At 75.4% G+C, this 57,373-nt stretch carries 45 protein-coding genes and 1 pseudogene (1 of these 46 cut by a window edge); 22 read left to right on the top strand and 24 right to left on the bottom strand.

Features of this window, described 5'->3' with window-relative positions:
• A protein-coding gene (locus tag IE330_RS11455) for a TetR/AcrR family transcriptional regulator (RefSeq protein ID WP_190135816.1) crosses the window boundary here: on the bottom strand, positions 1–56 show its beginning. 547 nt of this gene lie to the left of the window's left edge; only the first 56 of its 603 coding nucleotides appear in the window; the start codon lies at positions 54–56; its stop codon lies beyond the left edge, outside the window.
• Between the two features lie 176 nt (positions 57–232).
• Between IE330_RS11455 and IE330_RS11450 the strand changes: the two genes are divergently transcribed.
• The 3 genes from IE330_RS11450 to IE330_RS11440 all read left to right on the top strand — a co-directional run bounded on the left by IE330_RS11450 (position 233) and on the right by IE330_RS11440 (position 3,095).
• Positions 233–1,342 (top strand): FAD-dependent oxidoreductase, encoded by a 1,110-nt coding sequence (locus tag IE330_RS11450; protein ID WP_190135815.1) that lies wholly within the window; start codon positions 233–235, stop codon positions 1,340–1,342.
• 203 nt (positions 1,343–1,545) lie between these two features.
• Positions 1,546–2,820 (top strand): PP2C family protein-serine/threonine phosphatase, encoded by a 1,275-nt coding sequence (locus tag IE330_RS11445; protein ID WP_190135814.1) that lies wholly within the window; start codon positions 1,546–1,548, stop codon positions 2,818–2,820.
• Positions 2,821–2,834: 14 nt separating this feature from the next.
• Positions 2,835–3,095 carry a GlsB/YeaQ/YmgE family stress response membrane protein gene (locus IE330_RS11440; protein WP_190135813.1) on the top strand — a complete coding sequence of 87 codons (261 nt, stop codon included), beginning with the start codon at positions 2,835–2,837 and terminating at the stop codon, positions 3,093–3,095.
• A 135-nt stretch (positions 3,096–3,230) separates the two neighbouring features.
• Here the strand turns inward: IE330_RS11440 and IE330_RS11435 are convergent, their stop codons facing one another.
• A complete protein-coding gene (locus tag IE330_RS11435) occupies positions 3,231–3,857 on the bottom strand; it encodes a YbaK/EbsC family protein (RefSeq protein ID WP_373314624.1) in 627 nt (208 codons plus the stop codon).
• Positions 3,854–4,405, bottom strand: a complete 552-nt coding sequence (locus IE330_RS11430) for a GNAT family N-acetyltransferase (protein ID WP_190135812.1) — start codon at positions 4,403–4,405, stop codon at positions 3,854–3,856. The genes IE330_RS11435 and IE330_RS11430 overlap by 4 nt, the downstream gene beginning before the upstream one ends.
• A 50-nt stretch (positions 4,406–4,455) precedes the next feature.
• Here IE330_RS11430 and IE330_RS11425 point away from each other — a divergent pair, with 50 nt between their 5' ends.
• The 5 genes from IE330_RS11425 (at position 4,456) to IE330_RS11405 (ending at position 8,460) form a co-directional block, all read left to right on the top strand.
• Entirely contained in the window at positions 4,456–5,049 is a 594-nt protein-coding gene (locus IE330_RS11425) for a TetR/AcrR family transcriptional regulator (protein WP_190135811.1), read from the top strand.
• A 117-nt stretch (positions 5,050–5,166) separates the two neighbouring features.
• Positions 5,167–5,370, top strand: a complete 204-nt coding sequence (locus tag IE330_RS11420; protein WP_190135810.1) for a hypothetical protein — start codon at positions 5,167–5,169, stop codon at positions 5,368–5,370.
• A 134-nt stretch (positions 5,371–5,504) separates the two neighbouring features.
• Positions 5,505–5,963, top strand: coding sequence for a DUF4383 domain-containing protein (locus tag IE330_RS11415; RefSeq protein ID WP_190135809.1), 459 nt, complete (start codon positions 5,505–5,507; stop codon positions 5,961–5,963).
• A 691-nt stretch (positions 5,964–6,654) separates the two neighbouring features.
• On the top strand, positions 6,655–7,854 hold the full coding sequence (locus tag IE330_RS11410) for a hypothetical protein (RefSeq protein ID WP_190135808.1): 1,200 nt from the start codon (positions 6,655–6,657) through the stop codon (positions 7,852–7,854).
• Between the two features lie 12 nt (positions 7,855–7,866).
• Positions 7,867–8,460 carry a hemerythrin domain-containing protein gene (locus IE330_RS11405; protein ID WP_190135807.1) on the top strand — a complete coding sequence of 198 codons (594 nt, stop codon included), beginning with the start codon at positions 7,867–7,869 and terminating at the stop codon, positions 8,458–8,460.
• A gap of 28 nt (positions 8,461–8,488) precedes the next feature.
• Here the strand turns inward: IE330_RS11405 and IE330_RS11400 are convergent, their stop codons facing one another.
• Positions 8,489–9,364 (bottom strand): cytochrome c oxidase assembly protein, encoded by an 876-nt coding sequence (locus tag IE330_RS11400; protein ID WP_190135806.1) that lies wholly within the window; start codon positions 9,362–9,364, stop codon positions 8,489–8,491.
• Entirely contained in the window at positions 9,361–9,948 is a 588-nt protein-coding gene (locus IE330_RS11395; RefSeq protein ID WP_190135805.1) for a DUF2243 domain-containing protein, read from the bottom strand. The genes IE330_RS11400 and IE330_RS11395 overlap by 4 nt, the downstream gene beginning before the upstream one ends.
• A 164-nt stretch (positions 9,949–10,112) precedes the next feature.
• Between IE330_RS11395 and IE330_RS11390 the strand changes: the two genes are divergently transcribed.
• The gene (locus IE330_RS11390) at positions 10,113–10,649 is read left to right on the top strand and encodes a hypothetical protein (RefSeq protein WP_190135804.1); all 537 of its coding nucleotides are present in this window, start codon (positions 10,113–10,115) and stop codon (positions 10,647–10,649) included.
• A gap of 136 nt (positions 10,650–10,785) precedes the next feature.
• On the opposite strand, the gene IE330_RS11385 is transcribed toward IE330_RS11390, so the two are convergent.
• A complete protein-coding gene (locus IE330_RS11385; protein WP_190135803.1) occupies positions 10,786–12,519 on the bottom strand; it encodes a SpoIIE family protein phosphatase in 1,734 nt (577 codons plus the stop codon).
• Positions 12,520–12,871: 352 nt separating this feature from the next.
• Between IE330_RS11385 and IE330_RS11380 the strand changes: the two genes are divergently transcribed.
• From IE330_RS11380 to IE330_RS11365, 4 genes are all read left to right on the top strand, one after another.
• On the top strand, positions 12,872–13,390 hold the full coding sequence (locus IE330_RS11380; protein ID WP_190135802.1) for an SRPBCC family protein: 519 nt from the start codon (positions 12,872–12,874) through the stop codon (positions 13,388–13,390).
• Complete coding sequence (locus IE330_RS11375) at positions 13,383–15,002, top strand: phytoene desaturase family protein (RefSeq protein ID WP_190135801.1); 1,620 nt, start codon at positions 13,383–13,385, stop codon at positions 15,000–15,002. The genes IE330_RS11380 and IE330_RS11375 overlap by 8 nt, the downstream gene beginning before the upstream one ends.
• 8 nt (positions 15,003–15,010) lie before the next feature.
• The gene (locus IE330_RS11370; protein WP_190135800.1) at positions 15,011–15,907 is read left to right on the top strand and encodes an SDR family oxidoreductase; all 897 of its coding nucleotides are present in this window, start codon (positions 15,011–15,013) and stop codon (positions 15,905–15,907) included.
• 120 nt (positions 15,908–16,027) lie between these two features.
• Positions 16,028–18,526 carry a M14 family zinc carboxypeptidase gene (locus tag IE330_RS11365; protein WP_229925561.1) on the top strand — a complete coding sequence of 833 codons (2,499 nt, stop codon included), beginning with the start codon at positions 16,028–16,030 and terminating at the stop codon, positions 18,524–18,526.
• On the opposite strand, the gene IE330_RS11360 is transcribed toward IE330_RS11365, so the two are convergent.
• From IE330_RS11360 to IE330_RS11340, 5 genes are all read right to left on the bottom strand, one after another.
• Complete coding sequence (locus tag IE330_RS11360; RefSeq protein ID WP_190135799.1) at positions 18,436–19,665, bottom strand: MFS transporter; 1,230 nt, start codon at positions 19,663–19,665, stop codon at positions 18,436–18,438. The genes IE330_RS11365 and IE330_RS11360 overlap by 91 nt on opposite strands.
• Complete coding sequence (gene lanKC, locus IE330_RS11355) at positions 19,662–22,367, bottom strand: class III lanthionine synthetase LanKC (RefSeq protein WP_190135798.1); 2,706 nt, start codon at positions 22,365–22,367, stop codon at positions 19,662–19,664. The genes IE330_RS11360 and lanKC (IE330_RS11355) overlap by 4 nt, the downstream gene beginning before the upstream one ends.
• A gap of 193 nt (positions 22,368–22,560) precedes the next feature.
• Entirely contained in the window at positions 22,561–25,077 is a 2,517-nt protein-coding gene (gene lanKC, locus IE330_RS11350; RefSeq protein ID WP_190135797.1) for a class III lanthionine synthetase LanKC, read from the bottom strand.
• A 119-nt stretch (positions 25,078–25,196) separates the two neighbouring features.
• Entirely contained in the window at positions 25,197–26,261 is a 1,065-nt protein-coding gene (locus tag IE330_RS11345; RefSeq protein WP_190135796.1) for a radical SAM protein, read from the bottom strand.
• A 205-nt stretch (positions 26,262–26,466) separates the two neighbouring features.
• Positions 26,467–27,117: a helix-turn-helix domain-containing protein gene (locus IE330_RS11340; protein ID WP_229925560.1), complete on the bottom strand. Its 651-nt coding sequence runs from the start codon at positions 27,115–27,117 to the stop codon at positions 26,467–26,469.
• Between the two features lie 398 nt (positions 27,118–27,515).
• On the opposite strand from IE330_RS11340, the gene IE330_RS11335 reads away from it, so the two are divergent.
• Positions 27,516–28,307, top strand: coding sequence for a polysaccharide deacetylase family protein (locus IE330_RS11335; RefSeq protein WP_229925567.1), 792 nt, complete (start codon positions 27,516–27,518; stop codon positions 28,305–28,307).
• Between the two features lie 42 nt (positions 28,308–28,349).
• On the opposite strand, the gene IE330_RS11330 is transcribed toward IE330_RS11335, so the two are convergent.
• Positions 28,350–29,606 (bottom strand): cytochrome P450, encoded by a 1,257-nt coding sequence (locus tag IE330_RS11330; protein ID WP_190135793.1) that lies wholly within the window; start codon positions 29,604–29,606, stop codon positions 28,350–28,352.
• A 256-nt stretch (positions 29,607–29,862) separates the two neighbouring features.
• Between IE330_RS11330 and IE330_RS11325 the strand changes: the two genes are divergently transcribed.
• From IE330_RS11325 to IE330_RS11315, 3 genes are all read left to right on the top strand, one after another.
• Positions 29,863–30,300 carry a hypothetical protein gene (locus tag IE330_RS11325; RefSeq protein ID WP_190135792.1) on the top strand — a complete coding sequence of 146 codons (438 nt, stop codon included), beginning with the start codon at positions 29,863–29,865 and terminating at the stop codon, positions 30,298–30,300.
• 119 nt (positions 30,301–30,419) lie between these two features.
• Complete coding sequence (locus IE330_RS11320; protein WP_190135791.1) at positions 30,420–30,749, top strand: hypothetical protein; 330 nt, start codon at positions 30,420–30,422, stop codon at positions 30,747–30,749.
• A gap of 123 nt (positions 30,750–30,872) precedes the next feature.
• Complete coding sequence (locus IE330_RS11315) at positions 30,873–31,514, top strand: DUF1707 SHOCT-like domain-containing protein (protein ID WP_190135830.1); 642 nt, start codon at positions 30,873–30,875, stop codon at positions 31,512–31,514.
• A gap of 655 nt (positions 31,515–32,169) precedes the next feature.
• Here IE330_RS11315 and IE330_RS11310 read toward each other — a convergent pair.
• From IE330_RS11310 to IE330_RS11290, 5 genes are all read right to left on the bottom strand, one after another.
• Positions 32,170–33,333, bottom strand: coding sequence for an XdhC family protein (locus IE330_RS11310; protein WP_190135790.1), 1,164 nt, complete (start codon positions 33,331–33,333; stop codon positions 32,170–32,172).
• 130 nt (positions 33,334–33,463) lie between these two features.
• Positions 33,464–34,921 carry an NCS2 family permease gene (locus IE330_RS11305; RefSeq protein WP_190135789.1) on the bottom strand — a complete coding sequence of 486 codons (1,458 nt, stop codon included), beginning with the start codon at positions 34,919–34,921 and terminating at the stop codon, positions 33,464–33,466.
• Between the two features lie 310 nt (positions 34,922–35,231).
• On the bottom strand, positions 35,232–37,613 hold the full coding sequence (locus tag IE330_RS11300) for a xanthine dehydrogenase family protein molybdopterin-binding subunit (protein WP_190135788.1): 2,382 nt from the start codon (positions 37,611–37,613) through the stop codon (positions 35,232–35,234).
• A 3-nt stretch (positions 37,614–37,616) separates the two neighbouring features.
• Positions 37,617–38,219: a (2Fe-2S)-binding protein gene (locus IE330_RS11295; protein WP_190135787.1), complete on the bottom strand. Its 603-nt coding sequence runs from the start codon at positions 38,217–38,219 to the stop codon at positions 37,617–37,619.
• Positions 38,219–39,109, bottom strand: a complete 891-nt coding sequence (locus IE330_RS11290; RefSeq protein ID WP_190135786.1) for an FAD binding domain-containing protein — start codon at positions 39,107–39,109, stop codon at positions 38,219–38,221. The genes IE330_RS11295 and IE330_RS11290 overlap by 1 nt, the downstream gene beginning before the upstream one ends.
• A 617-nt stretch (positions 39,110–39,726) precedes the next feature.
• Between IE330_RS11290 and IE330_RS11285 the strand changes: the two genes are divergently transcribed.
• Both IE330_RS11285 and IE330_RS11280 read left to right on the top strand, forming a co-directional pair.
• Positions 39,727–41,592 (top strand): PucR family transcriptional regulator ligand-binding domain-containing protein, encoded by a 1,866-nt coding sequence (locus IE330_RS11285; RefSeq protein WP_190135785.1) that lies wholly within the window; start codon positions 39,727–39,729, stop codon positions 41,590–41,592.
• Between the two features lie 176 nt (positions 41,593–41,768).
• On the top strand, positions 41,769–42,521 hold the full coding sequence (locus IE330_RS11280) for a hypothetical protein (RefSeq protein ID WP_229925559.1): 753 nt from the start codon (positions 41,769–41,771) through the stop codon (positions 42,519–42,521).
• 556 nt (positions 42,522–43,077) lie between these two features.
• On the opposite strand, the gene IE330_RS11275 is transcribed toward IE330_RS11280, so the two are convergent.
• Positions 43,078–46,140, bottom strand: coding sequence for an alpha-mannosidase (locus IE330_RS11275; protein ID WP_190135783.1), 3,063 nt, complete (start codon positions 46,138–46,140; stop codon positions 43,078–43,080).
• Between the two features lie 204 nt (positions 46,141–46,344).
• On the opposite strand from IE330_RS11275, the gene IE330_RS11270 reads away from it, so the two are divergent.
• Entirely contained in the window at positions 46,345–46,821 is a 477-nt protein-coding gene (locus tag IE330_RS11270) for an ATP-binding protein (RefSeq protein WP_190135782.1), read from the top strand.
• A gap of 144 nt (positions 46,822–46,965) precedes the next feature.
• Here IE330_RS11270 and IE330_RS11265 read toward each other — a convergent pair whose 3' ends face one another.
• Both IE330_RS11265 and IE330_RS11260 read right to left on the bottom strand, forming a co-directional pair.
• Positions 46,966–48,030 (bottom strand): DUF2637 domain-containing protein, encoded by a 1,065-nt coding sequence (locus IE330_RS11265; protein ID WP_190135781.1) that lies wholly within the window; start codon positions 48,028–48,030, stop codon positions 46,966–46,968.
• Between the two features lie 336 nt (positions 48,031–48,366).
• Positions 48,367–49,239 (bottom strand): (2Fe-2S)-binding protein, encoded by an 873-nt coding sequence (locus IE330_RS11260; protein WP_190135780.1) that lies wholly within the window; start codon positions 49,237–49,239, stop codon positions 48,367–48,369.
• A 186-nt stretch (positions 49,240–49,425) separates the two neighbouring features.
• Here IE330_RS11260 and IE330_RS11255 point away from each other — a divergent pair, with 186 nt between their 5' ends.
• Positions 49,426–50,187 carry a GntR family transcriptional regulator gene (locus IE330_RS11255; RefSeq protein WP_190135779.1) on the top strand — a complete coding sequence of 254 codons (762 nt, stop codon included), beginning with the start codon at positions 49,426–49,428 and terminating at the stop codon, positions 50,185–50,187.
• 1 nt (position 50,188) lies between these two features.
• Here IE330_RS11255 and IE330_RS11250 read toward each other — a convergent pair whose 3' ends face one another.
• Positions 50,189–50,845 (bottom strand): NAD(P)-dependent oxidoreductase, encoded by a 657-nt coding sequence (locus tag IE330_RS11250; RefSeq protein ID WP_190135829.1) that lies wholly within the window; start codon positions 50,843–50,845, stop codon positions 50,189–50,191.
• Between the two features lie 284 nt (positions 50,846–51,129).
• Positions 51,130–52,194, bottom strand: coding sequence for an EamA family transporter (locus IE330_RS11245; RefSeq protein ID WP_190135778.1), 1,065 nt, complete (start codon positions 52,192–52,194; stop codon positions 51,130–51,132).
• A gap of 78 nt (positions 52,195–52,272) precedes the next feature.
• On the opposite strand from IE330_RS11245, the gene IE330_RS11240 reads away from it, so the two are divergent.
• Positions 52,273–53,172: a LysR family transcriptional regulator gene (locus IE330_RS11240; protein WP_190135828.1), complete on the top strand. Its 900-nt coding sequence runs from the start codon at positions 52,273–52,275 to the stop codon at positions 53,170–53,172.
• Positions 53,173–53,179: 7 nt separating this feature from the next.
• On the opposite strand, the gene IE330_RS11235 is transcribed toward IE330_RS11240, so the two are convergent.
• Together IE330_RS11235 and IE330_RS40020 are read right to left on the bottom strand one after the other, a co-directional pair.
• Positions 53,180–54,922, bottom strand: a complete 1,743-nt coding sequence (locus IE330_RS11235) for a pyruvate dehydrogenase (RefSeq protein ID WP_190135777.1) — start codon at positions 54,920–54,922, stop codon at positions 53,180–53,182.
• A 54-nt stretch (positions 54,923–54,976) separates the two neighbouring features.
• Positions 54,977–56,341, bottom strand: a pseudogene (locus tag IE330_RS40020) (protein phosphatase 2C domain-containing protein); the annotation flags it as partial.
• Positions 56,342–57,373: the final 1,032 nt, after the last annotated feature.

Here is a 57,373-nt window from a genome sequence, read left to right as displayed (position 1 = left end):
GCCTGGCGCGTGGCGGCCTTCTTGCGCTCACGGCGGCTGACAACGGGCTCGGTCATGACGTGACCCTATCCGAAGGTGCCACGCGACAATCAGTTGTCACATTCTACTTTTCTTTCTACTCTACTTTTCGAATGCGGCGACCGCGTGCTCGGTGCGGCCCGCAGGCCTCGGGCCGCGCTGCGCCGTCGTGGTGCCGCGCGGCCACCCGCCCCGCCCCAGCGAAGGACACCCCATGACATCCCCGCACCCCCGCCACGCCCGGATCCACGTCATCGGCGCCGGGCCCGGCGGCCTGATCTGCGCCCGGATACTCCAGCGGCACGGCATCGAGGTCACCGTGCACGAGCGCGACGCCGGGCCCGGCGCGCGCGACCAGGGCGGCACCCTGGACCTGCACGCCGACAACGGCCAGGTCGCGCTGCGCGAAGCCGGGCTGCTCGACGAGTTCCTCGCGCTGGCCCGGCCCGAGGGGCAGGAGATGCGCCGCCTCGACCCGGCGGGCGCGCTCACCTTCCACCACCTCCCGGCGCCCGGCGAGCTGTTCAAGCCGGAGATCGACCGCGGCCGCCTGCGCGAGCTGCTCCTCGGCTCGCTGCGGCCCGGCACGGTGCGCTGGGGCCAGGGCCTCGACCGCGTCGGCGGGCCCGCGCAGGGGCCGCGGCGGCTGCGCTTCACCGACGGCACCACCGTCGAGGCCGACCTGGTCATCGGGGCCGACGGCGCCTTCTCGCGGGTACGCCCGGCCGTCTCGTCCGCGGTACCGGCGTACACCGGCGTCAGCTTCCTGGAGGCGTGGTTCACCGACGTCGAGGCCCGTCACCCCGACATCGCCGCACTGGTCGGCCAGGGCGGCGCGCACGCCGCCGACGGCGAACGCGGCCTCTTCGCGCAGCGCAACGGCGGCGACCACATCCGCGCGTACCTCATCCAGCGCGTGCCCGCCGACTGGATCGCCGCGAGCGGCCTCGCGGCCGACGACACCGACGCCCTCCGCGACCGGCTCCTGAAGAGCTACGCCCACTGGTCGCCCCGCATGCGACGGATGATCACCGACAACGACGGGCCCTACGTCGACCGCCCGATCCTCGCCCTGCCCGTGCCGCACACCTGGGAGCACAGCCCGACGGTCACCCTGCTCGGCGACGCCGCCCACCTCATGCCGCCGCTGGGGGTCGGCGTCAACCTCGCCCTGCTGGACGCCAGTGACCTCGCCCTGGCCCTCGCGGGCGCCGCGACCGTCGACGACGCCGTCCGCGCCTACGAGGCGGCCATGCTCCCCCGCGCGGCCCGGACCGCCCGCGCCCTCGAAGGCGCCGCGGAGCACCTGCTGGCCGCCGACTGAGCCCGCGCGGGCGGAGCGCGCGGAGCGCTCGGTCACCGTGCCTGAACCTCCCGCGCGTCCCACGCGCCCCACGCACCCGCGCGGACGTGCGTCCGGCGGGGCCGCGCGCCGCGGACGAGCCGGTTCCGTCCCGCCGCCTCCGAGCCGCCGGGTGAGAGCGAACCCACCCGGGGAAGAAGTAGCGGCGATCGAAGGAGGCTGCCATGGACGGCGATGTGCTGGGCTTGGGGGATGTCCTGGCGGAGGCGGAGGACGCCTCGCCGGTGGAGTCCGTCGATGTCGTGGCGCGCAACCTGCAGAAGCGGTTCGGGGCCGACCGCGTGTCGTTCCTGCTCGTCGACCTGATCGGCGAGGAGCTGGTACGGCTCACCACGGCCGACGGACCGGAGAGCGGACACAAGATGCAGCGCGTCGCCCTGCGGGGCAGCGTGTACGAGAGGGTGCTGCGGTCCCAGCGCCCGCACGTCGAGCCGGACGGTGAGGGCGGCACGTACGTGGTCGCGCCGGTCACCAACCGGGGCGACTGCGTCGGCGTGCTGGAGGCGACGCTGCCGCTCGCCGACGACTCCGTCCTGCGCCAAGTGGCCGACGGGGCGCACGCGTTGGCGTACATCATCGTCACCGACCGGCGCTTCACCGACCTCTACCACCGGGCCCGCCGCACCACGCCCACCAGTCTGGCCGCCGAGATCCAGCACCACCTGCTGCCGTCCTCGGCGTGCTGCGAGGCCGCGGAGTTCTCCGTCGCGGGCGGCCTCGTACCGGCCGACGACATCGGCGGCGACACCTACGACTACGCCCTGGACCGCGGCACCCTGCACCTGTCCATCACGGACGCCATGGGCCACGACACCGAGTCCGCGCTGCTCGCCACGCTGCTGCTCGGCGCGCTGCGCGGCGCCCGGCGGGCCGGGCACGACATCGCGGACCAGGCCCGCAGCGCGCACCAGGCCCTCCTGGACCACCACCGCGGCCTGGCCACGGGGCAGTTGCTGCGCATCAGACTCCAGGACGGGCACGTCGAGCTGATCAACGCCGGCCACCCGAGACCGCTGCTCCTGCGCGACGGCGCCGTGGAGGAGCTGGCCCTGCGGCCCAACCTGCCCTTCGGCGTCGCCTCCGCGACCCACGCCTACCACGTACAGGAGCTGGAGCTGCGCCCGGGCGACCGGCTGCTCCTGCTCACCGACGGCATGCAGGAGCGGGCCGCCGCCGAGGTGGACCTGCCCGCGCTCGTGCGCGACACCCGGCGCCTGCACCCGCGTGAGGCCGTCCGGGTCCTGGTCACCGCCGTCCGCGACGCCTGTGGCGGGCACCTCCAGGACGACGCGACGGTGCTGTGCCTGGACTGGTACGGCGCGCGGCGCACGGGCCACGACCCCGTCGCGGACGACGCCGAGCTGCACGGATCTTCAAACGGAGGGCTTACGACCGCTTCGAGCGGGAACGCGGAGGTCACCCGAAGTTCGGGGCAGTGACGGAAGGAGATGTCGTGTCGTTCCTCTGGGCCATCATCGCGGGGCTCATCGTCGGCCTGCTGGCGAAGCTGGTCGTTCCGGGGCGCCAGCCCATTCCCCTGTGGCTGACGGTCCTCCTGGGCATCGTCGGCGCCGTCGGGGGCAACGCGCTCGCCAGCGCCTTCGGTGTGCGCGACACCGGCGGCATCGACTGGATCCGCCACGTCCTCCAGATCGGCATCGCGGCGGTCCTCATCGCCCTCGTCACGCCCATGTGGGCCCGACGACGCGCCTGACCGCGGGAGGGCGGCGGGAGCCCTGACCCGCAGGACGGCTGGGGCAGCCGGGTACAGCGAGCGCTGTGCCCGACTGTCCCAGCCGTCGTTCGTGCGCGGCCGGTTCCCGGACACCGCCCGTGGCCGCGCGCGGCCTCAGCGGTCCCCGGGCCCGTCGGCGGCGACCACGGCGGCCTCCCCGCCCGTCAGCCGCACCAGCTCCGCGAACGTCGTACGGAAGACCGCGTGCGCGGCCCCGGCGCCCGCCCAGACGTACGGGTGCCCGGCCAGGGCGGCGTCGACGAGCGTCCGCACCGGGCGGGGGTGGCCCACGGGCGCCACTCCCCCGACCTCCTGGCCCGTGACGGCGAGGACGAAGGCGGGGTCGGCCCGGCGGATCCTGCCGCGGCCCACGCCCAGGAGCCGGGCCAGGAGGCGGGTGTCCACCCGGTGGGCGCCGCTGGTGAGGACGAGCAGCGGCGCGCCGTCGACGGCGAAGACGAGGCTGTTGGCGACCGCCCCCACCGCGCAGCCGAGCCGGGCCGCGGCGGCCGCCGCCGTGGGGGCGGGGCCGTCGAGCTCCACGACCTCCCCGGCTGCGCCGCTCGCGCGCAGCGCCGCGCGGACCCGGTCCACGCGAGCGGCGTGCTCGTCCGCCGCCCGGGCAGTGCGGACCCGGTCCACGCGAGCGGCGGGCTCGTCCGCCGCCCGGGCAGCTCGCACCCGGTCCATGCGAGCGGCGGGCTCGTTCACCGCATCGGCGGCCAGGCCCTCGCCGCTCACCGGTCCCGGTCCCGCCACTCGGTGGCCAGGACCGCCCACAACTGCGCGTCGTGGCGCACGCCGTCGTACGGCCACGCCTCGCGCCGCACGCCCTCCAGGGTCATGCCGAGCCGCTTCGCCGCCGCGGCGCTGCGGTCGTTGTCGGCCCGGCAGTGCCACTCGGCCCGGTGCAGCCCCCGGGTCGTGAACGCCCACTCGAGCAGCGCGCGGCAGGCGCCGGTGACCAGGCCGTGCCCTTCGGCGGCCGGCTCCAGCCAGCAGCCGACCTCGCACGAGCCGGCGTCCGCGTCGAACGCGGTGAACATCACGCCGCCCACCAGCACCCCCGCGCGCCAGATGCCGTACAGCCGCGCCCCGTCCGCGGCCCGGCGCTCCGCGTAGCGCCGGAGCGTGGCCCGCGCGCCGTCGACGTCGTCGGTGACGAACGCGGCGCCGACCCACGGCCTGATGTGCTCGCGCGCCCGGTCCAGGTGCGCGGCGAACTCCTCGGCGTGATGGACCTCCAGCGGCCCCAGACGCGCGCCGTCGCGCAGCTCCAGCGAGAACATGCCGACCCCCTTTTCACATAACAAGCGTTACGGCAATGTACCGTGGCGGCATGCCACGCACCAAGGGAGATCACGAGGCCCGGCGGCACGCCGTCTCGGAGGCGGTCTGGCAGGTCATGGCCACCCGCGGCTTCGCCGGTCTGACCCTGCGCGCCGTCGCCACCGAGCTGGGGGCGACCACCGGCCTGCTCACGCACTACTTCCCCACCAAGCGCGCCCTGTTGGAGTACGCGCTCGACCTGCTCGAACAGCGCACCCTCGCCCGCCCCCGGCGGCGCCCGGGCACCGGCCTCGCCGCCCTGCGGGACGCGCTGCTCGACATCCTGCCGCTGACCCCCGAGGCCACCGACCGGAACCGGATCTGGGTGTCCTCCTGGGACGCCGCGCTCTGCGATTCCGCGCTGAGCGCCGAGTACGCCCGCAAGTACGCCGCGGGCCGCGACCGGCTGCGGGAGCGGGTGGCCGCGGCGCAGGAGCTCGGCGAACTGCCTCCCGGCGACCCCGCTTCCACCGCGGCCGCGGCCCAGTCCTTCGTGCTCGGCCTGGTGGTGCAGGCGCTGTTCGCCCCGGCGGAGTTCCCGCCGCGGCGGCAGGTCGAGCTCCTGGACGGCTACCTGGACGGCCTGGCGGCGGGCGGCGCCTGACCGCCACACCGGTTTCCCGGTGTTCGCATTCGTTGCGCCATCTTCACAAGGAGTCGCTCATCGGGGGCGGCGGGACGGGCACCCGTCCCTGAGCCGTCAGCCGAGAGGGAGTTCGGCGTGCTTGTGGTAGCCATCCTGCTGTTGCCCGCGCTGGGGCTGCTCCTGTTCGCGATGGACCGCCTGGAGGACAGCCTCCTGCGGCCCACCGCGGCACGTCACGCGGGGCCCCGGCGACATCTGCGACTGATCCCCGGGGGAAGGGCCGGGGCCGACGCCCGCCGCGCCCGGCGCGCGGACCCCGCGGAGCGGGAGGCCGCCTGACCGGCCGGGCCCGCGTCACCGCCGTCGTTTGCGGCTGCACAACCCTTCGCCCTCGGAGATAGTGAAGCGAGTCGGGGGTACCCGCCGCACGACGGCGCGCACCACGACGCGCCCCGAGAAAGAAGGCCACCACCATGAGCACACGTACGCGCGCGTCCCGCACGGCCCGTACTCCGGTGCAGCAGGCCGCGCTGCTCGTCGCGCTGGTATTCCTGCTGGTGGGGGTACTGGGGTTCATCCCCGGCGTCACCACGGACTACGACAGCATGAAGTTCGCCTCGCACGACTCCGGCGCCGAGCTCCTCGGCATCTTCCAGATCTCGGTCCTGCACAACCTCGTCCACCTGGCGTTCGGCGCCGCGGGCCTCGCCCTGTCCCGCTCCGCCGCCACCGCCCGGACGTTCCTGCTGGTCGGGGGCGCCGTCTATCTGGTCCTCTGGCTGTACGGGCTGCTCGTCGACCACCACAGCAGCGCCAACTTCGTGCCGCTGAACACCGCCGACGACTGGCTGCACTTCGCCCTCGGCATCGGCATGATCGCGCTGGGCGCGCTGCTCACCCGCCGTTCCGCCACGACCGGGCCCGGCCGGTGACGGACGTGCCCACCACCGTCGAGGGCCGGACCACCGAGGAGCTGGGCGGCCCGGACAGCGTGCCGGCGCGGCAGCGCCGCGACCACGCCGAGCGGACCGGCTGAGGGGCCGCCACCAGGAGCTCGGCCCCGGCGAGGAGCGGGAGCGTCATGGACCTCGTCCCGCTCGTCCTCAGCCACGCGTCCGCCGAGGAGACCGTGCCGTGGCCGGCCGTGCGGCGCCACGTACCGGACGGTGACGCGCTCACCCGTGCCCTGATCCGCCGGGACACCAGGGACGAGCAGGACCAGCCCCTGCCCCGCCCCCAGGACGCCGTGGACGCGGCGTCCCTGCGTCGGCTCGGCGCGGCGTGGGAGGCGGGGTGCGGGAGCGCCCCCACGCACCCGCGCCCCGTCGTGCCCCGGCGCCCGCCCGGCAACGGGCCCTCTGGGCGTGCCACCCGAACGGCGGTGTCCCCCTGCCCGGGGCCGAGGCCGCCCGCGCCCGGCCGCGCGCACCCTCCGGCGTGTCCCGTACGCGCACCGGCCGTCGCGCCCCGTCCTGGGGCTCGCGCGGCCACTGCGGTGCGGTGGCGCGACCTCACCGGTGTGCCAAGCATGAGTGAGGCGCCCCCGCACATCGCCCGGACTGGACGCGACCGAGGGGGGTACTTCGCTCACCCGATCCCCCACTCCCCACAGGAGGAACGATCGTGACCTTCAACCCGCTCGAACAACGAGGCATCCCGCTGGACCGTCAGCTCCGCAACTGGCGCGAGCTCGACGTGAAACCGATCGACCCCGACCACTGCGACCCGTACACGCGCTGTCGGATCATCACCATGAACGGGATCGAGGTGGAGGCGATCCTGTTCAGCCACCAGCTCGCGCGGAACACGGTCGACCCCGAGGTCAAGCGCCGGCTCGCCCGCGTCCGCTACATCGAGGCGCAGCAGCAGAAGGTGGTCAACTGGCTGCTTCCCGGCGTCTCCTCGGTCCTGGAGACGACGATCGCCTACGAGCAGGTCGCCGTGGACCTCACGGCGTGGGTGGCGCGCATGGAGCCGGACCCGTACCTGAAGCAGGCGTACCAGTTCGGAGTCCTGGAGGACTTCGACCACCTGTACCGGTACGCGAACCTGTACGAGATGATCGAGCACCGCAAGGCGGAGTCGATCGTGGACGGGCTCACCGAGGTCATCCCGGGCCGGCCGACCAAGTTCCACCACCGCGACCCGGTGGACAACGTGCGCGACCCGTACGCGAAGGACGAGACGAACCCGCTCTCGAAGCTGCACGCCCTGACGATCATGTCGGCCGAGCAGCAGACCATGAACTTCTACATGAACGTCGGCCCGACCTACATGGAGCCGATCGCCCGCCGGCTCTACCAGGAGATCGGGCTCATCGAGGAGGAGCACGTCACGCACTACGAGTCCCTGGTGGACCCGGGTGAGACCTGGTGGGAGCAGCTCGTCAACCACGAGTACAACGAGTGCTACCTCTACTACTCCTTCATGGAGCAGGAGAGCGACCCCAGGGTGAAGGCCATCTGGGAGCTGCACCTGAACATGGAGCTGGAACACCTCCACCAGGCCTGCGACCTGATGCGGCGTCACGACGGGCGTGAGCCGGAGTCGGTGCTGGCCACGGAGCTGCCCAACGTGCTCACCTTCGAGCCCAACAAGGCCTACGTGCGCGAACTGCTCGACACGCAGATCGACCTCACCACGCTGGGCGCGGGCTACGTCCGCGAGGCCCACGAGCGCTTCGAGAAGATGCAGGAGGAGATCCACGGCGGCGAGGCGCCGCCCAGCGAGCGGGTCATGGCCGAGCACGACGCCATGTTCGGCCGCGAGTACCGCGTACAGACCGAGGGCGAGCACCCCGACCCCGCGCTGCGGGAGAAGTAGGAGGCTGCCGACATGGCCGAGCTCACGACCCCGCAGGCCGGTGACGACCACGACCGGGACAGCGACGTGGTGTCCCTGCTGATGCGCCAGCACGGCGACATCCGCAACCTCTTCGACGAGGTCGAGGCGTCCACCGGCGACGAGCGCCGGGACGCCTTCCGGCGGCTGGTGCGGCTGCTCGCCGTGCACGAGACCGCCGAGGAGGAGGTCGTCCACCCCTTCGCCCGCCGGGGGCTCGCCGGTGGCGGGCAGGTCGTCGAGGACCGGCTCGCGGAGGAGAAGGCCGCCAAGGAGACCCTCGCGGCCCTCGACGACGTGGACACCGACGACCCGAAGTTCATGCCGCAGCTCCTCGCGCTGCGCGCGGACGTGCAGGAGCACGCCCGGGCCGAGGAGCGCTACGAGTTCACCCACATCCGCCGCAGCACCGACGTGACGAACCTGGCCGCGATGGCCAAGGCGGTCAGGGCCGCCGAGGCCATGGCGCCCACCCGGCCCCACCCCGGCGTGGAGTCGGGGGCGGCGAACATGACCCTCGGTCCCGTGGCCGCGCTGATGGACCGCACGAAGGACGCCGTCCGCCGGGCCATGGGCAAGGACGGCTGAGCGGACGCGCCCCGCGCGGGCGGCACGCTCACGCGGTGGCGGAGGACCGGCTCGGGCCGTACGGGGTTCCGCGGGCGCGGCGGCGGCGCGCGCGGCCCGTGGCGGCGTACCAGCGCGTGGCGAGGACGGTGGCGAGGGCGACCTCGACGAGGTCGCCGCCGTAGTACATGAGCTGGGACCCGGTGTGCAGGTCGCCGGCGGCGTAGGCGGTGCCCGGCGGCGGCGTGGCGTAGAGGCTCTTGGCGAGGACGGCGTGGGCCCAGCCCGCGGCCAGCAGCGTGGCGCCGCGCCGGCCGGGGCCCCAGCGCCGCCGTACCGGGTCGAGCTGGCAGACGGCGAAGGTGTACAGCAGCCCGGCCACCAGCACGTGCGCGTGGACGGCGGCGCCGAGCAGCGGGTGGTGCGCGGCCTGCGCCGACAGCGGGGTGCGGTACAGCAGCCACAGGCCCCCGATGTCCAGGACCGCGGCCAGCGGCGGGAAGAGCAGCACGCCGACGGGCCGCGCGTGCGCCACGGCCAGCAGGGCGCGGCGGGCCGGGGAGCCGCCGGGCAGGGCCCGCAGGACCAGCGTGAGGGGGCGGCCCAGGACGAGGAGCAGCGGCGCGGCCATGGCGACGGTGAGGTGCTGGGCCATGTGGGCGGTGAACGGCCCGCCGGGCAGCGTGACGGTGAGGGCGAGGGCCAGGGCGGCGCAGCCGGTGGCGAAGCACAGGTCCCGGAGGCGGGGCCAGGCGTCACCGCGCCCGCGCAGCCGGGCGGCCGCCGACAGATAGGTCAGGGCGGCCAGCAGCGCGGCCGCGGCGACGACGGTCCCGAAGAGGCCGGTGCCGCCGTGACCGGCGTGGGCGGGGGCGTGGACGTGCGAGGCGGCGGGGGCGTGGGCGTGGGCGAGCGTGAGGATCATGCCGTCGGCCGGTCCGGGTTCCGGTCCCGCCCCTGGTCCCGGTCGCGGTCGTGGTCCCGGTCCCGCTCGTGGTCCCGGTCCCGGTCGTGGTCCCGGTCCCGCTCGTGGTCCCGGTCGCGGCGCCCGGCCCGTACGGCCAGGGCGGCGCCGGCCAGGAGCAGGAGGAGGCCGCCGGCGTTCCAGGCCACGTCGTAGCCGGTGACGTCGACGCCGTAGCGGATCTGGTGCAGGCGCAGCAGCTTGTGGTCGACGACCCCGTCGAAGAGCTGGAAGGCGCCGAGGCCGAGGAGGACGCCGGCCACGCCGTGGGCGGGGGCCAGGGCGCGGCGCCGGCGCAGGTCGGCGTAGAGGAAGAACCCGGCGACCAGGCCGAGCAGTTCGGCGGTGTGCAGCAGGCCGTCGGAGAGCAGGCCGACGCCCCGGGTGGAGCGGTCGTAGAAGTGGTGCCAGTGCAGGATCTGGTGGAAGACCACCTCGTCGACGGCCGCCATCACGGCCGCGCCGATCAGCGCGCAGACGGCCAGGGACCGCCTCGGGAGCGGGCCTTCGGCGGTGGGGGCGGGGCGGGCCGGTTCGCTGCTCATCGGCGGCTGGTCTCCCTCTCGTCGCGGGCGGCTCTGGCACGTGTACCCGGGGTGCGCCCCGGTCGTCGGCCCGGCGCCGCATCCGGGTGGCGGACCGCTGCCGCGCGGGTAGCGGCTTCGCCGGGCGGGCGATGGGAACCCGGTGCATGGGTACCCGTGGCGGCATGAGCAAACGTGCACTGTGGCAAGGACTCGCGGCCGGGGCGGTCGGCGTGGCGGTGATGACGCTGGGCGAGAAGGCGGAGCAGCGCCTGACCGGCCGGCCCGACTCCCATGTGCCCGCGCGCACCCTGGAGCGCCTGACCGGCCTGCCCGAGCGGCCGGGCGGCCGGCAGCCGCGGGCGGTGAACTGGGCGATGCACTACGGGCAGGGCGTACTGCTCGGGGTGCTCCGGTCGGTGATGGCGCACGCGGGGCTGCGCGGCCCGGTGGCGTCGGCGAAGTTCACCGTGGTGCGGCTGACCAACGACCAGATCCTGGAGAACGCCACCGGCGTCGGCGCGCCGCCGCAGACCTGGCCCCGCGCGGAACTGGCGGTGGACCTGCTGCACAAGGCCGTCTACGCCTTCACCACGGGCGCCGTCGCGGACGCCCTGGCCGCCCGCTCGGGCCCCGGCCCCGGGCAGCGGCACGCCGCCGCCGAGCCCGGCCGCCGCACGGGCGTGGGACCGCTGCCCCGCCGCGAGGCGTACGGGCGGTGAGCCGGGGCCGCCCCGCGGGCGGCCGGGGGTGCCTCATCCCGCCGAGAGTGCCTCATCCGGAAGGCGGGCCTCGGAAGGCGGGCCAGCAGGCGGGCCCCAGCAGACGGGCCTCGGAAGGCGCGCGGCCCGCACCGGCTCAGCGCGGCGGCGCCTCCTCCGGGCCCGGCACGCGCACGACGAGGACGGCGACGTCGTCGTCGTTGTCGGGCGGCCGGGCGCGGTCCAGGAGGACGTCGGTGAAGGTCTCGAGCGAGTGCCCGGCGAGGGCGGCGGCGTGCCCGCGGAGCCGCTCCAGACCGTCGTCGATGGGGTGCCGGGGCGACTCGACGAGCCCGTCCGTGTACAGCACCAGCGTCGACAGCGGCGGCAGCGTGACGGTGGCGTCCGCGCGGGGGGTGTCGGCGTGGGTGCCGAGCAGGATGCCCTGCCCGCCGCCCAGGTAGCGGGCCGTGCCGTCGGGCGTGACGAGCAGGGGCGGCGGGTGCCCGGCGTTCGTCCAGGTCAGCTCCCAGCCCCCGGTGGGCAGGGGCGAGAGGTGGCCGAGGACCATGGTGGCGATGCCGACGTCCGTGATGTGCGGCAGGGCCTGGTCGAACCGGGTGACGACGACGCTGGGCGGGCCCGCCTGCGACCAGGTGTAGGCCCGCAGGATGTTGCGGAGCTGGGCCATGTCGGCCGCGGCGTCCAGGTCGTGTCCGGCGACGTCCCCGATGACCAGGGCGAGGGCCTGGTGGGGCAGGCGGAAGACGTCGTACCAGTCGCCGCCGACCTGGGAGGCGCGCGGCGCGGGCAGGTAGCGGGCCGTCATGCGCAGGCCCGGCACCCGGGGGAGCTGCGGCAGCAGGTGGCGCTGCATGGTCTCGGCGACCTTGCGCTGGCGCTGGTAGAGGCGGGCGTTCTCCAGGGCGAGCCCGGCCCGGCGGGTGATGTCCTCCAGGAGCGGGATCTCGGCCGTGGTGAAGGGCTCGGGCCGCTTCGACCGGCCGAGCGTGAGGGCGCCGAGGACCTCCCGCAGGCTGCTGATGGGCGCGACGACCGCGGAGTGCATGCCGGTGACGTCGAAGAGCCTGCGCTGCTCGACGGCGACGTCGGAGTCCGGCGGGCCCTGGTACGTCAGCGGGGTCGCCAGCGTCGAGCCCGCGCCGCGCAGCGCGCGGGACAGGGGCAGCGGCGAGGTCTCCGGCACGGGCAGCACGGCCCCCTGGAGGTCCTCCCTGCGCGTGATCCGGCCGCCCTCGCCGCAGGCGACCAGGGCGCGCTGCACCTCGCCGCTGTCGGTCATCAAGTCGATCACGACCCAGTCCGCCAGCAGGGGGACGACGAGGCGGACCAGCCGGTCCAGGGCCTCGTTGATGTCGAGGGTGGCGGTGAGCTGCGTGGTGGTCTCGGCCAGCAGGGCCAGGCGCTCCAGTTCGGTGAGCCCTTCCCCCTGGTAGGCCGACACCGGCAGCGGGAAGCCGGACGGCTCGTTCGGGTGGAACACCACCAGCGCCCCGGTGTCGTGCGGGGTGAGCCGCAGCGGCACCACCAGCCACGACATGGTCAGCAGCGAGCCGTCGCCGCGTTCGAAGTAGCCCACGTCCTGCTGGCGGGGCCGGCCCGCGACGAAGGCCGTCATCATCGGGCACCGGCTGCGGGGCATGGCCATCCCGTTGGCCTGGCGGTGCAGCAGGTCGTGCGCGTCCTGGCCGACCATGTCCGCAGCCCGGCGGCCGAGGAGGGCCTCGGCCTGCGCGTTCACCGCGAGGACGGCGCCGTCGGCGTCGACCGCGTAGGCGCCGGCGCCGAGGCGGTCCAGCGTCCTGCCCAGCAGGCGCCGCACCGTGCCGGCGTGCTCCTGGCCGCCGGTCGGATCGGACGGAACGTGCATTCCCGCGCCTCCACGCCTCGTAGCGGCCCCGCGTCCGCTGCCCGGCCCCGGGCGGGCGCCGGCACGCGCGCGCCGGGCCCCGTGCCGAGGACGGCCGGGCAATCACAGAAATCTACAGGGCCGGGACAAGTCTGCCGTGCGGCGCGGGAGCGCGTACCGGGGGCCGGGTCCGCGCGGCGCCACCGTGTGGCACCCCGCACCGTACGGACGTACGTTGCCCGGAGGCGGCCCTCGTCACCGGCCCGCCGGGAGCCGCACGGCGCCGGCCCGGCTCCGGGCGGCGCGAGGGTTGGTCCCGTGCGGCGGGGGCACCCGGGATGTCCAGGAGCGAGGGGGACGACAGGAGGTAGTTGTGGCCGTTCGCCACCGACTGATCAAGAGGCCGCCGGCCGACGTCTGGGCCGTGCTGGCCGACGGCAACCGGTACGCCGAGTGGGTCGTGGGGACCGCGTCGTCCCGTCCCGTGCGCGGCCGGTGGCCGCACAAGGACGCGGCCATCGCCTACAAGGTCCGCCTGGGTCCGCTGGAGCTGTCCAGCGAGACGGTCGTGCGCCGCTGCGAGGAGGGCTCCGTCCTGGAGCTGGAGGCCAAGGCCGGTCCGCTCGGCACGGCGCGCATCGCCATAGAGCTGCGCCCCTGGGGCGACCACTGCCTGGTCGTCTTCGACGAGCACCCGCTGCAGGGCGCGGGCGGGCGGCTGCACAACGCCGGGTTCGAGGCGCTGATCCAGGTGCGGCACCGCGCGATGCTCGGCCGCCTCGCCCGGCTGTGCGAGCACGACGCGCGCGACGGGCGGGCCACCGGGGACGCCGGGGACGCCGCCGATGCCGGGGCCGCCGCCGGTCGCGGGAGGGGACCGGCCCATGCCTGACGCCGTGGTCGTCGGCGCGGGCCCCAACGGGCTCGTGGCCGCTAACCTGCTGGCCGACGCCGGGTGGAGCGTACGGGTCCTGGAGGCGCAGCCGGAGCCCGGGGGCGCGGTGCGCCACGACAGCGGCGTCCACCCCGACTTCGTCAACGACCTCTTCAGCTCCTTCTACCCGCTGGCCGCCGCCTCGCCGGTGCTGGCCCGGCTGCGCCTGGAGGACTACGGGCTGCGCTGGTCGCACGCCCCGGCCGTCCTGGCGCACCCGCTCACCGACGGGCGCTGCGCCGTGCTCGACCGGAACGTCGCCACGACCGCCGCGTCCCTCGACGCCTTCGCGCCGGGCGACGGGGCCGCCTGGGTCCGGCTGCACGACGTGTGGAAGGACCTGCGCTCCGCCCTCATCGACGCCCTGTTCACGCCCTTCCCGCCCGTGCGCGCCGGCTCCCGGCTCGCGCTGCGGCTGCGGGCGGGCGGCGGGCTCCGCATGGCGCGCTCCCTGGTGCTGCCGGTGCGCCGCCTGGGCGAGGAGGAGTTCCGCGGGGAGGGCGGGCGGCTGCTCCTGGCCGGCAACGCCCTGCACGCCGACCTCGCGCCCGAGGCGGCCGGCAGCGGCGGCTACGGCTGGCTCATGTCGATGCTCGGGCAGAGCTACGGCTTCCCCGTGCCGGTCGGCGGCTCCGGCGCCCTGACCCAGGCGCTGATCGCGCGCCTGAACGCCCGCGGCGGCAGCGTGCACTGCGGGCAGCGGGTGGAGCGGATCGTCGTCCGGGGCGGGCGGGCCGTCGGCGTGCGCACGGCGGCCGGGGACGCGGTGCCCGCCCGGCGCGCGGTGCTCGCGGATGTGTCGGTGCCCGCCCTGTACGGGGAGCTGGTCGAGCCGGAGCACCTGCCCGGGCAGGTCCTGGAGGACCTGCGCCGCTTCCAGTGGGACTTCGCGACGTTCAAGGTGGACTGGGCGCTCGACGGCCCGGTGCCCTGGCAGGCGGAGCAGGCCGCCCGCGCCGGCACCGTCCACCTGGCCGACGGGGTGGACGAGCTGACCCGGTTCGCCGCCCAGATCGCCATGCACCGGATCCCGGACCGGCCCTTCCTGCTGTTCGGCCAGATGAGCACCTCCGACCCGTCCCGCTCCCCGCGGGGCACCGAGTCCGCCTGGGCGTACACCCACGTGCCGCACGACGTGCGCGGGGACGCCGGCGACGACGGCCTCACCGGCGCCTGGGACGCCAAGGAGCAGGAGCTGATGGCCGAGCGGGTGGAGCGCCAGGTCGAGCGGTTCGCGCCGGGCTTCCGGCGTCTGGTCCGCGCCCGGCGGATCCTGGCCCCGCCCACGCTGCAGTCCATGGACGCCAACCTCGCCGGAGGGGCCATCAACGGCGGCACCACCGCCCTCCACCAGCAGCTCTTCTTCAGGCCGCTGCCCGGAACGGGACGCCCCGAGACGCCCGTGGCGGGGCTGTACCTGGCGTCCTCGGGCGCGCACCCGGGCGGTGGCGTGCACGGCGCGCCCGGCGCCAACGCCGCGCGGGCCGCGCTGCGCCGCCGCCGCTTCCCCGCCCTGGCCGGTACGCAGCGGCTCCTGGCCCGCCGCGACCGCACGGGCCGCAAGCTGTAGGGGGCTTCATGGACACCGGTCCGCTGCGCGGCCGGACGGTCGTGGTGACGGGGGCCGCGCGCGGCATCGACGCCGCCCTCGCGCACGAGCTGGCGCGGCGGGGCGCGCGGGTCGCCCTGCTCGGCCACGAGCGGGCGGGCCTGGAGGCCACGGCCGCCGCCCTGCCGGGCCCCTCCCTGGTCCGCGAGGTCGACGTCACCGACCTCGACGCCCTGCGTGCTGCGGCGCGGGAGGTGCGCGAGCGCCTGGCTCCGCCGTCCGCCGTGGTCGCCAACGCCGGGATCGCGGCGGGCGGCCCGTTCCTGGCCAGCGACCCGGAGGGCTGGCGGCGGGTGCTCGACGTGAACGTCGTCGGCAGCGCGCACACGGCCCGCGCCTTCCTTCCCGACCTGCTGGCGACCTCGGGCTACTTCCTCCAGATCGCCTCGCTGGCGGCGGTCGGCGGCGCGCCCCTGCTGAGCGCCTACTCCGTGTCCAAGGCCGGGGTGGAGGCGTTCGCGCACACGCTGCGGGCCGAGACGGCGCACCGGGGTGTCGCCGTGGGCATCGCCTACCTCAACTGGGTGGACACCGCCATGCTGGGCGGCGTCGAGGAGCACGGCGTGCTGCGCGGCCTGCGGGCGAGCATGCCGCCGCCCGCACGCGGGTCCACGGGCGCGGGCACGGTGGCGGCGCGCCTCGCGCGGGCCGTGGAGCGGCGCCGCACGGCGGTGTACGTACCGGGCTGGCTGCGGCTCGTGCAGCCGGTGCGGGCGGCGCTGCCCCCGGTGGTGCTGCGGGTGGCCCGGCGGCGCCTGCCCCGCATCGAGGCCGCCACGCCGTTCCGGGACACGGGCCCGCTCGGGGCCGGGGGGCGCGCGGACCGGCCGGGGGCGGACCGGCCGGGGGCGGGCCCCGGAGTGTGACGTACGGCGGTCTGGACCCGCGGCCGTGGCTTCGCCACCCTCGTCCTCAACCGGCGCGACCGGCGCCGGGCCTGAGGGGTGGTGGGCAGCGTGGGGGGTCCGGGCGCGGGCGGACGCGGGGTGCGCGGGGGCGTTGCCGCGGGGGCGGTGCTGGTGGTCGTGGGGGCGGTGCTCGCCGTGCCGTCCAAGGGTGCCGCGCGGGCCGCCCCGGCGGAGGTGCTGCGGGCCGAGCGGGCCGTGGCGCGGCCCTGCTTCGGGCGGTTGCTGCCCGAGGGGGCCGCGGGCGCCGACCGGCGGGAGGTCACCGCCCGGGTGGACGGGATCGTGCAGGCCCGGCTGTTCCCCGGGCGGGGGCGCGGCGGGCACCGGCCCGGCGGCGACTGGGACGTGGCGGTCTTCGACCGGGGCACCGGCCGGGTCGTCGCCGCCTCGGCCGCGCCGCGCTCGCGGGAGCTCGCCGAGGGCTTCGTGCGGCGCGGGCAGCGGCTCGTGGTGCAGGGGTGCCGGTACGGCGGGGCGGCCCGGGAGGCGCGCCTGGGCCTCGACTTCCTCGCGGGGGCCGTGGGGCCCTCGCGTGCGCCGGGACCGGCCGGGCCGCGCGCGAGTACGCCGCCCCAGCTCGTCCGCGTCCACGCCCCGGGCCGCGCCGACCGCGACCGGCTCGCCCGGCTCGGCTTCGACGTCACCGGCGGGGGCGACGCGCGCGGGCTCGACGTCGTCCTGTCCGGGGCGGCCGAGCGGACGGCGCTGGCCCGGGCCGGGTTCACCTGGCGGGTGGTGGAGCCGGACCTGGCGCGCCGCGCGCTGCGGGACGCGCGGGCGGACCGGGCGTACGCCGCGCGCACCGCGACGTCCCCACTGCCGTCGGGGCGTACCGCCTACCGGCACCTGTACGACTACGAGTACGAGATGAAGGAGCTGGCCCGCCGGCACCCCCGCCTGGCCCGGGCGTTCACGCTGCCCGAGCCGACCCGGGAGGGCCGGGACGTCGTCGCTCTGGAGATCGCCGCCGGCGTCCGGCGCGCGGACGACGGCAGGCCGGTGAACCTCACCCTGGGGCTGCACCACGCCCGCGAGTGGCCGAGCGGCGAGGTCGCCCTGGAGTGGGCGTACGACCTGCTCCGGCGGCGCGGGCCCGTCAAGGGGCTGGTCGCGCGGGTGCGCAGCGTGGTGGTGCCCGTGGTCAACCCGGACGGGTTCGCGGTCTCGCGCGAGGCGGAGCCGAGGGGCGACCACAGCCGCTTCGACTACGAGATGAAGCGGAAGAACTGCAGCCTGCGGGACTCACCGCCCGCGTACGCGACCGGTGTCTGCAAGGCCAACCCGGCGGGCCGCGAGCGCGGCACCGACCCCAACCGCAACTACGGCGGCTTCTGGGGCGGCCCCGGCGCCGGGCTCGACTGGAACGGCGACACCTACCGGGGGCCCGCCCCGTTCAGCGAGCCCGAGGTGCGCAACGTCCGGGCCCTCGTGTCGTCCCGCCAGGTGACGAACCTGACCACGCTGCACACCCCGGCCGCCGTGGTGCTGCGCCCGCCCGGCCTCGCCGACACCCGGCCGCCGCTGGACGAGCCCGCGTACCGGGCCCTGGGCGACGTGCTCGCCGCCCGTACGGGCTACCCGTCGCGGCCGAGCTGGCAGCTCTACGACAACACCGGCTCCACGGAGGACTGGTCGTACTGGGCGACCGGCGGCTGGGGGTTCACGGTGGAGCTCGCGGGCCCCGGCTTCCACGGGCCGTACGCGCGGTCCGTGGTCGCCGAGTACGCGGGGCTGCCCCCGGCGCCCGGGGCGGGCAGGGGCGGCAACCGCGGGGCGCTGCTCGCCGTGCTCGGGCACGCCGCCGACCCGGCCACGCACGCGACGCTGACCGGGCGGGCGCCCGCGGGCCACCGGCTGGCGCTGCGCAAGACGTTCCGCACGCCGACCTCGCCGGTGCTCCAGCCGGACGGTTCGACGAAGCCGCCGCTGTCCGTGCGGGACGACCTCCGCTCGTCGCTCACCGCGCCCGGCGGGCGGTTCCGGTGGGCGGTCAACCCGTCCACGCGGCCGTACGTCGCCGGGCGCCTGGGCCGCGACCCGCAGGGGCCGCCGCAGGCAGGCATCGCGGTGGTCAACCCGCCGGGCGTGCCGCCGGTCAACGAGGACTACCCGGCGGACCCGGCCGCGGAGAGCTTCACGTTCCGGGTCGCCGGGCCGCCGGAGGCGGACAACGGCAGGATGGCGGTCGCCGTCTCGTGGGGCTCGCCCCGCACGCACTGGGACCTGTACGTGTACGACGCCTCCGGGGCGCCCGTCGCCTCGGACACCAGTGGCGAGACGTCGGCCCGCGCCGTGCTGTTCGACCCGCCCCCCGGCACCTACCGCGCGGTCCTCGTCAACGTCGCGCAGGCCGACCCCGCCGCCGTCGACGACTGGAGGGGGCGCGTCGACTTCGCCTCGCCGGTGCCGACCACGTACGGCGAGAAGGAGGCCTACCAGCTCTCGTGCGTCTCGCCACGGGGCCGGACCGTCGGGATCACGGAGGTCTACGCCGGGCGCGGCGAGACCGTCGACGTCGGCGGCATCTGCGACGTGGCCAGGGTGAGCAGCAGGAGCAGCCCGCCGAAGGCGAGGTAGGGCACCGCGTCCGGGAGCCGTTCGAGGAGCAGGCCCGCGAGCGCCGAGCCGAGCGGGGGCGCCGCGAGCAGCAGCAGCGCGATGCCGCTGTGCACGCGGCCCTGCAAGGTGTCGGGGGTGCGCACGACCTGGGCGTACGTCATGACGGAGCCGGACGCGGCGACGGCGGTCGCGCACACGGCGAGCAGCGGGGCGAGGGCGGCCGGGGCCGCGCTGAGCGCCATCGGCGGCACCACGAGCGAGCACACCGCGCCGCTCGCCAGGAGCACGGTGCGGTACGGGACCCGGTCGACGAGGCGCGGCGCGAGCAGTGCCCCGGCGAGCGCCCCGGCGGCCCAGCAGTCGTACAGCAGGCCGATGGTGAGGCCGGAGGTGCCGTGCTCGCGGCTGACCACGACGACGGTGAGGGCGATGCCGTCGACGGCGAAGGCCTGCGCGGAGGCGATGAGGGTGAGGCGGCGCAGCACCTGGTCGCGCCAGAGGAAGCGGACGCCGTCGCGGAACGCCGCCCACCAGCGCGGTTCGGCCCGTTCGGCGGCGTCGAGCGGGGTGCGCAGGGCGTGCACGGTGGCCGCGGAGACGAGGAACGAGGCGGCGTTCAGCCAGAACGGCAGGCTCCGCCCGACGGCGAACAGGGCGCCGCCCGCGAGGGGCCCGAGCAGCGCGGCGAGCTGGCCGCGCACCCGGGTGACGGCGAGCGCGGCGGCGAGCCGGTCCGCGGGGACGAGCTTGGGCAGCGAGGCGAGCCCGGCCGTGCTGAACGGCGCGGTGAGCAGCCCGAGCAGCACCCCGGCGCCGAAGAGGACGGGCAGGGTGGTGTGGCCGAGGGCGACGGCGGCCGCGAAGGCGGCGCTGACGGCCACGCGGCCGTACTCGCACCACAGCATGAGGGCGCGCCGGTCGAAGCGGTCGGCGAGGGTGCCCGCCGCCAGGCACGCCACGGCGACGGCGCCCGTCCACACCGCCTCCACCAGGCCCACGCGCAGCGGCGACCCGGTCTCCGCGAGGACGAGCAGCGGCAGGGTGAGCGCGGCGGCGCCGGTGCCGAGCGCGGACAGGCCCTGCCCCCACACCAGGAGCTGGAAGTCGCGGTTGCGCAGCAGGCGGTGGCGCGTTTTCGGGGCCCCGGCGGTGGTCACGGGCCGATGGTGAGGAAGGGCAGCGCGTGGGCCGTGACGCCGGTGTGCGCGGCGTGGGCGGCGAGCAGGACGCCCGCCGTGCCGGTGGCGAGGTCCATCGACAGGCGCAGCCGGCCGTCGAGGGCGAACGCGGGGTGCCTGCGGTAGCGCACGGCGTGCAGGCCGAGGGACCTCAGGTGCGTCGCGGTGGGCGCGCCGAGGTGGGCGCAGGCGAGCAGGACGCCCGCCTGGCCGTTCAACAGGCCCGCGTTCAAGAGGAGTTCGGTGTCGAGGCCGTCCCGGACGCGGTCGCGGACCCCGGCCAGGTGCGGGTCGTCGCGGACGCGCAGGTACGCGTCGAGGGCGAGGCCGATGCCCGCGCTGCCGTGGCCGAGGGCGGTGTCCCAGCGCGGTCCGGTGCGCGCCTGGAGGCGGTTCCCGCGGGGGACGCCCAGCCGGCCGAGGTCCCGGGCCAGGGCTGTTTCGGCGTGCCGCAGCCAGGACGGGTCACCCGTGGCCGTGGCCAGGCGGATGAAGAACAGGGCCGGGCCCGACCAGCCGTGCAGCAGGCCGGGGGTGCCCGGGTCGGCGCCGAGCCGGTGGACCAGTTCACGGCCGAGGGCGACCGCCCGGCCGGTGCCGCTGTCGCGCCCGTCGGCGGCGAAGTGCAGCAGGGTGAGGCCGATGCCCGCGAGGCCGCCGAAGAGCCCGGAGCCGCAGCGGTGCGGGTCGAAGGCGTCGAGCCGGTCCAGGGCCTCGTGGGCCTCGGCGCGCAGGCCGAGTTCGTCGAGGACGTAGGCGACACCGGCCACGCCGTCGTACAGGCCGGGGCGCGGCCACCGGGTGCGGCGGGCGGCCCGGACGAGCCAGGCGGTGTGCTCCGCGAAGCCGGGGTGGTCGGCGCGGCCGGTGCGGTGCAGGGCGTGCAGCACCCCGGCCGCGCCGAACGCGAACGCGGCGCCCTGGTGGTCGAACTGCCGCACGTCGCCCGGGAAGAGCCGGTCCTCCCGGTCGGGTGTCGCACTGGCGGTGATGGCGTCGCGCAGACCGTCGAGGAGGGCGTCCCGGTCGCCGCCCTCGCCCCAGCCGCGTGCCCGCACGTCCGGTGTCCCCGCGTGCGGGATGTCGTCGTACGGGATGTCGTCGTACGGGGTGTCCGCGTACGACGTGTCGCCCGTGTCCCCTGTGTACGGCGTCTCCCCTGTGTACGGCGTCCGCGCGGTCGGCGGGGGTGTGAGGCGGCGCAACAGGGCGGGGGCGAAGTCGTCGGGGACCGGGAAGCGGCGCGCGGCCGCCGCGACGAGCTGGCGGTGCTTGCCCGGGTCACCGGGGTCGTGCGAGCCGCCGGGCGCGAACCGCAGCAGCTCCGTCAGCGGCAGGTACAGCGCGAGCCGGACGCAGGCCAGGGCGTACTCGTCGGCGGCCACGCCCGTGGGGGCCCAGGGGGCGCTGAACCCCTCGGTGGCCAGGGCGGGCCGGGCGCCGGTCCCGCGGACGTCGTGGGCGGTCTCGAAGTCCACGAGGCAGACCGAGCCGTCGGGGCGGACCATGACGTTGCCGGGCTTGAGGTCGCCGAGGGCGACGCCGCGCGCGTGCAGGGCGGCCAGGGCCTCCTCGATGCGCGTGTACGTGGTGTGCGCCCAGGCGGCGTAGGCGGCGATCTCGTCCTCGGTGGGGCCCGGGCGCAGCAGCGGGTGGCGGCGGCCGACGGCCTCGTGCAGCGGCTCGCCCTCGACGAACTCCTCGACGAGGTAGTGGTGTTCCCAGTGGCGCAGGCGCCCGTACGCCTTCGGGGCGCGGCCGCCGAGGCCGTCCAGGCGCACCAGCGTCGCGTGCTCGCGGACGAGCCGGGCGACGGCGTCGGCGCCGTGCAGGTCGAGGCCGGCGTGCGGGCGGGCCTCGCGCAGCACGACCGTGCGGCCCGTGTCGCGTTCCACCGCGCGGTAGACCCCGCCGCCGTTGCTGAAGCGGAGGACCTTCTCGACGCGGAACGGGAAGGCGCCCGCGCGTTCGGCCCGGGCGGCGTCGATCTGCTCCTGGACGGACGCCGGGACCTCCACCCAGTCGGGCACCTGGAAGGAGGCGCCGCGCGTGTCCGGGACGAGTACGCCGTCGGGCCGCTCCACGGCGGCCACGTACGCGCCCTCCGGCGAGAAGCAGTAGCGCTCCTCGAAGGCGCCGTAGCGCACGAACAGCGGTCCCCCGCCCCAGCGCAGGTCGTTGAGGACGTACGGCCCCCGGACGCCGTGCAGGAGCGGGGACAGCTCCTTGAGGGTGAGGTCGAGCACGGTCTCGTCGGCCGGGTAGAGGGTGACGAGCTTGCCGCCGGAGGAGCGGGGCGCGGGCTTGCCGTCGACCTGGTGGAGGATCGCCGTGCCGCGCAGGAACTTGAACGCGATGCCGTGCGCGACGCAGTACTCCCAGACGGTGTCGACGACCCGCTCGGCGTCGGCCAGGGTCGCCGAGGCGTGCACCTTCCAGCCCTGCCGGGGCAGCCGGGCGCCGGTGGGCCTGAGGTTGACCCAGGTGCCCTTGTCGAGGCGGTCCCAGCCGTCCGGCGCGGGGGCGCGGGTGCGGGCGAACCACGTCCTGTCGTCGTCGAGGTGCTCCGGCCCGTCGGCGAACAGCGGGGCCTCGGCCGGGGCGGCGACCGGCGGGACGGCGTCCGTCGGGGTGGCGTCCGTCGGGGTGGCGTCCATCGGGGTGGCGTCCGGATGGCTCATGGGGCGGTGCACTTCCTTCCGTGGCCCGGGGCCGGGCGGTCGCGGCCAGGGCATCGCCGTCGGCCGCCCGACCCCTCTTCTCAGCGGCGCCGTGGCGCTCAGAGGAACGCGAAACCACTCGCGCTGCTGCCGGAGTTGCAAGGCCACAGCGACAGGGTGTCCTCCTCCAGCTCCTGGAGTTCGAGGATGTCGGTCATGGGTTCACCTCCTTTCGTCTGTCCGGTCGGGCGGCCGACCGCGGCTGGAGGTGCGGCAGGGCCGTCGCCCCGTCGAACGCCGCGGCCAGGGCGAGCAGGACACCGGCGGAACCGGTGGCCAGGTCCATGGAGAGGCGGGGCATCCGCAGCCCGGGGAAGGCGAGCGCCCCCCGCCAGGTGCGGGCGTGCCAGGCCAGCAGGCGGATCTGCGCCTCCAGCGCCCGGCGGTGCGCGGCGCGGTCCGGCGCCGCGCGGCCCGGGTCGCGCTGTGCCGCCGCCAGGGTGGCGACGGCGCCCGCGCGGCCCCGCAGCAGCCCGGGGAAGCGCACGTACACGGAGCCGCAGGTGCGGTACACCCCGGCGAGGAGCGCCGCGCGTCCGGCGTCCGGGCGGTGGCGCAGCAGGTACGGCAGGACGGCGGCCAGGCCCCAGCTCCCGCCGTGCAGATAGGGCAGCATCGTGGTGGAGTGCCGCAGGTGGACTCCGCCGTCGGGCGCGGTCACGCAGCGGGCGAGGTCGTGCGCCAGGTGGCGCTCGGCCCGGTCGAGGTGGCCCTCGTCGCCGGTCAGCTCGTGCAGCCGGCAGTGCAGGAGGGCGGCGCCCGTCGGGCCGTGCAGCAGGCCGACGGGTTCGTACCGGTCGGGGCGCGCGGGCGGCGGCGCCTGGGCGTCGAGCGTCCCGGCCAGGCGCAGCGCCTCGTCGGCGTGGCGCTGGTCGCCCGTGGCGGCGGCGAAGTGCAGCAGGTTCAGGGCGATCCCGGCGCGCCCGCCGACCAGGTCTGCCTCCGGGGCGGCGGGGCAGCGGCCGAGCAGGGCGAGCGCCTCGTCCCGGTGGCCGAGCACGTCGAGGGTGTACGCGACGCCGTGCAGGCCGTCGTAGAGGCCGGGCGGCGGGTTCGCCACGGCGCGGGCGGCGTCGACGAGCCAGCGCGCGTACTCCTCGGGGACCTCCGCGCCCGCCTGGTGCAGGGCGTACAGCACCCCGGCCGCGCCGTACCCGAACGAGGCGCCGCCGAGGGCCCGCGGCCCGGTGGGCGTACCGGGGAAGAGCCGGTCGGCGCGCTCGGGCGTGGCGGAGAGGTGGATGCCCCGGACGAGCGCGTCGCGGACGAGCGGCCAGTCGAACGGCTCGGCGGCGAACAACTCGCCCGCGGTGTCGGGCCGTCGCGGCCTGCCGTGCGGAAGGAGCGCGGCGAGCATCTGGTCCCCCTGTCCGGGCGGCAGCGGGTAGTGGCGGGCGATCGCGGAGACGACGGTGGGCACCTTGACCGGGTCGTGGTGGTCGACGGGCAGCAGCAGCGCCACGCGGACGCAGGCCAGCAGGTAGGCGTGCGCCTGGGCGGCGGTCAGGCCCGGGGGCACGGTGAAGGCGGGGTCGCCGTGCGCGGGCGGGCGGGTGTCGTCCAGGGCGGTCGCGGAGGCGAGGTCGACGAGCACGACGCCGCCGTCCGGGCGCAGGACGACGTTGTGCGGCTTCAGCTCGCCGAGGCGCAGGCCGCGTGCGCGGACGGCGTCCAGGGCCTGGGCAAGGCGGCCCAGGACGCGGTGGGCCCACCGGGCGTGGCGCGGGGCTTCCCGCCGGGCGTACGCGGCCGGGCCCGTCAGGGGCAGGCGGAGGCTCTCGGCGAACAGGTTGGTGCCCTCGACGTGCTCGACCTCCAGGAAGTGGTGCCCGGAGGCGATGCGGTGGGGTCCCACCGCCGGGACGCACGGCAGGCCTTCGAGGTGCCGGAGGTTCTCCTCCTCCCGGGCGAGCCGGGCGACGGCGTCGGTGCCGCCGGGGTCGAGGCCGGCGCCGGGCCGGGCCTCCTTGAGGACGACGGTGCGCCCGCCTCTGGCGTCGGCCAGGTAGGTGCCGCCGCCGCAGCCGAGCCGCAGGGCGCGTCGGACCCGGTACGGGAAGTCACCGACGGGGGCGGCGCGCCGGGCCGCGAGGTCCTCGGCGAGGACGGGCGGCAGGGGCCGGTCCCGCGGCGGGGTGAAGACGGCACCGCCGGGGCGGGCGCGGTCGTCGTACGGGCCGTGGCGGACGTGCAGCGGTCCGTCGCGGTGGGCGAGGGCGCCGAGGACGCCGGGGCCGCTCATGCCGTGCAGGAGCGCGTGCAGGTCGGTGAGCGTCCTGGTCAGGACGGCGTCGTCGACGGCGTACACCGTGATCAGGCGGCCGCAGCCGAAGCGGTCCGCGCGGTCGCCGTTGACCTCGCGGGCGGTGGTGGTGCTGCGGACGAAGTCGAAGGGCACCCCGTGCTCGACGCAGTGGCCCCGGACGATCTCGACGGTCTTCTCCAGGTCGGCGGGGCCGACGGAGACGTGCACGAGCCAGCCCGCCGCGGGCAGCGCCGGGCCCGCGGGCCGCAGCCGCACCCACCAGTCCGACTCGGTGCGCCGCCAGCCGGGCGGCGGCGGGAGGTGCGTGGCCGTGAACCGCTCGGCGTCGTCGGCGAGCAGCTCGGGGCGCTCGAAGAAGACGGGGTCGGCGAGGCAGAAGCGGTGGAAGTCCTCGGGCGTCATCATCGGCGACGCCGGGGCGGTGGCGGGCGCCTGGGCCGAGGGGGGCGGTGGCGTGGCGGCGGGTGGTGTCGCCGCGGGGGGACCCGCCTCGGGAGAGGCCGCCGGGGGTGTGGCCGCCGAGGTCATCGGGACGGCCTGGCCGAGAGGGCGACCGGCACCGGCGCCTTGCGGCGTGCGAGCCGCTCCCGGTCGGCGTCGGCGGCGAAGCGGTCGTTGAGCTCCCGGACCGCGTGGGCCCACTGGCGCACGGTCCGCACCGGTTCGAGCGTCTCCAGGACGCCCGGGTCGAGCCAGCGCTCCTTGGCGCGCGCCCAGACGGCGTGCGGGTCGTCGTGCAGCAGGTTGCCGACGGAACCCTCGTACACGGGCATCCAGCGGACCTCGCCGTCGGGCTCGACCTGCATGACGTGGGAGCCGTCGCGCGGCAGGCGCGGGTCCGGCGGCCTGACGAGACCGAGATTGTCGGTGGTGTACACCCGGATACCGGCGCCCGCGGCGCTCTGGAGGCGTTCCCGGAATTCCGGCGAGACCAGCAGTTCCATCTGGTCGTCGAACAGCAGTTCCGTCTCGCCGAATTCGATGCCGCTGCCGAGTCCGGCGGGCGCGGCCGCGTTGAAGGTGATACTCGTCAGCCGCGGGAACCTTTCGGCCATGAGGCGTACGAAATCCTCCAGCTCGCCGAAGTTGCTGCGCAGGACCACGTATTCCACGGTGAAATTCAGCGGCTTGTCGCCGGCCGCGGCGCGGCGCGCGGCCGCCGCGTCGAGGTGGCCCAGTGCCGTCAGGGCCCGGTCGAAGGATCCGGCCCGGCCGCGGACGAGGTCGTGCGTGGCCTTGCGCGCCCCGTCGACGCTGACGGTGATCTGGCCGAAGACCTCGGCGAGCCGGTCGGGCAGCGCCTCGTCGAAGAGCCAGCCGCTGGTGTACAGGCAGGTGGAGACGGAGGCGTCGGTCAGCTTCCGGGCGATGTCCAGGAGGTTCTTGACGAGCAGCGGCTCACCGCCCGCGAGGGAGACCACCCGCGGCTTCAGCGCGAGGAAGGCGTCCGCGACGCGCAGAGCGTCCGCCGGGGAGCGCAATTGCCGCGAGGGCCGCCGGCCGGATTCGGAATAGCAGTGGACGCAGCGGAGGGGACACGCGTACGTGATGTCCCAGATGATGATCTCCGGACCTTCGGCACCGTACATGAATTCCCCCAGAATCGTTCGGCAGTCGCTCGTCCGGGCTTCCCGCGGCGGGCCGCACGGTCCGCCGCCCCCGAATCCGGCGGGCTATTCCCCGGCTTCGGGTGACTCACGATGTCGAAGGCGCGGGGGGCCGCGCTACGGGAGTTCCGCTCACCGGAACTCCCTTGCGGCCCCCCGCGGGCAGGAGGAGGAAGGAGCGCGGAATTCAGTACAGGAGCACCGTCGGGCGCCCGGCGAGTTCGCGCGGCGGCATGCGCGCGAGGCGCGCCTCGGCGGCGGCCGCCGCGGCGGCCGTGGCCGCCGACACCTGGGCGAGCCGCTGGCTCGCGGGCACCACGGCCGCGAGGGCGGCGACGGTGCGCCCGTCCGGCGCCCGCACGGGCATGGCGACGCAGGACACGCCCTCCTGCACCTGTTCGCGGTCCAGGACCGGGCCGCGGGGCCCGTCGGTGAAGACGCGCCCCGCGGCGGTGTCCAGCGGGAAGCTCATGCCGTTGCGGACCGGGACGAGGCCCTCGACGCGGCCCGGCACCGAGGCGACCGTGAGGGCGAGTTCGTCGCGCAGCACGGTGAGGACGACGCTGGCCCCGGTCGAGGCGCGCAGCCGGTGCAGCGGGATGCGCGCGGCGGCCCGCAGCCCCGGGTGCGGGTCCCAGGCCTGGCCGAGGCGGAAGAGCTGCGGCCCGACGGCGTAGCGGTTGCCGCGGCGCTCCACGGCGCCGAGCAGCCCGAGCTGGTCGAGGAGGCGGTGGGCGCTGCCCTTGGGCAGGGCGCAGGCGAGGGCGAGTTCGGTCAGGCTCGCCTCGCCGCCGCGCCGGCGCAACGCCTCCAGCAGGGCGAAGGCTCCGGCGAGCACGCCCCGGCCCTGCTGGAGGGATGCTCGCCGGTCCGGCGGTGGAGGCTCCTCGTCGCGGGGTGTCGCACGTCGCGGCGCCCCCGGCCCGCGTGCGGGCATGGCTGATGACAGTCTTGTCCCTGGCATGGTCGTTCCCCCGTTTCGTACACCCGGGGCCCCCTGGCGAGGCCACAGGCAACTCGCCATGCTGGGGTGTGATCCGGCCATTCCGATAGAGGAGATTGCGCCGACTCCCGGCCACTCCCAGTGAGCCCATCGGCCCCTGCCGCCTCATGCACCGCGACGGTCCGACCACCCGTTCGAGACGGCCCGGCGCCGCCCACGGGACCGCCGGACCACTATGAACAGGGCGTATACACGACATGTATAGTGCCCGCATGCGTCGTCCCACTGCCAAGATGAAGAACCCGGGGAAGAGGTTGCGCCCGCGCCGCCCCCTCCTCGGCGCCGCCGCGCTCGCCCTGGGCCTGACGGCGCCCCTCGCCCTCACCGGGTGCACGAGCCTCGACACCGTCTCGCCGAGCACGGTCCGCAAGGACGCCGCGGGCGCGAAGGGGAAGGACGCGGGGGCGTTCGGCACGGTCGACTGCCGCAAGGCCAAGTGCATCGCGCTGACCTTCGACGCGGGCCCCAGCGAGAACACCCCGCGCCTGCTGCGCATCCTCAAGGAGGAGAAGGTGCCCGCGACCTTCTTCACGCTCGGCAGGAACCACATCGTGAAGTACCCCGAGCTCGTGAAGCAGATGGACCGCGAGGGGCACGAGGTCGCCAGCCACACCTGGTCGCACAAGATCCTGACGAAGCTGGACCCGGCGGAGGCGCGCAAGGAGCTCCAGCGCCCGAACGAGGCGATCGAGAAGCTCATCGGCAAGAAGCCCACGCTGATGCGCCCGCCGCAGGGCCGCACGAACGACACCGTCAACAAGATCTCCCGCGATCTCGGTCTGGCCGAGATCCTGTGGACGGTGACGGCGAAGGACTACACGACCAACGACTCCGCGCTGATACGCAAGCGGGTCCTGGAGCAGTCGAGCCGCGACGGCATCATCCTGCTGCACGACATCTACAAGGGCACCGTGCCGGCCGTGCCCGGCATCATCGCGGACCTGAAGAAGCGCGGCTACGTCTTCGTCACCGTGCCCCAGCTCCTCGCGCCCGGCAAGGCGGAGCCGGGCAAGGTGTACCGCTAGGCACCAGGTCGGGGCGGCCGGCCCCGGGCCGGGCGCGGCCGGTCACCACGTCAGGTGCAGCGCCTCCGGGGCGCGGTGGATGAGCGTGGGCCGCATCGTGACCCGCGGGCGGTCCGGGTCGATCCGCAGCTCCGGGAACCGGCGCGCGAACAGCTCCAGGGTCACCCGCACCTGCTCCCGCGCGAGCTGCGCCCCGGGGCAGGCGTGGGCGCCGAGCCCGAAGGCGATGTGCCGGGCGGCGGACCGCCGCGTGATGTCGAAGACGTCCGGGCGCGGGTGGCGGGCGCCGTCACGCCCCGCCGAGCCGAACCCGACGAGCAGCTCGGCGCCCGCGGGCAGTTCGGTCCCCGCGAGGGTCGCCGGCCGCGTCGTGACCCGGCGGAACCCCTGGAGCGCGGTGTCGTAGCGGGCCGTCTCCTCGATGGCGGCGGGCACCATCCGCTCCGGCCGCTCGCACACCAGCCGCCACTGCTCCGGGTGGCGCGCCAGGTGCAGCAGCGCCGTGCCGATGAGGGCCGTGGTGGTGAGGTGCCCGGCGAGCAGGAAGTTGTTCAGGTGGGCGACCAGCTCCCTGCGCCGGTCGAGGGTCAGCTCGCCCGGCTCCCCCTCCTCCCCGTCGTCCGGGCGGACCAGCGAGGTGACCAGCTCGCTGCACAGGTCGTCGCGCGGCGCCGCGTACCGCTCGCGCACGTAGCGGTCGAGGAGCCGCCGCAGGGCGACCATGTCGCGCGCCGCCGCGACCTGCTCGTCCTCGCCGGACGGCCGGTGCAGCAGTTGTTCGGTACGGTGTCCGCCGCGCACGACCAGCGGTACGTCGGCGGGGTCGAAGCCGAGGACGTGCCCGATCACCTGCCCCGGCAGGCGCATGGCGTACGCCCCCATCACCTCCACGCGGCCGTCGTCCGCGAACGCGTCGACGAGCGCCTCCGCGCGCCCGGTCACGTACGGCAGCACGGCGGCTACGCGGGCCGGGGCGAGGCCGCGCAGCAGCGGCGCGCGCAGCCGCCGGTGCGTCGGCCCGTCCGCGGTGACCACCACGCGCCCGCGCGGGCCGCCGCCGTCGCCCTCGGCGAGCACGGCCAGCGCCGCCGGGGAGGGCAGCACGCCGCCGCGGACCGCGTTCGCCGACGAGAACACGTCGGGCCTGCGCAGCACCTCCCGTACGTCGGCGTCCCTGGCGACGAGCCAGGCACCGAACTCGGGCACGTACGTGAGCCCTTCCGCCCTCCGGGCCCGCGCGTACAGCGGATACGGGTCACGCATCAACTCGTCGCGCCTGGCGAGCCGTTGGGGGTCCATCTCCCCATGGTGACGCCCCGCCCGCACCACCGGAACCCGGCGGACCTGCTCCGCTTCTCCCCCGCCCCGTCCCCCACCCCGGCCCCCGGTTCAGCGCCCGTCGCTGCGGTACGGGGGTCACGGCTCGCGCCGCCGGCGCGCGTGGGCCACGACTTGCGCCCCTGGCGCACGGGAGCCGGTCCGGCGCACCCTGCCCGCGCCCGGGAACCGGACCTCGGCCCGATCATGCTCCGCGCCCTCCCGTAGCCTTAACTGAATGCCCCGTACATTCACCTTGTCCGAGCGCCACGCCACGAAGCTGGCCTGGCTCCTCCTCGCCGGCGGCGGAGTGTCGGCCTTCGCGGGCGACCGGCTGTGGCGGTGGGTGGCGGGACTCGGTCCGGGTGCCGCCTACGCCTTCGGCTCGTTCTGCGGCAGCGCCGTCGTCTGCGCCTGGGGACCGGCGGGGGCCGCCCTGAAGCGGGGCCGGTGGGTGCGCGGCACCGGCTTCGCGGCCCTGGGGAGCCTCGCGTTCCTCGCCCTGGCCTGCTGCGTCCCGGCCCGCCACGGCCGCCTGTTCGGCTCTCTCACCCTGGCGGACGGCCGGCGCATGTGGGTGGAGCAGCACCCGGCGGCGCTGGGGGCCATCGGCGCGGGCGTGGCCCTGGGGGCGGTCGCGCTGTGGTGGGGCAAGCGGTCCGGCGGCCGGGCCTGACCTGTGACGGCTCGGTCCGGGCGCCGCAGCGGTGCAGTACAGTGCGCGGTTCCGGGCGGGCGGCCGACGCGGGCCCGGGCAGACGGACACGGACGCGCACACGGATGAGGGTTCTCGGCATGGCCGGTGACTGGGAAGTCGACGTACAGCTCCTGCTGGAGGTCGCCGACGACGCGTGGGCGCGGCTCCTGGAGGGCATGGTCGACGCGCTGGCGGAGGAGCCGCGCTACGAGATCGTGCCGACGGCCACGTCCAACAGTCCGACCGGTGCCGTCTTCTCCGTCGGCGCCACCCTCCAGGTGACGGCCGGCACGCCCGGCGAGGCGGCGGACACGGCGGTCGCCGTGACGCGCCGGGCGCTGAGGTCCGCCGGAGGCCCCGCGGACCGCGGCGTAGCGGAAATCACCATCCGCCGGGGCGACGTCGACCCGCGGCTGTCGGGTCTCTGAACGCGCGCGCCGCTCGCCCCGGCCGGGGCCCCTGTCGCGATATAGCGCTAGCCTTCTCCCTGTGCCGACGCCGCATCGCGCGGGGACCTTCGAGTGGACCAGGACGGAAGCATGCCGGGAGAGATGTCGGGAGAGGTGTCGCCCACCGGACAGCGTGCCGACCCCGGTTCGCCGCCCGACGTGCGGGCCTCGCACGCGGACCGGGACCGGGTGGTGGACGTGCTGCGCATCGCGGCCGGGGACGGCCTGCTGACCGCCGACGAACTGGACGAGCGCGTGGAGGCCGCCCTGTCGGCCCGGACCCGGCGCGAACTGGCCGCGCTGACCGCGGACCTGCCGCCCGTGTCGGCCACCACCGGCGCGACCGTCGCGGAGGTCAAGGACGTGGTCCGGATCGACCAGGTCCACAGCGGCCCGGTCGAGCGCACGGGGCGCTGGGTGGTGCCGCGCAGACTGGAACTCGCGGTGACCTACTGCGAGGTGACGCTCGACTTCACGGACGCGGTGATCACGCACGACACCCTGCGCATCGACGTGGCCATGACGGGGAAGACCCTGACGCTGGTCACGAGGCCCGGCATCGTGGTCGACACGGACGCCCTGCACCTGGTGCACAGCCGGATCACGTACCGCGGGACCCCGGCGCGTCCCGGGGCGCCGGTCGTGCTGCGCGTGGAACTGGTCGGGCAGAAGGCCCACGGCCGCGTGGTGGTACGCCCTCCACGCCGGACACTCGGCCAGTGGCTGCGCCGCGGACCCGCGTGACCACGCCCGGCGGGCCCGGCCGGCTGCGGGGACATCGCGCTACGCGCTCGTCCGCAAACGCCGGACGGGCTGACAGTCGCCACTCGGGCGCCCTCAAGTGCCGCGCTCCATGCCGACGGTAGGGAGTACGAGAGCAATCAGGCCCGACCCCGCGCCGCGCCCCCACAACACGGGCTCACCGCCGACCTCGTCACGCCACCACGCACCCAACCACAGGCACACGCACAGCCAGCCCGGCCCGCCAGCCCACTTACCCACCCACCCACCCCTGCACAACAACCACGCACCACGACACCCCCACAACCCCGCAGCCCCCCAGCCAGCCAGGCAGGCACCCCCCCCAGCCCGTCCGGCACCCCCCAGCCCGTCCGGCGATTGAGGACAAGCGCGAAGCGCGACACCCCCACAACTCGGCCAGGCAGCCAGCCAGCCAGACCCAGCAGCTCCCCCAGCCCGCCGGCGTTTGAGGACGAGCGCGAAGCGCGACAACCCCCCGACAACCAGCACACACCCAACAAACAACAACCCACCCACCCACCCAGCCCGTCCGGCGTTTGAGGACAAGCGCGAAGCGCGACACCCCCACAGCCCAGCCAGGCAGGCAGGCAGGGCAGCAGGCAGCAGCCCCAGTGAAAACAGCCGCGGGCGCAGCCCTTCAGGCGACCGAGCCCACCCTCCCCCCACCCCCCTCATGGTGAATGGGAGTGTGTGCCCCGGTCAGGGGCACGCCCGACCCGCCCCGCCGCAGCGCCACGACCTCCGCCGCGATCGACAGCGCCGTCTCCTCCGGCGTCCGCGCCCCGAGGTCCAGGCCGATCGGCGACCGCAGCCGGGCCAGTTCGAGGTCGCTCACGCCGACCTCCCGCAGCCGCGCCAGCCGGTCCAGGTGGGTACGGCGCGACCCCATCGCGCCCACGTACGCGACGGGCAGGCGCAGCGCGAGCCGCAGCAGCGGCACGTCGAACTTGGCGTCGTGGGTGAGGACGCACAGCACGGTGCGCCCGTCGACCTCCGTGTCCGCGAGGTACTCGTGCGGCCAGCGCACCACCACCTCGTCGGCCTCGGGGAAGCGCTCCCGGGTGGCGAAGACGGGCCGGGCGTCGCACACGGTCACGTGGTGGCCGAGGAACTTGCCCGCCCGCACCAGCGCCGACGCGAAGTCGATGGCGCCGAAGACGATCATGCGGGGCGGCGGCACGGAGGACTCGACCAGGACGGTCAGCGGCTGCCCGCAGCGGGAGCCGTCCGCGCCGATCTCCACGGTGCCGGTCCGCCCCGCGTCGAGCATCGCCCGGGCCTGCCCCGCCACCGCCCGGTCCAGCGCGGGGTGGCCGCCGAGGCCGCCCTCGTGACCGCCGAAGCCGCCCTCCTGACCGGCGGCGCCACGCACCAGGAGCACCCGCCCGAGCAGCGCCTCCGGCCCCGAGGTCACGCGGGCGACGGCCGCCGCCTCGCCCCGCGCGGCCCCGGCGAGGGCGGCGGCGTACACCGGCCGCGCGGGACCGTCCGCGCGGACCGGTGTGACCAGGATGTCGATGACGCCGCCGCAGGTGAGGCCCACGGCGAAGGCGTCGTCGTCGCTGTAGCCGAAGCGTTCGAGGACCGTCGAGCCGTCCTCCAGGGCCTGTCGGCACAGCTCGTACACCGCGCCCTCGACGCAGCCGCCGGAGACCGAGCCGATCGCCGTGCCGTCGCGGTCGACGGCGAGCGCGGCGCCGGGCTGGCGGGGCGCGCTGCCGCCGGTCGCCACCACGGTGGCGACCGCGAAGTCGCGTCCCTGCTCGACCCACCGGTGCAGTTCCTCGGCGATGTCCAGCATGTCGGCCTCCTTGGCAGTACCAGTGGTACCAGCGATACCAGCAGAACCAGCGGTACCCGCAAACGCGGTGGTACGCGCGGAACCTGCGGTACGAGCGGCACCGGCGGGTCGGGACGGACGGCGTGCGCGCCTAGTGGACGCCCAGCCAGCTCTCGATGGGGTTGAGGGCGAAGTACACGAGGAAGATCACGGTCAGGCCCCACATGAAGGCCCCGATCTCCCGCGCCCTGCCCTGGGCGATCTTGATGGCGACCCAGGCGATGACGCCCGCGGCGACGCCGGTGGTGATGGTGTAGGTGAAGGGCATCAGGACCACGGTCAGGAAGACCGGGATCGCGGTGCCCCGGTCGGCCCAGTCGACGTGCCGCGCGTTCGACATCATCATCGCGCCGATGACGACCAGCGCGGCGGACGCGACCTCCTGCGGGACGATCGCGGTCAGCGGGGTGAAGAACAGGCAGGCGGCGAAGAACAGGCCGGTGACCACGGAGGCCAGGCCGGTCCTGGCGCCCTCGCCGACGCCCGTGGCGGACTCCACGAAGACCGTCTGGCCGGAGCCGCCGGCGACGCCGCCGATCGCGCCGCCCGCGCCGTCGATGAACAGCGCCTTGGACAGGCCCGGCATCCGGCCCTTGTCGTCGGCGAGGTTGGCCTCGGTGCCGACGCCGATGATCGTGGCCATCGCGTCGAAGAAGCCCGCGAGGACGAGGGTGAAGACGATCATGCCGACGGTCATCGCGCCGACCTCGCCCCAGCCGCCGAACGCGACGTCGCCGAAGAGCGAGAAGTCGGGTGACGACACCGCGCTGCCGTGCAGTTCAGGGGCACCGTTGGCCCACTGCTCGGGGTCGATGACGTCCATCGCGTTCAGGACGACCGCGACGACGGTGCCGGTGACGATGCCGATGAGGATCGCGCCGGGGGTGTCCCGGGCCTGGAGCATGAAGATCAGGAGCAGGGTGCCCGCGAAGAGCAGCACGGGCCAGCCGGAGAGTTCGCCGGCGGGGCCGAGGGTGAGCGGGGTGGCCTTGCCCGGGTGCACGAAGCCGCCCTTGACCAGGCCGATGATGGCGATGAACAGGCCGATGCCCATGGTGATGCCGTGCTTGAGGGCGAGCGGGATCGCGTTCATGATCATCTCGCGCAGGCCGGTGACCACCAGGAGCATGATCACGACGCCGTACAGCACGCACATGCCCATGGCCTGCGGCCAGGTCATCTCGGGCGCGACCTGGGAGGCGATGACGCCGGACACCGAGAGCCCGGCGGCGAGCGCGAGCGGCACCTTGCCGACGAAGCCCATGAGCAGGGTGGTGACGGCCGCGGCGAAGGCCGTCGCGGTGATGAGCGCCTTCTGGCCCATCGTGTCGCCCGCGGCGTCCTTGCCGGACAGGATCAGCGGGTTGAGCAGGACGATGTACGCCATCGCCATGAAGGTCGTGATGCCGCCGCGCACCTCACGCGCGACCGTCGATCCCCGGTGGGATATGTGGAAGTACCGGTCGAGCCAGGACCGCCCTGCGGGGACGCGCGAGCCGTGGCCCGCGTCCTCCGGGGTGGTCCTGGGCTCCAGCGACTGCTGGGTCATGATGCCTACTCCCAAGGTTCATAGGGGCACCCGCGTCACAGCGCGGGATTTGGGATGCTGCTTGGCTGCACGACCCGGGGGACGGCCCGAGACGAGAAGGGCTCCGCCGGCCTGCGGTGCGGGCGGGGCGAAGGCGGAGCGGTGGCGCCGAGGACCGCGAGCGGTGCGGTACTTCCCTGCGTACGGCTGCCGGTGCGGCCGTCGCGGGACCTCGTACGACGGTCGTACGACGGACCGGCTCCGGGCGGTGCGGGCGCGGGAAGTGTGACGTTCCTGGGAGGCGCGCACCGCCCGGAGGGCTGGGTTCCGGTCAGGTCCCGGTGAGGTGCTCGGGGCGTACCGGCGTCTTGTTCAGCTCCAGCCCCGTCGCGTTCCGGATGGCCGCGAGGACCGCCGGGGTGGACGACAGGGTCGGGGCCTCGCCGATGCCGCGCAGCCCGTAGGGGGCGTGGTCGTCGGCGAGTTCGAGCACGTCGACCGGGATGGTCGGGGTGTCGAGGATGGTGGGGATCAGATAGTCCGTGAAGGAGGGGTTCTTGACCTTCGCCGTCCTGGGGTCGACGACGATCTCCTCCATGACGGCGATGCCCAGGCCCTGGGTGGTGCCGCCCTGGATCTGGCCGACCACCGACAGCGGGTTGAGCGCCTTGCCGACGTCCTGCGCGCAGGCCAGCTCGATGACCTTGACGAGGCCGAGTTCGGTGTCGACCTCGACGACGGCGCGGTGCGCGGCGAAGGAGTACTGGACGTGGCCGTTGCCCTGGCCGGTGACCAGGTCGAAGGCCTCGGTGGGCCGATGGCGCCACTCCAGCTCGATGTCGACGGCCTCGTCCTGAAGGACGTCGACGAGGTCGGCGAGGACCTCGCCGCCGTCGGTGACGACCTTGCCGCCCTCGAGCAGCAGCTCGGCGGTGGCCCACGCCGGGTGGTAGCTGCCGAACTTGCGGCGGCCGAGCTCCAGGACCTTCTCGCGCACGGCCTCGCAGGAGTTCTTGACCGCGCCGCCGGTGACGTACGTCTGCCGCGACGCGGACGTCGAACCGGCGCTGCCCACCCGGGTGTCGGCGGGGTGGATCGTCACCTGCGTGACGCCGAGTTCGGTACGGGCGATCTGCGCGTGCACGGTGACGCCGCCCTGGCCGACCTCGGCCATCGCGGTGTGCACGGTGACGACGGGCTCGCCCGCGACGACCTCCATGCGCACGCGGGCGGTGGAGTAGTCGTCGAAGCCCTCGGAGAAGCCGACGTTCTTGATGCCGACGGCGTAGCCGACGCCGCGGACGACGCCCTCGCCGTGCGTGGTGTTGGACAGGCCGCCGGGGAGCTGGCGCACGTCGGCACCCTCGGAGCTCTCCCACTGGCGCTCGGGCGGCAGCGGGCGCGCCTTGACGCGGCGCAGGATCTCGGCGACCGGCGCCGGGGAGTCCACGACCTGCCCGGTCGGCAGGAGCGTGCCCTGCTCCATGGCGTTGAGCTGCCGGAACTCGACGGGGTCCATGCCCAGCTTCGCCGCCAGCTTGTCCATCTGGGCCTCGTAGGCGAAGCAGGCCTGGACCGCGCCGAAGCCGCGCATGGCGCCGCAGGGCGGGTTGTTGGTGTAGAGGGCGATGGCCTCGATGTCCACGTCGTCGACGACGTACGGGCCGACGGACAGGGACGAGGCGTTGCCGACCACGGCCGGGGACGCGGAGGCGTAGGCGCCGCCGTCCAGGACGATGCGGCACTTCATGTGGGTGAGCTTGCCGTCCTTGGTGGCGCCGTGCTCGTAGAAGAGCTTCGCCGGGTGGCGGTGGACGTGCCCGAAGAAGGACTCGAACCGGTTGTAGACCATCTTGACGGGCTTGCCGGTGCGCAGCGCGAGCAGGCAGGCGTGGATCTGCATCGAGATGTCCTCGCGGCCGCCGAAGGCGCCGCCGACGCCGGACAGCGTCATGCGGACCTTGTCCTTGGGCAGGCCGAGGACGGGCGCGATCTGGTCCAGGTCCTTGTGCAGCCACTGGGTGGCGATGTACAGGTCGACGCCGCCGTCCTCGGCGGGCACGGCGAGGCCGGATTCGGGGCCGAGGAACGCCTGGTCCTGCATGCCGAAGGTGTACTCGCCCGTGACGATCACGTCGGCCCGCGCCGCGGCCGCGGCGGCGTCGCCGCGGACGATCGGCTGGCGGTGCACGATGTTCTGGTGCGGGACGATCCGGGCGTATTCGTCGTCGCGGCCCTCGTGGACGAGGACCGCGTCCGGCGCCAGGGCGCTCGCCTCGTCGGTGACGACGGGCAGGTCGCGGTACTCGACCTTGATCTTGGCGGCGGCGCGGCGCGCGGTCTCCGGGTGGTCGGCGGCGACCAGGGCGACGGGCTCGCCGTGGTGGCGGACCTTGCCGTGCGCGAGGACCGGGGTGTCCTGGAGCTCGAGGCCGTAGTTCTTCACGTCGGTGGGCAGGTCGTCGTACGTGAGGACGGCGTAGACGCCCGAGGTCGCGAGGGCCTCGGCGGTGTCGAGGGAGACGATCTCGGCGTGGGCGACGGTGGAGCGCAGGATCTGGCCCCACAGCATGTCCTCGTGCCACATGTCGGACGAGTACGCGAACTCGCCGGTGACCTTCAGGGTGCCGTCCGGGCGCAGCGTGGACTCGCCGATGCCGCCCTTGGTCTGCGACCCCTGGGTGATCTTCGTGGGGGTGCCGGTGGTTCCCATGGCTCAGACCCCTTCCGCGAGTTCGGCCTGGCGCGCGGCCGCGAGGCGGACGGCGTCCAGGATCTTCTCGTAGCCGGTGCAGCGGCACAGGTTGCCGGAGAGCGCCTCGCGGATGTCGGCGTCCGTCGGGGACGGGTTGCGCTCCAGCATCTCGTCGGCGGCGACGAGCAGGCCGGGGGTGCAGAAGCCGCACTGGACGGCGCCGGCGTCGATGAACGCCTGCTGGACGGGCGCGAGTTCGCCGCCCTCGCCGGTCTGCGAGTCCTGCGGCCGGGCGCTCCACCGCCGGGCGTCCTGGAGGGAGGTGCCCTCGGTGCCGCAGGCGCCGGTGGCGCAGCCGCCGTGCTCGGCGCGCTGCTTGGCGAAGTCGGCGAGGCCCTCGACGGTGACGACCTCGCGGCCCTCCGCCTGTCCGGCCGCGACCAGGCAGGAACACACCGGCACGCCGTCGAGGCGGACCGTGCAGGAGCCGCACTCGCCCTGCTCGCAGGCGTTCTTGGAGCCGGGCAGGCCGAGCCGCTCGCGCAGCACGTACAGCAGGGACTCGCCCTCCCACACGTCGTCGGCTTCCTGCGGACGGCCGTTGACCGTGAAGTTGACACGCATTACGCGACTCCCTCCGTGCCGCGGCCCGCGCCGCGGTAGGACTCCCAGGTCCAGCCGAGCGTGCGGCGGGCCATGATGCCGACGGCGTGGCGGCGGTAGCTCGCCGTGCCGCGGACGTCGTCGATCGGGTTGGCGGCCCCGGCGGCCAGGTCCGCGAACTGCTTGGCGACCGACGGCGTGATGATCTTCCGGCTGTCCCAGAAACCGCCCTCGTCGAGCGCCGCGGCCAGGAACTCCTCGGCGGCCGTGGCGCGGATCGGGGTGGGCGCCGCGGAGCCGATGCCGGTGCGCACGGTGCGGGTCTCGGGGTGCAGCGCGATGCCGAAGGCGCACACGGCGATGACCATCGCGTTGCGGGTGCCGACCTTGGAGTACTGCTGCGGTCCGTCCGCCTTCTTGATGTGCACGGCCCGGATGAGCTCGTCGGGCGCGAGGGCGTTGCGCTTCACCCCGGTGTAGAAGTCGTCGATGGGGATGCGCCGGGAGCCGCGTACGGACTCCGCCTCGACCTCGGCGCCCGCGGCGAGCAGCGCCGGGTGGGCGTCGCCGGCCGGGGACGCGGTGCCGAGGTTGCCGCCGACGCCGCCGCGGTTGCGGATCTGCGGCGAGGCCACCGTGTGCGAGGCGAGCGCGAGGCCCGGCAGCTCGGCGCGCAGGTGCTCCATGATCTGGGAGTACGGGACGGAGGCGCCGAGCCGGACGGTGTCCTCGCCGACCTCCCACTGGCTCAGCTCACCGATGCGGTTGAGGTCCAGGAGGTACTCCGGACGCCGGTGGTCGAAGTTGATCTCGACCATGACGTCGGTCCCACCCGCGATCGGCACAGCCGTGGGGTGCTCGGCCTTCGCGGCGAGCGCCTCCTCCCAGCTTGCGGGGCGAAGGAAGTCCATGAGTGGCTCTCTCTTCGTAATCGTGCTGTCGGTCGTGCTGTCTGCCGTGCTGTGTGGTCGTGCTGTGTGTCCTGCTGTGTGGTCGTGCTGTGGGTCGTGCTGTCCGCGGTGCTGTGTGCGTTCTCTGCGGCCGTGCGGTGTGCCGTGTCGTGCGTGTCGTGCCGTGCCCTGCCGTGGGGCGTGACGACGGTCGCGCCCGCCGGCGTGCCGGGCGTCGCGGTCGGCTGCGGGCCGGTGCTGCCGATCGTGAGCGGTGACCGGGGTCGTACGGGGGAAGCGGGCGTACGCCGTCCGGGTGGAGGCGAGGGCGCCGCTTCGGCGCGGAGGCGATCGATCCGGCCATGTGGGGCCGTCCGCCTCTCGACTGCTCGTTCATGTGCTGTTAACGCGGAGTGGGGCAAGTACACCGCCCGGCCCTCCGGTGGGGTCAGTCACCGAAACCATGAAGGAGTTGGCTGGCCACGCCGTGAGTCTTGTAGATTCGTATGAAGAACGGGCCCCAGTAACCTCGCGGATTCCCCCGGAACACCGCCAGGCCCCACGGGCTCCGCGGCCCCCGGAACCCCCGGCGCGGCCGGCCACACACGAAATCGAGACAGATCGGCGGCGACGACACCATGCGGCTGCGCGCACTCCTTGACACCGACGCCCTGGGCCTCAGGCTGCTCGGCGGAGAGGACGAGCTGGACCGCACCGTGCGGGGCGTGATGACCACGGACCTGCGCGACCCCAGCCGGTACCTGGGCGGCGGCGAGCTGGTGCTCACGGGCCTGGCCTGGCGCCGGGACGCGGCCGACACGGAGCCGTTCGTCCGCATCCTCGCGACCGCCGGGGTGGCCGCGCTCGCCGCGGGCGAGGCGGAGCTCGGCGACATCCCCGAGGACCTCGTGGAGGCCTGCGCCCGGCACCGCCTGCCGCTGTTCGCGGTGAACGAGTCGGTGGCGTTCGCGACCATCACCGAGCACGTCGTACGGCAGGTGTCGGGCGAGCGCGCCGGGGACCTCGCGGCCGTCGTCGACCGGCACCGCCGGCTGATGACGTCGGGACCCGCGGGCGGCGGCCCGGACGTGGTGCTCGACCTGCTCGGCTCCGACCTGGACCTGCGCGCGTGGGTGCTCTCCCCCGCGGGGCGCGCCATCGCCGGGGCGAGCTCCGCCGGGTCCCCGCTGCCCGCGCCGGTGCGCGCGCGGCTCGCCGGGGAGCACCTGGCCGCCGCCCGCACGGGGCGGCGCGGGCCGCACCGGGTGGGCGTGGACGGCGTCACGTACTCCCTGTTCCCCATCCGCTCCAGCGGCCGGGGCGCCGCGGGCGCCTCCCGGGACGTGCGCGAGACCGTCCTGTCGGACTGGCTGCTCGCCGTCGAGGCCGACGCGGGCGACTGGCCCGAGGAGCGGCTCGACCTGCTCCAGGGCGTCACCCAGCTCATCGCCGTGGAGCGGGACCGCAGGGACGCCGCGCGCACGGTGCGCCGCCGCCTCGCCCAGGAGGTGCTCGAACTGGTCCAGACGGGCGCCCCGCCCGCCGAGATCGCCGCCCGGCTGCGCGTCGCGGCGCCGGTACTGCTGCCGGGGCTCGGCGCGGCCCCGCACTGGCAGGTCGTGGTGGCGCGCGTGGAGTGGGACGACACGCAGGGCGCGGCGGCTGAGGGTGGTGCGCGCCGGGCGGGCGAGCAGGGCGCGTCCGCGGGGTCCTCGTACGAGGGCACCGGCGGGCGACGGGCGCACGAGCACGGCGGGCCCGGTGGGCTCTCGTACGAGAGTGGTGGCGGGCGACGGGCGGGAGAGACGGACGGCGGTGGCGGCGGTCGGCGGCCGGCCGGGATCGAGGGCGGCCCGGTCGCCCAGGCGCTCCTGGAGGAGATCCTCGTCGACCCGGCGACGGCCGGGCCCGACCCGTCCGACCGGATCGCCGTCGCGCACACCGGCGACGAGGCCATCGCGCTCGTGCCGCTGCCCGCGATGTCCTCCGACGCCGACGGCGCCCAGACGGGCCTGATCGCCGACGCCCTCCTCGCCACCGTGCGCGAGCCGCTCGCCGCGGGCCTCGCCGACGACGGCCGCCTCACCCTCGGCGTCAGCGCGGCCGTGCACTCCGCGGAGGGCCTGCGCGGCGCCCTGGAGGAGGCCCGGCACGCGCGCCGGGTCGCGGCGGCGCGCCCCGGCCGGGTGTGCGCGGCGGGCCACCAGGAGCTGGCCTCGCACGTCCTGCTGCTGCCCTTCGTCCCCGACGACGTGCGCCGGGCGTTCACCGCGCGCCTCCTCGACCCGCTGCGTGAGTACGACCGCAGGCACCGGGCGGAGCTCATCCCGACGCTGGAGGCGTTCCTCGACTCCGACGGCTCCTGGACGCGCTGCGCGTCCCGGCTGCACCTGCACGTCAACACGCTGCGCTACCGCGTGGGGCGGATCGAGCAGTTGACGGGGCGTGACCTGTCGCGCCTGGAGGACAAGCTCGATTTCTTCCTGGCCCTGCGGATGAGCTGAGCCCGGGGCGCGCGGGGCGCGGCCGGCGGACACCGGCCGCGCCCCGTCCCCCTCCCCCAACTTTGTGAAATCCTTCACCCGCCCCCTTGGCCCGGCGCCGCGATCCGTGCTGAGATTCGCCCACGACTCAACAGCTCAACGGTGCGCTAGGGGAGGGCAACGTGGCGCCTACCGCCATGTCTGGTACCGGAACTGACGCCGAGCACGATCCACTCCAGACCGCGGTATGGCGGCTGCGCTCGCGCGGCTGCTGGACCGACGCGGCGGCGCTCCTCGCGCCCCGGCAGGGCGCGGCCGCCGCGCTCCAGAGAACCTCCCTGCTCGTCGAGCGCTGCCTGTTCACCGGGGAGGGGTGGGGTGAGGCCGAGGACAGCCTGCGCACGGCGGAGGCCGTCGCCGACGATGACGACGCGCGGGGGGCCGCGGCCTGCGAGCGGGGCCAACTGGCGTATGCCGCCACCGTGTTGGGCGTGCGCGACCGGGCCGACGAGGCCCGGACCGCGCTCGGGCGGGCCGCCGCGCTGCTCGCGCCCGGCGGGGCGGGGCGGGCCCTGCTCGACTTCCGGCGCGGGCTCGTCGCCGAGCACCTGGCGGACTCGCCGCAGGCCGCGCGGGCCGCGTACCGGCGGGCGCACGCCGGGGCCACGGCGCAGGGGGACGCGCTGCTGCTCTCCTTCACCTGGCGGCATCTGGCCGGGCTCGCGCTGCGGGAGGGGGAGGTGGCGGAGGCGCGGCACGGGTTCGCCGAATCGCTGCGGCTGCGGGAGGAGTTGGGCTTCCTGGTGGGGACGGCTCCGGCGCTGGCCGCGCTCGCCGACGCCGAGCCGGAGCCCGAGGCGTCCCGCCTCCGCGCCGAGGCCACCCGCCTCTTCCGCCTCCTCGGCGGAGTCCCCTCCTGGCTCGCCACCCACCTGCCCCCGGCGGCGTAACCCTGCCGGGAGCTCCCCAATCCCGCCCCTTCCCGAAACCAAGGGGCTCCGCCCCCTGGACCCCCGCATCGCGCTGACGCGCTCGTCCTCAAACGCCGGACAGGCTGCAACGTGCCTCGCGCCGTCGTCGCCCAACGGTGATCCACCACTCCGCGGCGGATGTTCCCCACCCACCCGCCCCCTCCCGGGGGCGGATGGGCGAGGTGCATCCAGCCCGTCCGGCGATTGAGGACAAGGCGCGGAGCGCCGATGGAGCGGGGACAGCCAACGACGGCGAGCCGGGAAGACCCAGCCCGTCCGGCGCTTGAGGACAAGGCGCGCAGCGCCAATGAAGCGGGCACAGCCGACGACGGCGAACTGGAAAGATCCAGCCCGTCCGGCGCTTGAGGACAAGGCGCGGAGCGCCGATGGAACGGGGACAGCCAACGACGGCGAGCCGGGGGATCCAGCCCGTCCGGCGTTTGAGGACGAGGCGCGGAGCGCCGATGGAGCGGGGTCCAGGGGCGGCAGCCCCTGGTTACGGAGAAGGGGCGGGTCTGGGGCGCACCCGCGAGGGTTACGCCGGGCTCAGGCGCAAGGTGAGGATCTGGAAGGGGCGCAGGGTCAGGGCGAGGCCGGTGGAGGAGGTGGTGGCGGGGTGGAGGGGGCGCTCCAGGAGGTCGGTGACGTCGGCCCGGGCGACGGGGAAGGACGTGGTGAGGAGGGCGCGGGCCCTCCCGCCGAGGGCCTCGTACAGCCGCACCACGACATCCCCGCTCCGGTCCTCCGCAAGCTTCACCGACTCCACCACCACCCCCGGATGATCCACCCGCACGACGGGCGCGACGTCCGCCACCTCCGCCACCCGCAGCGGCAGATTCAGCGCGAGCCCCTCGGCGACCGCGTCCCCCGTCGCCGCCCCCGGCAGCAGCGCGTACGTGAACCGGTGCGTGCCCAGGTCCGTCTCGGGGTCGGGGCTGTGCGGCGCCCGCAGCAGCGTGAGCCGCACGGTGGTGCCGAGGCCGTCGGCGTGCGCGGCGCGCGTCACGTCGTGGCCGTACGTGGAGTCGTTGAGGACCGCGACCCCGTACCCCTCCTCCCCCACCCGCAGCCACCGGTGCGCGCAGATCTCGAAGCGGGCCGCGTCCCAGCCGGTGTTGGCGTGGGTGGGCCGGTGCACGTGCCCGAACTGGATCTCGGCGGTGGACCGTTCGGCGTGCACGTCCAGCGGGAACGCCGCCTTGAGCACCTTCTCCGACTCGCGCCAGTCCACGTCCGTGACGACGTCGAGGCGGCGGCTGCCCGCGGCGAGCCGCAGCTCCTGCGTGATCCGGGAGCCGTCGCCGAAGGAGCGTACGACGCGTACGGCGGCGCGCAGCGGCCCGTCCTCGACGAGCTCCACGGACTCGGCGCCGGTCAGGTCGGTGTGCCGGTGGCGGTAGTGCGGGTCCAGGTCCCAGGCGTCGTAGCGCGTGGGGTGGTCGGGGTGGAGCTGGAGGAGGTTGCCGCGGGCGCCGGGCGCGAGGACCTCGCGGTCGTGGGCGAGGTCTCGTACGGAGGCGAGCAGGCCGTCGGCGTCGACGGTGACGCGCAGGTGCTCGTTGGTCAGGATGATCTCGGTGCCGGTGCGGGTGGCCGAGGTGACCGGGTCCGGGCCGTGCTCCTGGTCGGCGGCGACGGCCAGGCTCCGGGTGCCGAGCGGCCCGACGTACACGTGCCGGAGTGCGCCCTCGTGCTCGACGACCTCGCCGCGGGCGTACGGTGACGCGTTCAGGACGGACACCTCGCCGTCGCCCAGGTGGCGTACCGCGTCCGCCGTGAGCTCCGCCAGCTCGGCGAGCACGCGCGCGTACGTCTCGCGGGCCTCCCGGTGCACCCACGCGATGGACGAGCCCGGCAGGATGTCGTGGAACTGGTGCAGGAGCACCGTCTTCCACAGCCGGTCGAGCGCGTCGTACGGGTAGGCGTACCCGGGATCGCGCAGCGCGGCGGCCGTGCACCACAACTCGGCCTCACGCAGGGCGTGTTCGCTGCGCCGGTTGCCGCGCTTGGTCGCGGCCTGCGTGGTGTACGTCGCCCGGTGCAGCTCCAGGTAGAGCTCGCCGGACCACACCGGCGCCCGCTCGCCGTACTCCTCCTCGGCCGCGGCGAAGAACGCCGACGGCTTCTCGATCTCCACCCGCGGCGAGCCCTCCAGGGAGCGCAGCCGGCGCGCCCGCTCCAGCATCTCGCGGGTGGGCCCGCCCCCGCCGTCGCCGAAGCCGAACGGCACCAGGGACCGGGTCGCGCGGCCCTTCTCGGCGAAGTTCCGCTCGGCGTGGGCGAGTTCGGAGCCGAGGAACTGGGAGTTGTAGGTGTCGACGGGCGGGAAGTGGGTGAAGACGCGGGTGCCGTCGATGCCCTCCCACCAGAACGTGTGGTGCGGCATCTTGTTGGACTGGTTCCAGCTCAGCTTCTGGGTGAGGAACCAGCGCACCCCCGCGAGCCGGGCGAGCTGCGGGAACGCGGCCGTGTACCCGAAGGAGTCCGGCAGCCAGACCTCCTCGGTCTCGACGCCGAACTCCTCCAGGAAGAACCGTTTGCCGTGCACGAGCTGCCGGGCGAGGGCCTCCCCGCCGGGCATGTTGGCGTCCGACTCCACCCACATGGACCCGACGGGCGCCCAGGTGCCGTCGGCGACCGCCTTCGTGATCCGCTCCCAGATGTGCGGCTGGTGCTCCTTCACCCACGCGTACTGCTGCGCCTGCGAGCAGGCGAAGACCAGCTCCGGATAGTCACGCGCGAGCGCCGTCACATTGGCGAACGTCCGTGACGCCTTGCGCACCGTCTCCCGCAGCGGCCACAGCCAGGCCGAGTCGATATGCGCGTGCCCGGCAGCCGATACGCGGTGGGCGCTGGCGTGCGCGGGCCGCGCGAGCACCTCGGTGAGCGCGGCCCGGGCCGCGGCGGCGGTGCCCGCCACGTCGTGCGGGTCCAGCGCGTCGAGCATGTCCTCCAGGGCCCGCAGGATCTCGTGGCGGCGGGGCCGGGCCGGATCCAGCTCCCCCATCAGCTCGGTGAGCACCTCGATGTCGAGCACGAGCTGCCAGACGGTCTCGTCGAGTACGGCCAGATCGGCAGCCGCGAATCGGTACATCGGCCGATCGCCGGCGGTCAGGACGTCGCCGAGACGGGTCGGTACGAAGTCGTGCAGGACCGTCGGATTGGCCGCCGCCTCCAGGAGCAGCCGGACCGGCTCCCCGCCCCGCGCGCGGGCCGCGACGGGTACGTGACGGTTGCGGGGGTGAATGCCCTTCACCGGGACGCCGGTGGCGTCGTACACCAGGCCCTCGACCTGGAAGCCGGGCCCCTCGCCGGTGAAGCCTGGGTCGACGACCACCTCCACGCGCCGCCCCCGCCACGCCTCGGGCACCTCCCCCTCCAGCCGGAACCAACTCGTCGACCAGGGCTTTCCCCAGGCGGTGCCGGGGGTGAAGGGCTCGTACGCCGCCCCGAGCGCGTCCGCGACGGGCACGGGCTCGCCCGGCGCGTGCCACACGGACAGCGTGAGCGGCACGCGGTCCGCGTACTGCGCGGGCCGGAGGAACTGCCGCACCGCGCGGGCGAGGCGCTCCTCCACCAGGGGTCGGTCGTCGTGCACGGCGGCTCCTCCAGGGGTCGTTCACCGGGTCGGTCGGGGTTCGGGCGGGCGGTCGTTCCGCTCGGTGCGGAGTCGTACGGGGCTTCACTTCCCCTCAACCCGTCCGCGCACCCACTTCATTGATTGACGAATGGACATGAGTGGGGCGAAGCGGGACGGGCATGCATCCCGTGAGCGTGTTCGAGAACAGTCTGGGCGGGGGTCATGACGAGATACGCGCGAGGAGGTGCCGCCATCGGTTGGGGGGCACTCTCACCGGGACACGAGGACGGTCCGGTCGACGGCGTCAGGGGGGACGGCGGGGTCCGGCTGCGGCGCAGGCTCGGGCGCGCCGATTTGCGGGCGGTGTCCGAGGTCAGGGGGGCGCTGCGGGACCTGCTGCGGCACTGGGGCCGGCCCGGCTCGGCGGAGACGGCCGAGCTGCTGGCCAGCGAGCTGGTGACGAACGCGCTGGTGCACACGGACCGGGACGCGGTGTTCACGGCCACGGTGGAGCCGCGGCGGCTGCGGGTCGAGGTGCGGGACTTCACGGGCCGCCGCCCCCGGCTGCGCGGCGCGGACACCGGCGACGGCACGCACGGCCGCGGCCTGATGCTGGTGCAGGCGCTCGCGGACGCGTGGGGGGTCAGCGCCCACGGCGTCGGCAAGTCGGTCTGGTTCGAACTGGACGCGAACGCCTGATGCCCCGTCCGCCCGCCCCCTCCACGGGGCCGAGCGGACGGACGGACGAAGGCGGCGGGACGAGGGATATTCAGCCCGTCCGGCGTTTGAGGACGAGGCGCGGAGCGCCGATGAGGCGCCCGGGGGCCGAGCCCCCTGGACGGGTCAGCCGAACTGCTGTTCCAGGTCCTTCAGCTTGCGCTCCAAGGAGTCGAGGCGGGGAATCGTCTGCGTGTCGTCCTCCGCGGTGAGGTCGACGGTGACGGTCTCAGGCCCGTTCCTGACGGCCTGGAGGGAGGGACGCGACCGTACGGGCAACTGCTCCTGCTGCGGCGCGGCCGCTATGGCGGGGTCCGCGCCGACCGGCGCGGACCCGGCCTGGTCCGGTACGGCCCCGACGGCCCCCACGTCGACCTGCCGGCCGCCCCGGGCGTGGTAGCGGCGCCCCCGGCTGAGGGCCTTGAGCTGGGCCCGCTCCAGCTTCTCCTTGTCGCGCCGCCGCGTGCGCGCCTGCTCCTTCTCGCGCCGGTCCTCGCGGACCTCCTCGACGGCCTCGTCGAGGGTGCGCACGCCCTCCAGGAGCATCAGCGACCACGCGCCGAACGTCTCCCGTGGCGCCCGCAGCCACCGTACGATCCGGATCTGCGGCAGCGGCCGCGGCACGAGCCCCTGCTCGCGCAGCGCCGCGCGGCGCGTCTGCTTGAGAGCGCGGTCGAAGAGGACGGCGGCCGACAGGGACATCCCGGCGAAGAACTGGGGCGCGCCCGCGTGGCCGAGGCCGCGCGGCGCGTGCACCCAGTTGAACCAGGCGGCGGCCCCGGCGAAGGTCCACACCAGGAGCCGCGAGCCGAGGGCCGCGTCGCCGTGGCTGGCCTCGCGGACGGCGAGCACGGAGCAGAACATCGCCGCGCCGTCGAGCCCGAACGGCACCAGGTACTCCCAGCCGCCGGAGAGGTTCAGGTTCTGCCGGCCGAAGCCGACCAGGCCGTGGAAGGAGAGGGCCGCGGCGACGGCCGCGCAGCAGAACAGGAGGACGTAGGAGGCGGTGCCGTAGACGACTTCCTTGCGCCTGCGGCGCTCCTCGCTGCGCTCCCACGTGTCGTCGGCGGAGGCGGCCGCCTTCGTCTGGGCTTTCCTGCCCCGGGCGAGCACCGCCACCGCCACTGCCAGGCCCAGCAGCAGGACGCCGCCCGGCAGCAGCCAGTCGAGCGATATGTCGGTCAGTCTCATCTGGGGTCCCTTGCGTCGCGGTGGGGCGTTTCGGGCGCCATAGTGACCCACGCCCGACAGCGCTCAAGGGGTTTTCCGGCAAGAGAGCGCCAAGTGGGCGGCGCGGGCCGCGACACACCCGGAATCGCTCGAACTCCTGCGGGTCCTGGGCGAGTTGAGTTCGATTGCGATCACCCGGAAGAGTGACCGGGCGCGACCGGGCCGCGATCACCCCGATCAGGTGGCGACCGCGGGGGCCCGGCAGAAGACGCGGGCAACGGGCCCTCGCGAGGGCGCGTACGAGGGCCCGGCGGGCCCCGGCGCACGGCCCGGGAACGGCGTCGGCGGCCGGTGGCGTCAGGCCCCGGCGGCCGAGGCCGCGAGCTTGGCGGCGCGGTCGGCGTCGCACATGCGCGGGCAGGTGACGCAGGTCTCCTCGGGCCGCAGCGTGTAGAACATGCAGCAGCTCGCGCGGTCGCGGGTCGGCAGCTTCTCGCCGTTCGGCCCGGTCAGCTCGCGGAAGGCGGCGGTGCCGACGTACGGCTGGGTGGCGCCCGGCAGGAGCCGCTCCAGCTCGGCGGTGGCCCGCTCCTCCTCGCCCAGGAGGTGGGCGACGTACCAGATGCCCTCGACGATCTCGTCGGTCGCCATGGCCCACAGGGCGCGCCCGCGGCGTCGCATGCGCGGCCCGAAGCCGTCGAGGAGCGGCCCCAGGTGCTCGGCCACCGCGGCCCGCACCTCCGCGCGCAGGGCCTCCTCGTCCGGCACCACCCGGGCGCCGGGCAGCGTGGCCGCCGGGTCGTCCGGCAGGCAGGCGAAGGTGGTCGGGCGCACCGCCATGGCGCCGAGGACGCGCTGGTAGGCGACGTGCTCGACCGGGAAGCGCGGCACGCGGCGGTGCAGGAACCAGGGCACGGTGATCAGCAGGCAGGCGGGCCAGGCGTAGCGGTGCAGGGCGAAGCTGGCCACCACGTCGGGGCGGGCCCGCTGCCCGTAGTCCTTGAGCACCTGCGCGTCGTCCCAGGCCAGGAACTCCTCGAACTCGGGCCCGGCCGCCGCGAGCTGCCCGGCGGTGATCCAGCCCTCGCCGCGCGGGGCCGGCTCGTCCGGGGCCAGCTCCTGGATCCGCAGCCCGGGGTACACCTCGGCCAGGCGGGCGTACGCGCCCGTGAGCGGGCCGGGGACGCGCTCCGTGTGCCGGGCGCCGGATTCCAGGGTGGGAACGGACATGCGGGGACCGCCGAATCACGATCGATTGCAGGTAAGCCTAACCTTACCCAACATGATCGAGGTTTCAACTGGGGGGCGGTCCGCCTAGGGTGCTGCTCGGATGTTCCGGATCGTACGTTTCCGGTCCGGTGCGATCCGATACGTGACGGGTGGGACGCGGGATCGCGGGGACGCGGGAGGTAGCGAGTGGAGCGGGCCAGAGCGGGCGCGGCGGAGGGGTCCGCCCGCTGCGCCGCCGCGCGAGTGCCGGAGCAGCCCGGTGCCGGGCCGGGCGACCGGGCGGTGACGCGGGGCGAGCACCCGCACGCGGCGCCCGCGCCGCGGGCCGTCGTACGGCGCAGCTCCGTGCGCGGGCAGGTGCTCGACGCCCTGCGCGCGGCCCTCGTCGACGGGGAGCTGACGCCCGGCGAGGTCTACTCGGCGCCCGTGCTCGGCGAGCGCCTGGGCGTCTCGGCCACGCCGGTGCGCGAGGCGATGCAGCAGCTCGCCGTCGAGGGGGCGGTCGAGGTGGTCCCGAACCGCGGGTTCCGGGTCACCCGGCGCAGCGCGCGGGAGCTCGGGGAGCTGGCCGAGGTCCGCGCGCTGATCGAGGTGCCGGTGATGCTGCGCCTGGCGCGGACCGTGCCCGCGGGGCGCTGGGCCGAGCTGCGGCCGCTGGCCGAGGCGACCGTGGTGGCCGCGGCCGCCGGGGACCGCGCCCGGTACGCCGACGCGGACCGGGCCTTCCACCGGGCGCTGCTCGGGCTCTGCGGGAACGAGCAGCTCGTCCAGGTCGCCGACGACCTCCACCGGCGCTCCCAGTGGCCCCTCGTCACCGGCCCGGTGCACGCCCGGCGCGCGGACCTGGTGGCCGACGCGGCCGAGCACACGGCCCTGCTCGACGCGCTCACCGCGGGGGACCTGGCCGTGGTGCAGACGCTGGTGCGGGAGCACTTCGCCGGGAGCTGAGCTACGCGGCCGGGGGCCCCTCGCGGTGGACGACCGTGACGTGGCGCTCGGAACCGGGGCTCTCCAGTTCGTCGACCACGGCGGCGGCCAGGTCCTCGGCGCTGATCCAGGAGCGGCCGTCGGCTGCGGTGAGCAGGGTGTCGCCGCCGCGCCGGTAGCGGCCGGTCCGGCGGCCGGGCTCCAGCAGGGCGGGCGGGCTCAGGTAGACCCAGTCGCCGTGGGCGTGCTCCTGGGCGGCGCGGAGCTGGGCGACCCCGGCGGCGGCGACCGGCCGCAGGTCCTCGGGGACGTACGCGGGGTCGTCGGCGACCAGCAGCTCCGGCCGGCCCGGGCTGCGCAGCGCCCCGGCCCCGCCCACCACCAGGACGCGCGCCCCGGTCCGGGCGGCCGCGTCGAGGACGGTGCGGGCGGTGTCGACGAGGAAGTCCCGGTCGGCCGGCTCGGTCCGCACGGCCAGGACGACGGCGTCCGCGCGGGAGGCGGCGAGCGCGGCGCGCAGCGTCGCGGGGTCGCGCGCGTCCACCGCCACCGGCGTCACGGCCGGGTCGTCGCTCGCGGGCTTCCGCGCCAGGGCGAGCACCCGGTGCCCGCGCGCGGCGGCCTCCCGGGTCACCCGGCTCCCGACCATCCCACTGGCCCCGAGCACCACGATCCGCAGCCCCGCCCGCGCCCCGTCCGGGGCCGCGCCCGCCGGGCCTGCCTCCGTGGCCCGGGCCCGCGCCACCCGACCTACCCGATCCGCTCCCTCCACCCGGCCCGCTCCCTGCGCCCGGTCCGCGGCTCCGGCCGCCACGGCTCCGTCCGCCACCGTCCCGGCCGCCACCGCACCGGCCGTCGTCGTCCCGTTCTCCGTCATCCCGGCCTCCGTCATCCCTGTCTTCACCGTCCTGGCCTTCGTCATCCCGGTATCCGTCATCCCGGTATCCGTCATCCCGCTCTGCGTCATCGGGCTCGTCCTCCTGCCGCGTGGCCCTCTCGGGGGCGGTCGTCTTCGGGTGCGTGGTGTGCGGGGCGGTCTTCCGCAGGCCGGTCGTCCGCAGGCCGGGCGTCGGCGGGGCGGTCCGCGTGCTTCGGGTTCCGTACGCCCTCGCCGGGTGCGCGGCGGGGCCCGCGTGGGGAGTCGAGCTGCGCCGCGAGCAGGGCGGCCAGGGCGAGCACGAAGCCGAGGCTCTGGAGGAGGCCGAGGGACTCGCCGAGGCCGAGACCGACGAGGGTCGCGACCAACGGGGACAGCAGTACCAGCGGCGCGGAGGCGCCCACCGGCAGCCTGCCGATCCCGCGGAACCACAGGGTGTACGCGATGAGCCCGCCCATGGAGCCGAGCCAGAGGTAGCCGGCCGCGGCACCGGCGTCGATCCGCTGCGGCACCCCCTCGACCGCGAGGGTCAGCGGAAGCAGCATCAGACCGCCCACCGCGAGCTGCCAGCCGGCCAGGGCCATGGGGCCGACCCCCGCCGGGCGCCCCCAGCGCTTGGCGAGGACCAGGCCGAGGGCCATGGTCGCCGTACCGGCGAGGCCCGCGAGCACCCCGACGGCGTCGAGGCGGGCGCGCGGCCCGAGCACGACGAAGCCGACGCCGACCACACCGACGACGCCCCAGCACAGCCGCCAGGCCGTCGGCCGGTCGCGGAGCACCGCGACGGCCAGCACCGCGACAAGCAGCGGCTGGGCGGCGCCGAGGGTGGCGGCGACCCCGCCGGGCAGCCGTTCGGCCGCCAGGAACAGCAGCGGGAAGAAGGCGCCGATGTTGAGCGCGCCCAGGACGGCGGCCTTCCACCACCAGTCCCCGCGCGGCAGGACGCGGGTGAGGGCCAGCGCGAGCAGCCCGGCGGGCAGGGCGCGCATCAGTCCGGCGAACAGCGGGTGACCCGGCGGCAGCAGCTCCGTGGTCACGGCGTACGTGGTGCCCCAGGAGATCGGGGCGAGGGCGGTCAGCGCGACGGTCGCGGCGCGCTGCGCGGACGAGGTCCGCGACGGGCCCGGCGACCGTGGGGTCGAGGTCTGCATGGCGGTAGTCTCGGCGCCGAGCGGCCATGAATCCAAAGCATGATTGCGATGACAGCCATGAACGGGAACGATGGCTCCATGGACCTCCAACAGCTCCGGTACGTCGTCGCCGTCGCCGAGACCCGCAACTTCACACGGGCGGCGGAGCGCTGCCTGGTGGTGCAGTCGTCGCTCAGTCACCGGATCGCGAACCTGGAGCGGGAGCTCGGGGTCAAGCTGTTCGCCCGGTCCAGCCGCCGGGTCGAACTGACCAGCGCCGGGGAGGCGTTCCTCGTCGGCGCGCGCGAGTGCCTGACCGCCGCCGACCGGGCGGTGGCCGACGCCGCCGCCGCGACGGGCGTGGTGCGCGGCACCCTCGCGGTGGGCGTCATAGTGACCACGGCCGCCGTCGACGTACCCGAGGTGCTGCAGCGGTACCGGGCCCGCCACCCGGACGTGCGGGTCCTGCTGCGCGCCGGGGGCAGCGACGAACTCGCGGCGGCGGTGCGGCGGGGCGACCTGGACATCGCCTTCCTCGGCCTGCCCGAGGGCGCGCGGCCGCCCGGCGTGGAGACCCTCGCCCTCGACCGCGACGAGCACGTGCTGGTGGTGCCCACCGGTCACCGCCTCGCGGGCGCCGCCCGGGTCACGCTCCTCGACATCGCCGACGAGACGTTCGTGGACTTCGTGGCGGGGACGCCCGCGCGGGCCCAGTCCGACCAGGCGTTCGCCGCCGCGGGCCTGGCCCGCGACGTCGCGTACGAGGCCGGGGTCGCGGAGCTGATCACCCGGCTGGTCGCGCGGGACCTCGGCGTCGCGCTGCTGCCGTCGGCGTTCGTGCGGCCGCTGGCCGCCGGCGATCCGGAACTGGCCCTGGTGCCGGTGGCGGACGGGCCGCGCCGCGTCGAGTACCTGGCGTGGGGGCGGTTCAACCCGAGCCCGGCGACGCGGGCGATGCTGGACGTCCTCGGGGTCCGGGGCGCCGACCCCGAGGACTGATGACGCGTCAGGGCCGGGGCACGTTACGGAGGTTGGAGCGGGCCATCTGGAGCATGCGGCCCACCCCGCCGTCCAGGACGATCTTGCTGGCGGAGAGCGCGAAGCCGGTGACCATCTCGGACTTGATCTTGGGCGGGATGGACAGGGCGTTGGGGTCGGTGACGACGTCGACGAGGGCGGGGCCCTTGTGGGCGAAGGCGTCCTTGAGGGCGCCCGCGAGCTGCTTGGGCTTCTCCACGCGGACGCCGTGGGCCCCGGCCGCGCGGGCCACGGCCGCGAAGTCCGGGTTGTGGTTGGTGGTGCCGTGCGAGGGCAGGCCCGCGACCAGCATCTCCAGCTCCACCATCCCCAGCGAGGAGTTGTTGAAGAGGACCACCTTCACCGGCAGGTCGTACTGCACCAGGGTGAGGAAGTCGCCCATCAGCATGGAGAAGCCGCCGTCGCCCGACATCGCCACGACCTGCCGCCGCCGGTCGGTGAACTGCGCGCCGATGGCCTGCGGCAGCGCGTTGGCCATGGAGCCGTGGCTGAAGGAGCCGATGACGCGGCGCCTGCCGTTGGGCGTGAGGTAGCGGGCGGCCCAGACGTTGCACATGCCGGTGTCGACCGTGAAGATCGCCGAATCGTCGGCGAGGTCGTCGAGGACGGAGGCGACGTACTCGGGGTGGATCGGGACGTGCTTGTCGACCTTGCGGGTGTAGGCCTTGACCACGCCCTCCAGCGCGTCGGCGTGCTTCTTCAGCATCTTGTCGAGGAACTTGCGGTTCGACTTCGGCGAGACGCGCGGGGTCAGGCAGCGCAGCGTCTCGCGTACGTCGCCCCACACCGCGAGGTCCAGCTTCGAGCGACGGCCGAGGCGCTCGGGGCGCACGTCGACCTGGGCGATCTTCACGTCGTCGGGCAGGAAGGCGTTGTACGGGAAGTCGGTGCCGAGCAGGATGAGCAGGTCGCACCCGTGGGTGGCCTCGTAGGCGGCGCCGTAGCCGAGCAGCCCGCTCATGCCCACGTCGTACGGGTTGTCGTACTGGATCCACTCCTTGCCACGCAGGGCGTGCCCCACCGGGGACTTGACCTTCTCGGCGAAGGCCATCACCTCGGCGTGCGCGCCGGCCGTGCCGCTGCCGCAGAACAGCGTGACCTTGTCGGCCTCGTCGACCATCGCGGCGAGCGCGTCGATCTCGGCGTCGCCGGGGCGCACGGTGGGGCGGGTGGTGACGAGGGCGGTCTCGACGGCCTTCTCCGGGGCGGGCTCGGAGGCGAGGTCGCCCGGCAGGGAGACGACGCTGACGCCGGACCGGCCCACGGCGTGCTGGATGGCGGTGTGCAGCAGGCGGGGCATCTGCCGCGGGCTGGAGATCAGTTCGCAGTAGTGGCTGCACTCGCGGAACAGATGGTCGGGGTGGGTCTCCTGGAAGTAGCCGAGGCCGATCTCGGAGGAGGGGATCTGCGAGGCCAGGGCGAGGACCGGGGCCATGGAGCGGTGGGCGTCGTACAGGCCGTTGATGAGGTGGAGGTTGCCGGGGCCGCAGGAGCCCGCGCAGGCGGCGAGCGAGCCGGTGATCTGCGCCTCCGCCCCGGCGGCGAAGGCGGCGGTCTCCTCGTGCCGGACCTGGATCCACTCGATGCCCTTGGTGCGCCGGATCGCGTCCACGACGGGGTTCAGGCTGTCGCCGACGACGCCGTAGAGGCGTTTCACCCCGGCGCGGACGACGATGTCGACGAACTGCTCGGCGACGTTCTGCTTGGCCATGTCTTCACGCACCCCTTCGGTCGCTGTGGGTCCATGAATTCACAGGGAACGCGCTCACGCCTCCCACACGGCGGCGGCCGTACGGTCATCGGCGTACCCCTTGACCCGCACCTGGGTGTCGGCGAGGAACGCGGCGAGGCCGGGCGGGCCGCTCCCGGCCCAGCGGCGGGTGAGGTGGCGGGCCAGCTCGGGCTCCCCGCGCAGCGGTTCGGCGAGGCCGCCGGTGCACAGCAGCAGGGTGTCACCCGGGCGGGCGACGGAGGCGCGGAACCGGAAGGGGTCGCGCGGCGGCGCGGGCGCGGGCTCGTACGGGCTCGGGGGCGTGGTGATGCCCAGGTCCACGGTGAGCCGGTCGCCCTCGGGGGTGCGCGCCGTCGGCGAGCCGAAGCCGACCACGGCGGCGCCGGTGGCGGTGGCGACCCGCGGCTCGATGTCCTCCCACGCGCCGCCGCGCAGCCGGAACAGGCCGCCGGAGCCGACGCCGAAGAACACCCGGGTGCGGCAGCGCGGGTCGGCGGGCAGCAGCAGGCAGCGCAGGGACGCCGTGTACTCCTCCGGCTCCAGGCCGAGGTCGGCGGCGCGGGCGCGCAGCCTGCCGAGGCTGCGGTCGGTGAGCCGGTGCAGGCCGGACTTCAGGTCGCCGCGGCGGGCGGCCCGGATGTCCTGCGCGAGCCGCGCGTGGCTGCGGCCCACGGCCCTGCCGATCCACGCGCAGGCGTCGGCCGCCGCGCGGTGCGCCCCCGCCGTGGCGCGGGCGCCGGTGGCCATGGCGACCAGGACCAGCGCGTCCTCGCCGGACCCGAACCGGGCGGTGAGCAGGGCGTCCCTGCGCGGCTCGCCCCGGTACCGCGCCGAGTCCCCGCGCAGGGACACCGCGCGCAGCGTGCTGGTGCCGTAGCGGGCGCCGTCGAGCACGGTGTCGGCGACGAGGCTGCCGAGGTCGTCCGGGTCGGCCGCGGGCAGCCCGGTCGGCTCGGGCTCATAGGTCGGCGGCCCGTCCCCCACGTACGCCGCCTCCGCCTTTTCGGCCACCTCCGGGACACCGGCACCCCGGCCCTGGACGGACGCCCCGGGCGCCGAGGGAAAGCTGACGGGGCCGGAGGGGGCGGCGGGGGCCCAGGGGGCGGGGGCGCGGTAGGTGGGGGGCACCGAGCGTGCGGGCCCCTCGGGGCGGGGAGACCCGGGCCCCGCGCCTCCGTCGGCGGGTCGGGGTGGCTGTGCGCGTGTCCCTGGGGCGGGCGGGGGTGTGGCCGAGGGTTCGCCTTCGGCGGGAGGCTTGGAGAGAGGGTCACCTTGGGCGGGTGGCCTGGCGGGCGCTGGTGGTGTGCCTCCGGCCGGTGGCTTGGCAAGGGCCGGCGGTGCGCCTTCGGCACCTCCGGCCGGTGGCTTGGCGAGGGCCGGCGGTGCGCCTTCGGCCGGTGCCCCGGTGGGTGTCGCGGGGGGCTGGGCGGGCGCCGCCGGTGGTCCTGCGGGCGGTGCGGGTGGCCTAGCGGCTGGCGCGGGCGGTCCGACGGGTGCCGCCGGGGGCTCGGCGGATGTCGGAAGCGGTTTGGCGGACGGCGAGGGCGGCCCGGCGGACGGCTTGGGTGGCCCGGCGGGAGGCGCGGGCGCCCCGGCGGGAGGCTCGGGAGGTTTGGGCGGCCCGGCGGAGGGCGCCCGTGATCCGGCAGGTGGGGCAAGTGGCTCGTCGGAGGGCGGGCGTGGCCCGGCGGAGGGCGCCGGTGGCTCGGCCGCCGTTGGCCCGGTGGCGGTGGGCGACGTGCCGGCGGCCGTGGAGCCGGTGGACCGTGAGGGCCGCTCAGCCGCCGGGGAGCCGGTGGGCGGCGCGGGCGACCCGGCCGCCGGAGGCGGTTCGGCAGGCGGCGAGGGCGGTTCGGCGGGTCGTGACGGCCGGGCTGCGAGGGTGGCGTGCTGCGGGGGCGAGTCCTCGGCGTGGGCGCCTCGTTGGCCCGGAACCGCACCGGGCACGGGCTCCCGCCCAGCCGGGGCAGCCTTCCGCGCGGCCAGGGTGGTCTCCGCGGCCTTTTCCGCAGCCGGGTCGGTCTTCCGCCCGGCCGGGCCGGTCCCCGCGGCCTTCCTCCCGGCCGAGTCGGACTCCGCAGCCTCCTGCCCAGCCAGGTCGGACATCTCAGCCTCCCGCCCGGCCGGGACCGCACGTCCTCGCCCACCCGGGGCGGCCTCGGACCGGGCTTCCCCGCCCCCACGGGGCCCAACCCGGTCCTCCGTGCTCGGGACGGACCCCGTCCGCTCTCCCCCGCCAGGGGCAGCCCCGTCGGCGGCAGCTCCCGCCAGGGCCCCCGCCCCGCCCTCACGGCCCGGGCCGGGCTCCCCCGGCTCGCCGGAGGCGGTCGTCCCGGGCCACGCCGCCCGGGAGCGGCCCGTCGCGAAGTTCGTGGTGCCGTCCGGCGGGCGGGGCGGTCCGGCCGTCGGGGCGCGGCGGATGCCGCGGGG

Origin of the sequence: Streptomyces longispororuber, from assembly GCF_014656095.1 — a bacterium.
Classification (GTDB): domain Bacteria; phylum Actinomycetota; class Actinomycetes; order Streptomycetales; family Streptomycetaceae; genus Streptomyces; species Streptomyces longispororuber.
This window is presented reverse-complemented; position numbering and strand designations above follow the sequence as displayed.

Excerpts from the sequence above, each read along its gene's own strand:
- IE330_RS11450 (WP_190135815.1), top strand. The coding sequence starts at position 233 with ATGACATCCCCGCACCCCCGCCACGCCCGGATCCACGTCATCGGCGCC.
- IE330_RS11445 (WP_190135814.1), top strand. The coding sequence starts at position 1,546 with ATGGACGGCGATGTGCTGGGCTTGGGGGATGTCCTGGCGGAGGCGGAG.
- IE330_RS11430 (WP_190135812.1), bottom strand. The coding sequence starts at position 4,405 with ATGTTCTCGCTGGAGCTGCGCGACGGCGCGCGTCTGGGGCCGCTGGAG.
- IE330_RS11425 (WP_190135811.1), top strand. The coding sequence starts at position 4,456 with ATGCCACGCACCAAGGGAGATCACGAGGCCCGGCGGCACGCCGTCTCG.
- IE330_RS11415 (WP_190135809.1), top strand. The coding sequence starts at position 5,505 with ATGAGCACACGTACGCGCGCGTCCCGCACGGCCCGTACTCCGGTGCAG.
- IE330_RS11405 (WP_190135807.1), top strand. The coding sequence starts at position 7,867 with ATGGCCGAGCTCACGACCCCGCAGGCCGGTGACGACCACGACCGGGAC.
- IE330_RS11400 (WP_190135806.1), bottom strand. The coding sequence starts at position 9,364 with ATGATCCTCACGCTCGCCCACGCCCACGCCCCCGCCGCCTCGCACGTC.
- IE330_RS11395 (WP_190135805.1), bottom strand. The coding sequence starts at position 9,948 with ATGAGCAGCGAACCGGCCCGCCCCGCCCCCACCGCCGAAGGCCCGCTC.
- IE330_RS11390 (WP_190135804.1), top strand. The coding sequence starts at position 10,113 with ATGAGCAAACGTGCACTGTGGCAAGGACTCGCGGCCGGGGCGGTCGGC.
- IE330_RS11385 (WP_190135803.1), bottom strand. The coding sequence starts at position 12,519 with ATGCACGTTCCGTCCGATCCGACCGGCGGCCAGGAGCACGCCGGCACG.
- IE330_RS11375 (WP_190135801.1), top strand. The coding sequence starts at position 13,383 with ATGCCTGACGCCGTGGTCGTCGGCGCGGGCCCCAACGGGCTCGTGGCC.
- IE330_RS11370 (WP_190135800.1), top strand. The coding sequence starts at position 15,011 with ATGGACACCGGTCCGCTGCGCGGCCGGACGGTCGTGGTGACGGGGGCC.
- lanKC (WP_190135798.1), bottom strand. The coding sequence starts at position 22,367 with ATGAGCCATCCGGACGCCACCCCGATGGACGCCACCCCGACGGACGCC.
- lanKC (WP_190135797.1), bottom strand. The coding sequence starts at position 25,077 with ATGATGACGCCCGAGGACTTCCACCGCTTCTGCCTCGCCGACCCCGTC.
- IE330_RS11345 (WP_190135796.1), bottom strand. The coding sequence starts at position 26,261 with ATGTACGGTGCCGAAGGTCCGGAGATCATCATCTGGGACATCACGTAC.
- IE330_RS11335 (WP_229925567.1), top strand. The coding sequence starts at position 27,516 with ATGAAGAACCCGGGGAAGAGGTTGCGCCCGCGCCGCCCCCTCCTCGGC.
- IE330_RS11330 (WP_190135793.1), bottom strand. The coding sequence starts at position 29,606 with ATGGACCCCCAACGGCTCGCCAGGCGCGACGAGTTGATGCGTGACCCG.
- IE330_RS11325 (WP_190135792.1), top strand. The coding sequence starts at position 29,863 with ATGCCCCGTACATTCACCTTGTCCGAGCGCCACGCCACGAAGCTGGCC.
- IE330_RS11320 (WP_190135791.1), top strand. The coding sequence starts at position 30,420 with ATGGCCGGTGACTGGGAAGTCGACGTACAGCTCCTGCTGGAGGTCGCC.
- IE330_RS11315 (WP_190135830.1), top strand. The coding sequence starts at position 30,873 with ATGTCGGGAGAGGTGTCGCCCACCGGACAGCGTGCCGACCCCGGTTCG.
- IE330_RS11310 (WP_190135790.1), bottom strand. The coding sequence starts at position 33,333 with ATGCTGGACATCGCCGAGGAACTGCACCGGTGGGTCGAGCAGGGACGC.
- IE330_RS11305 (WP_190135789.1), bottom strand. The coding sequence starts at position 34,921 with ATGACCCAGCAGTCGCTGGAGCCCAGGACCACCCCGGAGGACGCGGGC.
- IE330_RS11300 (WP_190135788.1), bottom strand. The coding sequence starts at position 37,613 with ATGGGAACCACCGGCACCCCCACGAAGATCACCCAGGGGTCGCAGACC.
- IE330_RS11295 (WP_190135787.1), bottom strand. The coding sequence starts at position 38,219 with ATGCGTGTCAACTTCACGGTCAACGGCCGTCCGCAGGAAGCCGACGAC.
- IE330_RS11290 (WP_190135786.1), bottom strand. The coding sequence starts at position 39,109 with ATGGACTTCCTTCGCCCCGCAAGCTGGGAGGAGGCGCTCGCCGCGAAG.
- IE330_RS11285 (WP_190135785.1), top strand. The coding sequence starts at position 39,727 with ATGCGGCTGCGCGCACTCCTTGACACCGACGCCCTGGGCCTCAGGCTG.
- IE330_RS11280 (WP_229925559.1), top strand. The coding sequence starts at position 41,769 with ATGTCTGGTACCGGAACTGACGCCGAGCACGATCCACTCCAGACCGCG.
- IE330_RS11270 (WP_190135782.1), top strand. The coding sequence starts at position 46,345 with ATGACGAGATACGCGCGAGGAGGTGCCGCCATCGGTTGGGGGGCACTC.
- IE330_RS11265 (WP_190135781.1), bottom strand. The coding sequence starts at position 48,030 with ATGAGACTGACCGACATATCGCTCGACTGGCTGCTGCCGGGCGGCGTC.
- IE330_RS11260 (WP_190135780.1), bottom strand. The coding sequence starts at position 49,239 with ATGTCCGTTCCCACCCTGGAATCCGGCGCCCGGCACACGGAGCGCGTC.
- IE330_RS11245 (WP_190135778.1), bottom strand. The coding sequence starts at position 52,194 with ATGCAGACCTCGACCCCACGGTCGCCGGGCCCGTCGCGGACCTCGTCC.
- IE330_RS11240 (WP_190135828.1), top strand. The coding sequence starts at position 52,273 with ATGGACCTCCAACAGCTCCGGTACGTCGTCGCCGTCGCCGAGACCCGC.
- IE330_RS11235 (WP_190135777.1), bottom strand. The coding sequence starts at position 54,922 with ATGGCCAAGCAGAACGTCGCCGAGCAGTTCGTCGACATCGTCGTCCGC.